Below are 55,780 nucleotides of genomic sequence, written 5' to 3' on the forward strand. Positions count from 1 at the left end.
AGCGCGAAGATGCCCGCGCCGATCATCACGCCGGTTCCCATGGCCACAGCACCCGGGAGGGTAATGCTGTTTTTCTCGTAATCACTTTTCGTCATGGATTTTCCTTTTCAGGCTTTTGCCGCAGCGCCACCCAGAGCAGCGGCAAGCCCGTCACGAGCCCGAGACCGAGAACTGCCCAAGTTGCGCGCCCGAGGTCTCCGCTAACCGCCTCGCCGCCGAAATGGGCAAGCAGGAAGCTCGCCGGGATGATGCCCGCCAGTGTCGCGACGGCGAAACGCCAAGCATGGAGACGGCTGAGTCCGGCCGCGTAGCTGACCATGTCGAAGGACACGAAGGGCATAAGGCGGCTGGCGAAAACCGTCGCCGTCAACGCGTTCTGCGAGCCGAGCAGCCCGGCATCGACGCGGTCACCAAAAACCCGCCGCAAGACATCATGCCCCAGAACCCGCGCGAGGCCGAAGGCGATCAGCGCCCCGAGTTCCGCCCCGATCACGACCAGCCCTGTCCCCCAGACATGCCCGTAGGCCGCACCTGCCACCATTGCGATGGGCGCGCTCGGGATCGGGCTGGCTACGACCGCAATGGTCATGAACGTGACGATCACGACCGGCCCCCAGAGGCCGGCGCGCGCAACCAGTTTCTCCAGACGCTCGGGCTGCAGAAGGCTGCGCGCCTCGGCGAACACCGAAGGCGCGACCTGCCAGACAGCGAGCAGGACGATCCCGAGGATCGCAAGGCCGGCGAGAATGGTGGCGCGCAGGCTCATCTCACACCGCCGCGATGGCCTTCGCCAGGAGGTCACGCACCTCGCCCGCCACGGCCGTCAGCTCGGCGTTCTCAATCGCCTGCATCGACGCCACAGGATCGATGGCGCTGACTTCCACGCCGCCGTCCACCTCGCGCAGGATGACGTTACAGGGCAGCATCGCGCCGACCCGAGGCTCGATCCCGATCGCCTGATACGCCATCTTCGGGTTGCAGGCGCCGAGGATGCGGTAGGCGGGCATCTCGACGTCAAGCTTCTTTTTCATCGTAGCCTTGACGTCGATCTCGGTCAGGACGCCGAAGCCATAGTCCGCCAGCGCAGCACGGGTGCGCGGGTCGACGTCTTCGATCCCGATGTCGGGGATCATGCGATTGATTGTGTAAGCCATTGAGAAGTCCTTTCGTCTATTTCCGAAGATATTTGACCAGCGCTGCTATGGCCAAAACCACCAGCGCAAGGATCAGCAGGCCGAAGAGCCAGCCAATCCCCATTCCGAAACCCATTCCGGAGCCCATATCGTTCCAGTTCATCGTCTCATCCTCCTGATTTTCACCCGCAGGGTGCGCCTATTGACCGGCCATCACGACAACATGGGGCAGGACAGCACAGGATCGGTGTCGGGACATCGGGGCGCCCTGTCCGGACGCCCCGCCCGGATCACACCGACGCCGTGACCGCGAATTCGGTCATCATGCCGGTCGCAAGGTGCGGCATGTGATGGCAATGCAGCATCCAGCGCGCGGCCTCGCCGGCGTCCAGGGCGACATCGACCATCGACATCGGCGGAACGTGAACCGTGTCGCGCAGGGCACCGGCAACACGCCGCCCGTTCAGGCCGACGACCTGGAACACATGCCCGTGCAGATGCATCGGGTGGGCCATCATCGACATGTTGTGGAACGACAGCACGACCCGTTCGCCGCTGCGCGCGGTGATCGGCTGGTGCTGGCCCCAGACGGCCCGGTTGATCGTCCAGACATAGGGGTGCATCGAGCCGCCGAGCATCAGCATCTGGCTGCGGTCCACCTGCCGATCCGGCAGGGGATCGCGGGCGATGAGGCGCGCCTCCTGTGCAAGATCGGTGTCGAACGCGGGTGCTGCGGTCTCCGCCATGGCATCGAGGCGCCGGACCTCGGCTCCCTGCGTAGCGAGGATCAGGCCGGTGCGCTCGCGCGCGCCTTCGCGCAGGGCGAGGATCGGCCAGGTGCCGCCGTCGTTCGGCAGGTCGATCTCGATGTCCAGCCGCTGACCCATGGCCAGCCCGAACCGGTTGCCCGCGACAGGCTGGACGGCGTGGCCGTCCGTCGCGACCAGTCGCGCCTCGGCACCCCCGGTGTCGATCCAGAACACCGTCGCCGCGGCGGCGTTGATGACCCGCAGCCGGATGCGCCCGCCACGCTCGACCTGCACCACCTCGGGGTCCGACAGGGTCCGGTCGTTGGCGAGATAGGCGTCCCAGTCGTAATCGTTCAGGTCCATGGCCATGCCGCCCATCTGGCCGCCCATGCCCATCATCGCACCCATGTTGCCCATGCCGCCATGGCCCATCGCGCCATGATCCATGCCCTGCATCGCGCCCATGCCTCCCATGGGCGCGCCTTGATCGGGCGCCGCAGTGGCACTATGACCTGCGCCGTGTCCGCCGCCATGACCCGCGCCGATCTCCGCCAGAACCTCCTCGGGGCCCTTGAAGGAGAAATCATGCAGGAACATCACGACCTCCTGCCGGTCAGCAGCAACGTCCTCGGCCGAGCGCACGATCAGCGGTGCTGCCAGCAGCTGCATCTCTTGCGTCGGCACATGGCTGTGCATCCAATGCGTGCCCGGCCGCGTCTCAAAATCGTAGGATCGGGTCTCTCCGGACGCGAGGAGGGGCATCGGCATGTCCGGCACGCCGTCCTGCGCATTGGGCGGGATCTGGCCATGCCAGTGGATGATGGTGCCGACATCAAGATCGTTGGTCAGATCGACCCGGAACCTCTGGCCGGGGTCGAGGATCAACCCCTGACCGCTGGGACCGACAAGGCCAAAGACGGTTGCGGCGCGTCCATCGATATCGAGGGTCCGGGTCGCGGCGGCGAGGCTGATCGGCGCCGCCCCTTGCGCAAAGGCGATGCGGGGCATCTGTGCCGCGCCAATGGCGGCGGCGCTTGCGGCAAGAAAGCCGCGTCGTGAAAGCGTGTTCATGGTCGTCTCCTCGGGACATCCCGTCCCGTTCATCAAGGCCGATGGGACGCCGCAGGCGTCTGCCCGGGCGCGATTAGAGGAGACGGAGCTTCGGAGGGCGTTCGTTCAGTCCCGGCGCACGGCTGACGTGGATCGCCTCGGACGCGACGTCATGACTGGCGGCACCGTGGGCGTGCCCAGCTTCACCGCCTGCCGACGTCAGAAAGGCCGAGAGACCTGCGCAGACGAACGCGCACATCTCGGCATCGGCCTGTCCACAGTGCTCTCCAGCGGCACAGTCGGGGCTCGCAATGACCGGAGAGTGCATCATGTCGGCGACATGCCTCGCGTGATCCACACCGGAATTCATGCTCATGCGTGTCGCGTGCGCGGAGGTCACCGTCGTCACCACGGTGATCGCGAGTATGGCAAGCATGGTGATGACACGTTCGATCATGCTGCAAAGATAGGCATTACTCACGAGAATGTCCATTGTCGCAGGCGCCTAACCGCTGGCACAACGTGGGATTGACCAAAAGAGAATGATGTTCTGCAGTGATCGGGGACTGACGTCTTGGAAAAAACTCTTCGAAATACTGTCGAGATCGGTCTGTTCATCGGAGGTGTGACCCTCGACTTCGTAGCAACCCGGGGCAGGTAGGACGTATCAACGTACAATCCGTGTGCAAGTCCCAGTGGGCCCGGACGACACTGTCCGCGAAGCGGCCATCATCGCTCATCCATGAACTTCGATGATCGACCGCGTCGTCTGCACAGCCGACGCAAGTTGGGTCCTGTCTGCCTCCTTGAGCCCCAGCCCAGCAAGATCGAACGACAATTGACCGGACCCACCGCCACCCGCTGCAGCGCGTGCTGCGCGGCCGCGCGCCCGACCTGATGGCGCTGGCTGAGGATCCTGCGTCTCTGTTGCAGGTGGCTCAACGGTCATCGACGAGGACGCAGTCCCAGGCCCCTGCGCCCCAGCAGCCGCCCGCACCTCCCGCAGTTCCAGCTTCAGCTTCTCTACCGTCTCCCGCGTCTCGGTCATCTGCCGATCCCGCCGCAGCCCGTCCTCGTCAGGGTACGGGAAACTCCCCGCCTGACCGGCATGCAGCACCTTGAGTATCGGGTCCTCGAAATACTTGATCCGCCGCGCCCGGATCGGCATCTGCGCGTCGATCACGAGGATCACCTCGTCGAGGTCCATGCGGCGTGCCTGGTCTTCCGTCAGGAGCGGCGTATCCTCTGTCCGCTCGGAAACGCTGCGCCCCTCGAACGGGTTGCGCCCGACCGCGCGGGACCGTGTGACCACGCGCTTCGTGGTCTTGCCGACCGCCTGGCTTAGCTCCTCGATGGTCTTCTGCTCGGACGGGGTGAGGTAGAGCTTCACGCCCGCGCCGCCCTGAAGCGACCGGCGCGTGTTTTCGCCATAGATCTCGTCCAGTGCCGGGATGGTCTGGGTGACAATGGCGAGGTTCCCGCCGAAGGAGCGCAGCGTCTTGATGCTTTCGGCGACGATCGGCATTTTCCCAAGGCGGTCGAATTCGTCGAGCATGATCATCACCGGCCAAGGCTCGTCGTCCCCCGGTTCTTGCGCCTGCAGCGAGGCGATCAGGTCGGAGAAAAAGAGCCGGATCAGCGGAGCTAGCGGGCGGATCATCTCGGACTCGACCACGAGATAAATGGCGTGGGGGCGACGCCGGATGTCCCGGAAGGAGAAATCCGAGGTCGCGGTGGCCGCGTCGATCGCACGGTTGTCCCAGGTGTCGAGACCCGAGGTCATCAAGAGCGACAGGTAGGAGGTCAGGGTGTCATTGTTGGTCGATGCCATGCGCTCGAAGATCAGCTTGGCCGACTTGTTCTTCACCTCCTGCGCGCGCTTGAGGTATTCCTTCTGCTTGTCGCCGCCCGAAGCGGTGATGCGGTAGATCTCGCCGATGGTCGGCACGCCGCGCTCGAAGGCCAGAAGGCCGGCCGCCACGAACAGATCGATGCCCCCGGCCAGAAGCCCGCTCAGCTTTTCGTTGTCGGTCTGCAGGAAGAGCTTTGCGGTCAGCTTCAGCTCCATCTGCTGCCGGTCGGGATTGGTCATGGCCGCGATGCGGGCAAGCGGGTTGTAGCGATGCGTCGGCCGGTCCCAGTCTGTTGGCGCGAACCGGAACACCTTGTCGCCCATGCTGGCGCGAAAGCGCGAGGTCTCGCGGAAGTTCTCGCCCTTTACGTCGAGCACCACGGCCGAGCCTTTGTAGGTCAGAAGGTTCGGGATCACGAAGCCCACGCCCTTGCCTCGACCCGTCGGCGCCACGATCAGCGCATGCGGGAAAGTTTTTGACACGAGGAAGGGACCCTTCGATTTCGGGCGACCAAGCTTGCCCAACAGGAACCCACCGCCCGGCTTGGCAAAAAAGCCGTTGCGCTTCATCTCGGCCTTGGTCTGCCAATGTGTCGTGCCGAACCGGGTCAGTGCGTCGCCGAGAAGCGTGACGCTCAACATGAGCGCGGCTATGCCGAAGCCGCCTAGGATCAGGTTCACCCAAAGGAAGTCCTTCGTGGCGGTGGTCCCAAGCCCGCGGTATTCCCGCGCGAGCAATGTGAAATCAATGCGCTCGGTCGACAGCCCATAGCGCAGGATCAAATAGCCCGTGGCCACGACATAGCCGATGGCGAGGCCGACCAGCGTCAGGCTGAGGATGCCGCCCGCGATCTTGCCCTTATCCATGGGTGATCCCTTTTTCGCCATGGGCCGCGGCGTGACGCGCGCGCTGCGCCTCGATCTGTTCCTCGGCGAGCGCATCCAGCACCCGCTCCATGGCCGGCCCGTGGGCGGTCACTTCACTGCTTTCCAGATAGGCCTTCGCGAGTTCCAGCTGCCGCAGCGGATGTTCGGTGAACTTGTCCAACACATCAGCATGGCCCGCGCGCAGGGCGGTGACCGCGTTTGGCGTGAGGTTTCTGTCGACTTGCTCGATCAGGCGCTGCCCAGCTGTTTCGGAGAGAGCTGTGCCATCCTCGGCCTCGGCCCGCTGGAGGAACGTCATCACATCAGGGGCGGTCTCAGCCATGAAGCGCCGCTCGGCATAGTCTTGCCGCGCTTGATCCTCGATGTCGAAACTCCGCTCGCTGATATAGGCGCGCGATGCACCCATGGCGCGGAGGCGGTTGATTTCCTCCTGCACCGCCGTCCCGAATTCTTCATCGGGCATTTCCGCGCGGTAGCGCGCGAGGGTGCGGTCATCTTCGGTGATCGGACCGAGATGTTGCGTGGGATCGCGCATAGCCAGGTCCATGTCGCCCGCGTGTAGCCTGCGATCCTTCTCCTCGACGGCGAACTCCTGTGGCTTGCGGCTGTCGGTGATTTTGTCCCATGCCATCGAGGCCAATTCGGCATGATCGGGCGACCGTTGCGCATAGGCGTTGAAGGCGGCGCGGGCTTCTTCCACTTCGACAGCACCGGCCCTGCGCACGGACGGGTCATCCGAGAACGGATGAGTGAAATCCGTCCGGCGAAACTGGGCGACCAGCTGCTGGAAGTCCTGCCGCTCGGACGGGGCGAAGGCGTCCGGTCCCGCGTCGTCGAGATCGCGGCCCAGTGGCGTCAGACGCTCGGCGAGCGAGACCTCGGCATCCTCCGCCTCATCGACATCGTCGACCGCCCGCAAGATGCGCGCATCGGTCAGAGTATCGCCCAGGCGGACGTGAACGGCTTCCAGCCGGTCCAGCGCTTCCTCGCGATCCTCGCCCTTCTCCAGATCGAGGTCGCTCGCCGTGGCGATGGCGCGCAGATCCTGCGCAAGCCACTGCCGTTCGAGGGCTGCATTGCCGGCACCCTCACGCATGCGGGCGGCAACCGCCTCGGGATCGATGCCCGTGCCCTGCAGTGCCTCGCTGAGGCGCGCCTTCACCGCATTGTCGTCGAGGCGTCCCATCTGGTCCTCGCGCATGTTGGCCCGCGCATAGACGCCGTCCCGTGAAGGTGCATCGAGCAGCGCAGCCGAGCGGTCTCCAAGCGGATTCAGATGCGCGACCGAGGCCAGCACATCGGTAAGCTTGCGCTCGATCTCCGGCCGCTCGGACGCAGGCGCACGGTCGATCGCAGCCTCGATCTGGCGGATGTTCTGGGAAAACTCGGTGATCAGCGTGTCAAACGCTGTTTCGTCTTGGGACATATAGATGGCTCCGTCAGATTGGATCTGACCGCCACTGGCAAGGATGGTGCTGGCCCGCTCGAGCGCCTCGGCCACGTCATCGAAGTTCGACCGGGACGCCTCGACCGCCAGACCCCGATAGATCAGCGCATTGCGCGCCACCGTCTGCAGGGCGGCGGCGAGATCAGCGCCTGTGCGCTGGCGCTCGACCGGCGGCCGGCCCTCGTCACGGGCCTTGTAGACCTCATCAATCTCGGCGCGGTAGGTCGTGACCCCCCGGTCAAGACGCCGTGTCGCCTCGAGCCGGATCCCGTGGACCTGCGCCGCGTCGACCATCGCCGCCCGAAAGGCGTCGTAGTTGAAGTGGTGATCCTTCCCGAGAAAGAACATTTCGCCATCCTTGCTGCGGCGGTTCAGAACGATATGCGCATGTGGATGCGCGCGATCTTGGTGTATTGCAGCAATATAGTCGAATTGCGACCCCTCACCTTGAAAGAACCGCTCACAGATAGTCTCGGTGATCGCGCGCACCTCCTCACCGCTGGAGCCGACGGGAAAGGCCATCAGCAGATGCGAGGTATGGCCGAGCTTGGGGCTGTGCCGCTCACCCCACTGGTTCTCGAAGCGGCGTACGACCCGGTCGATCTCGGCCTCGGACAGGGTCTTCTTGCCATCATGTGTGCCACGACTGTCGAGGATGTGGCTCGACTTGGTGGTAAGATACGTCAGCTGGGCCTTGAGCTGCGCGCCGGTGTGGCACCCGCCCTTCGAGATCGGCTTGAATATGGCCGGGGAATAGCCCCGCGCCGCGCGCACCATCTGCGCGTTCCTGGCGAGTCCCTGCCAGCTGCCGGAGACCCGGCTCCAGTCGCGATCGAAAAGGGCGGGCCCGACGCCGCGCGCCTCACTCCGCGCCATGCTCGGCCACCTGCTCCGCTTCCTGCCGCACCAGATCGGCGAGAGCCTTAGTGACCTCGAGGTCCAGTTCGCGACGCCGCGCGCGGAACATCTCCTGGATCTGGTCGGCCATGTCGAAGACGAGCATCGCGAGATCGCGGATCTCGGCATGGCTTGCGGGCGTATAGGGCAGCCGCTCGCCCTTGAGCTTCGCCTCATTCAGGCGGCGCGCGACCTGGTTCACGTTGTTGCCGACCCGGTTCAGCGCCGCGCTCATCCCTCTCAACTCATCCGTCATACCCTCATCCGGGCGCAGGAGATCGTCCGCGGCCAGCATCAGGGAGCGCATGGCATCCGAGCGATGCGCGATCCCGCGCCGCGCGAGAGCAGCATCGAAGCCGCGAAGGTCGCGGTCGGTGACGCGCATGGTCAGCACGCGGGTGCGGCTGTCGTTGGCGGAGACGGCGGAACGGCCCCGGCCGAGGACGTTGTAGACGGTCTTGGGTGAGACCTTCAGCACCGCACTGATCGCATTGACCGAGACGCCTTTCGCCCGTTCCCGGACGATCTGACGGCGCTCCTGATCGGTCAGTCTGCGACTGCTGCCCATGTGAAGTATACGTTCCTATTTCTTGCCAACTTCGTACACGCCCGCCTTCTCCCAGCACAAGCGGAGAAGGCACCAAGGGCTTGTACTCAATGTAGAAAATCGGCCCGACAGGCCGATTTGACGTCCTTTGTCAAATGCAGCGCGCAACGCGCTCAATGCAACGCGTCCCGCGTTCCCTGCACCGTGCATCACGTCTTATGCACGGTGTCTTTTGCGCTCTGCAGCGCGTCTTCGGGCAAGTGGGACGTGTCGATTGCAGCCCGCATCGCGCGCCCCGCACAATGCACGGCGTCGCGTGTACCTCGCGTCGCGTTCCGCGCTTCACGTGCTTTGGTGGATGCCGAATGCAGTACGTCTTTTGGCAAAAGCATCGCGCAACCTGGATCGCGGCGTCTGTCCCCTGCGCCCCGCTGTCTGCTCGCCGCAAAACGCGCAACGGCGAATGCATCATGCCCACCGCATCGTGCATCCCGCCTTCCGCTTGACGCCGATGCACCAAGAGGTTAGCGACATTATTGCATCTTTGTTGCGATTCACTATTCTTGCAGGAGGTCTGCGCCCCATGCCCAACGACAATCTCGTGGTCATCGCCGCGATGGCCCGGAAAGGGGGGAGTGGCAAAACCACGCTCTCGCGCGCCCTGATCAGCGCTGCCGTGGCTGGCGGGCGACGGGTTCTGCTGATCGACACTGATAGCACCGGAGTGCTTGGCGCCTGGCACGAACGAGCTGAAGCGGCGGGTCTCGGGTCGCCTCTGCTGCGGTCAATCTCGGTCGAGAGTGTCGGGGCCGTCGATCGCAAGATCGAGCAGGTCTATGATGCGGACTCGGCGGATTTCGTCTTCATCGATACGGCAGGCGTCGGCGCGGAATGGTCGGACGGGATCGCGGTTCTCGCCGATCACATTGTAACGCCGGTCATGCTCTCGACCTCGGATCTTGATGTGGGTGCGCAGACCGCCGACTGGTTCGAAAGGTTGCGCGCGCGCGTCGATGACCCGGCGAGCTTGCCGCGCCATCATGTCGTTCTGAACATGGTTGACCCGAAAGCCACGCGCGCGGATGCCGCCTTGATCGAAGTAGCGATCGCTCGGTTTCCCGTGGTTGAGACGGTGATGATGCGCCGCAACGTCTACAAGGAGATGGACGAGAAAGGCCTGCTCCACGCCATCGCGCTGCAAAAGCAGGCCGACCCAAACCCACTCATGCGCCCGCATGTCCGTCATGTCGTCGAGGCCCTTGAGGAGGCCACCGACATCCTCAACAACATCTTGGCCGCGTAAGGACAGGGCGTTGAGAAAGAAGATTCCAACCATCACCCGGCCCGACCCAGCCTATGCCGCGTCCCTTCGGCCGGAGGGGGAGAAAGACCCGGGAAGGGAAGAGACCGTCCTGATGCCGATGAGCATGACGGCAGACGTGGCGGATGAAGATCAAGCGCCGGTGCCAAGCAGGCCCTCCGTGCCTTCGCCGCAACCAAGCCCGGAGACAACGACAGAGATCATAACAGCGCCCACGGCGTCGCAGCCCAGGGTCCGACGCATTCCGGCCACCCGCAAGATCGATATCCGGGTGAACGCGCTGGAACGGCAGGAAGAAGCCCTCATCGACTGCGGCGTCGACCCCGCTCATGTCATCCGGGCCGCTCTGCGCCGTGCCGTGAAGACCTGGCAGCTGGGGCCAGAGTTCGTCCCACCATCCGAAGAGCAGAGAACGCGGATCACCGAATGGCGCGCGCGGACATCTCTGGCTGTCGATGCCAATGCGCTAACTTCCATCCTGCACGCCCATGACCCCCTCGATGTGCTCAGCAAGTGGGCCTTGATCCGCGGCCAGATCGAGCCGCGCGTCTGGGCGGAGATCGACATACTTCTGGACGAGATTGCCGTTCGCGCTGCGGCGCAGAATACAGAAAATGATACGTCAACAACCTGACTATAAAGACAACTTGTCTTTTTGTCGGTGGGTTTTTGCCGAAGCTACCGCCCACACCTTGCAGTTGCAGAAACCTGTCGTTAACACCGCCGACAAGAAATTTTTGACCTCCCTTTAGCCAGTTATGAGGTCCAAATAGCAGGAGCGCGTCATGACCCCAAAACCCCGCCTCACCGGCGAACCGATCATGCGCATCCTCTGCAAGAAGACCGACAATCTGGTGGGTTTCCTCTACCAATGGAACAATGGCGATCTGCAGCCCGCGTGGCTGGACGATGCTTTGGCCGAGGTTCGCTACGAACCAATAAGCGACGCCGCCTGACACCTGTCAGATCGGATACAGTACGGCTGATCCGGGCCGTTACATGGAGATGTGTCCAACCTTTGGACTCGTTGGTGCTGCATAGAACCCACTTCCATAAATCATCTATTTGCCACATAGTGAGTTATAGAAAGGGATTCTATAACTCATGCGCTGGAACTGGACACAACCCGACTGGCCGAACTTCCGCTATGACCGCGCTGCGATCGAGCCACTCGAACGGCGCTTTCTGCTGTCCTCAGGCGAAATCCTTGGTGCGGTCCGCCATGTGACAGGCGAGGAGCGCGACCGGCTGCGCATCGAGCTTCTGAGTGAGGAGGCGATGCGGACGAGCGCCATTGAGGGCGAGGTCCTGGACCGGTCCAGTGTCCAGTCCTCGTTGCGGCGGCAGTTCGGACTGACCACGGAGGGCCCACCATCAGAACCCCGCGAGCAGGGCGTCGCCGAAATGATGGTCGATGTCTATTCGAACCACGCGGCCCCTCTGACCCACGACACGCTCTCTCACTGGCACGGTATGCTCCTGTCCCATGACCGTGGCCTCGAGACGATCGGTGCCTACCGTCGGCATGACGACGCCATGCAGATCATCTCCGGTCGCATTGATCGACCGACGGTGCATTTCGAAGCGCCGCCATCGGCGCAAGTCCAAGGCGAAATGGACGTGTTCGTCGACTGGTTCAACCGCACGGCACCAGAGGGGTCCACGCCACTGCCCGCGCTGACGCGCGCGGCAATTGGGCACCTGTGGTTCGAGAGCGTCCATCCGTTCGAGGACGGCAATGGCCGCTTGGGCCGCGCTCTGGCTGAAAAATCCCTCGCGCAGAATATCGGCCAGCCGAGCCTGATCGCGCTGGCTTACACGATCGAACGCGACCGCAAGGGTTATTACGATCAGCTCGAAGCCCACCAGAAGACGCTGGACGTGACCGCGTGGCTTTTTTGGTTCGGCGAGACGGTGTTGAACGCGCAGCAGGTCACACTGACGCGCGTTGCCTTCTTCATCGCCAAGGCAAAGTTCTACGACCAGTTCCGCGATCGGCTGAACGACCGGCAGGCCAAGGTGATCGAGCGCATGTTCCGAGAGGGGCCCGAGGGGTTCAAGGGCGGGCTCAGCGCCGAGAATTACATCGCCATCACCGGCACATCGCGCGCGACCACGACCCGGGATCTGCAGGACCTGGTCGAGATGGGCGCGCTGAACCGGACCGGGGAGCGGCGGCATACGCGGTATTGGTTAGACCTTGAGGCCTTATCAGTGTCGTGAATTTGGGAAAACCCACGCCAGAGGTCTGCGCAGTCAGCATTGTAAAGCTTCATAATAGTGGACTAGCAACCCTACCGCCTCAGTATCTGAATTTGCTGTAGGTGCTCCTACAGCAATTACTTGTTGACACCGACCCCTCGACGGCCTAATCGCTGTAGGGCAACCTACAGAGACTCCACATGCTACTTGCAGATGCTTGCACCATTCACAGCGGATACACGGCTCGGGGTCGGCTCGAAGCCACAGAGGCTGGCGGCGTTCTCGCGATCCAACTGCGGGACATTTCCCCCGAGGGTGTCATCCACCCAGAACGCCTTACGCGCGTGCAATTGGAGGACTTGGCCGACCGCTACTTCGTACGGCCAGGCGACGTTGTGTTTCGGTCTCGGGGGGAGAGAAACACGGCGTCCGTTCTAGACAAACGGCTCCAGGAGCCTGCGCTTGCAGTTTTGCCGCTGCTTGTGCTTCGCCCGAAACATGATGTCGTGATACCGGAGTATTTGGCATGGGCCATCAATCAGCCACCTGCACAGCGCCACTTTGATGTAGCAGCACGCGGCACAAACATCAGGATGATCCCCAGATCTAGCCTCGACGATCTGGAGCTTGAGATCCCTGACATTGAGACCCAAGAAAAGATTGTTGCGATTGATGCTCTTGCTGAACAGGAGCGTGCGCTAGCCCTGCTCGTCGCCGAAACACGCAGAAAGATGATGAGCCTGATCCTCGTCGAGCGAGCGAACAGGATGCGGCCCGAAATACGGCAAGAAAGGACGTCAAAATGACCGACCAACTCACACAGCAACAGGTCAACCAGACGGCTTGGGCCGCTTGTGACACCTTCCGAGGCGTCGTCGATGCTGGACAGTACAAGGACTACATCCTGGTGATGTTGTTCCTGAAATACATCTCTGACCACTGGAACGACCACCTCGAGACCTATCGCAACCAGTATGGCGGCGATGAAGCACGGATCCGGCGTCGACTTGAGCGCGAGCGCTTTGTGCTTCCGGACGGCGCCAGTTTCTACGATCTCTATGAAGCGCGAAACGAACCAAACATCGGTGAGCGGATCAACATCGCGCTGGAACGGATCGAAGATGCGAACCGCGCCAAGCTCGAAGGCGTGTTCCGCAACATCGACTTCAACTCCGAGGCCAATCTCGGGCGCGTCAAGGACCGAAATCGCCGCCTGAAAAACGTGCTGGAGGATTTCGCCAAACCCGCACTTGATCTTCGCCCCAGCCGCGTGACCGAAGACATCATCGGCGAGTGTTATATTTACCTCATTTCGCGTTTTGCGTCTGACGCGGGCAAGAAAGCTGGCGAATTCTACACGCCGTCTGCTGTCTCTCGGTTGTTGGCGAAGTTGGCTGCCCCCAAGGCCGGTGACACCATCTGCGACCCGGCCTGCGGGTCAGGTTCGCTGCTGATCTGTGCGGCAGAGGAGGTCGGCTCCGAAAACTTCGCCCTCTACGGCCAGGAAGTGAACGGCGCGACGTGGGCGCTGGCACGAATGAACATGTTTCTGCACGCCAAAGACGCTGCACGCATCGAATGGTGCGACACCCTCAACAGCCCTGCGCTGGTTGAGGCAGATCATCTCATGAAATTCGATGTGGTTGTGGCGAACCCGCCATTCTCTCTCGACAAATGGGGTGCAGAAGGTGCCGAGAGCGACCAGTTCAAGCGCTATTGGCGCGGCATCCCCCCGAAATCGAAGGGCGACTATGGCTTCATCACCCATATGATCGAGATCGCCAAACGCCAGAGCGGCCGGGTGGCCGTGATCGTTCCGCATGGAGTTCTGTTCCGTGGCGGGGCCGAAGGGCGGATCCGGCGGGCATTGATCGAAGAGAACCTGCTCGATGCGGTCGTTGGTCTTCCGGCCAACCTCTTCACCACCACCGGCATTCCGGTCGCCATACTTATTTTCGACCGTTCCCGCGAACAGGGTGGCGCGAATGAAACTCGGCGCGATGTTCTCTTCATCGACGCGAGCAAAGAATTCACGCCCAGCAAAACCCAGAACGTGATGGACGAGACGCATGTCAACAGGGTGCTGGAGACCTATGCGACCCGCGCCGAAGTCGACAAGTATTCCCACCGCGCCAGCCTGGACGAAATCACCGAGAACGACTTCAACCTGAACATTCCCCGCTACGTCGATACCTTTGAGCCAGAGGAAGAAATCGACGTTGCCGCCCTGCAGAAGCAGATCACCACGATCGAGGCCGAACTGGCCGAGGTGCGCGGACGTATGGCTGGCTACCTGAAGGAGCTCGGCGTCGATGTCTGAAGGCGAAATCATCCTCTACAGCACCGAAGACGGCGAGGCCGAAGTCCAGCTTCGAGCTGTTGACGGCACTGTCTGGTTGTCCCTGAACCAGATCTCCGACCTCTTCGGTCGCGACAAGTCGGTGATTTCCCGGCACATCAAGGCCATCTTCGACGATGCCGAACTCTCGCCCGAGTCAGTAGTTGCACGTTATGCAACAACTGCCGGGGACGGCAAAACCTATCAGGTCGATCACTACCGGCTGGAGATGCTTCTGGCCATCGGCTACCGGGTGCGCAGCCCACGCGGCGTGCAGTTCCGCCGGTGGGCGACCTCGGCGCTGAAGGAATACCTCGTTAAGGGCTTCGTCATGAACGACGAACGCCTGAAGGATCCCAAGTGGGATTACTTCGACGAGCTTCTGGAACGTATCCGCGACATCAGGGCGTCCGAGGCGCGGTTCTACCAGAAGGTGCGCGACATCCTCGCGCTGAGCGAGGATTACGATGCGCGGTCGCAGGCCATTCCGACCTTCTACGCCACGATCCAGAACAAGATGCTTTACGCCGTGACCAGCCACACGGCGGGCGAGTTGATCCGCGCGCGGGCCGATGCGGACAAGCCCAACATGGGCCTGACCACATGGAAGGACGCCGGCAAGGGGCGCGCCCTTCGCAAGGCGGATGTGGGCACTGCAAAGAACTATCTGGGCGAGGCCGAGATCAAGGAACTGAACCTGATCGTGGAAACCTTCCTGAACACCGCCGAGTTGCGGGCAAGCCGCCGCCAGACCATGCGGCTGGCCGATTGGGAAGGCGTGCTCGACACCTTCCTCACCAGCAACGAACTGCCCCGGTTGCAAGGTGCAGGGTCGGTGTCGGCCAAGCAGGCCGAGCGCATCGCGCATGATCGTTACGCCGCGTTCGATGAAAAGCGAAAGGCCGCGCAGGCACTTGCGGCCAGCGAGACCGATGAGTTGGAGGAGTTGAAGCGCATCGCCGACGCCACCAAGGGGCGGAAGAAGGGTGGCGGGGATGAAGATGAATAAGGAATGGACGATTCAGCCGCTTGGCGACCTCGTGCGCATCGCGTCCGGCCAAGTCGATCCGAAGGACGCCGAGATTGCTAATATGCTCAGTGTCGGGCCGGATAACTTGCGCACCGGTGGGGGCTTGAACACGACGGGAGTGAAAACTGCTAGCGAACTCGAACAAATTTCTGGCAAATATGCATTCGATAAGAATGCGATTTTATACTCAAAAATTCGACCCAACCTGAACAAGATTGCCATTGTGAATTTTGACGGCATTTGCAGTGCTGATATGTATCCGATATGGGTCCGCGATGGTGCAGCAGCGGTTAGAGACTTCATCTATTATGTTATGAATTCGGAGCGTTTTGTGGCTGATGCAACTTCTCGCTCCTTCCGAACTGGGCTGCCAAAAATTAATCGTCCCGATCTCGAAAGCATTGAGGTGAGGCTTCCGCCCCTCCCCGAACAACGCAAGATCGCCGAAATCCTGCGGACATGGGACGACGCCATCGAAAAGCTGACCGCGCTGCGCACGGCGAAGGAGAAACGGCTCCATTCGCTGCGCGAAAAACTGACCTATTTTGATGCCCAAGGCGAGCCCGTGAGGCTCGGTGACGTCTCCGAGGAAGTGACCAAACGAAATGGTGGTGGTCTGCTTGGCAGGGAAATGGTGATGGGTGTCACCAATTCGCGCGGAATTGTTCCGATGCGTGAGCAGACAATTGCAGAAGATATAAGCCGGTACAAGGTCGTCCCGCCTCAAGCGTTTGCCTACAATCCGATGCGTATCAATGTCGGCTCCATCGCCATGAACGAGGCCGAGGAGCCAATCCTCGTCAGCCCGGATTATGTGGTGTTTGCATGTCTTCAAGGTCGCCTGTCCCCCGATTTTCTGGATCACCTTCGGAACACAAAATGGTGGTCGCACTACATCAATAGCGGCGGATCGGGCAGTGTCCGGCAACGCACCTACTATGCCGATCTTGCGGCGATGAAAGTGCCGCTTCCCAACTTCGAACGGCAGTGCCGAATTGCCGATGTACTGAATACCGGGCGGCGCGATGTCGAGATGACCACTATCGAGATCGACGCCCTGACACGCCAGAAGCGCGGTCTGATGCAAAAGCTGCTGACGGGCGAATGGCGCGTGACGGTGGATCCGACAACACCTTTCAACCCGGCAGAGGAGACCCATGATGGCCGATGAAAAGAATTACTGGACCCAGCAGCGTGCGGACGGGAAGTGGGAATCAAAGCGCGAAGGCTCTGACCGGGCAAGCAAGGTCACGGATACGCAAGCAGAGGCTTGGAAGCACTCAAAGCAACGGGCCGCCGACACGAAGGGCGAGGCACTCCTCAAGGGTCGTGACGGCAAGATCCGCGAACGCAACACCTACGGGAAAGACCCGTATCCGCCGAAGGGGTAAAGCATGATCCAACTCCGCACTTTTGATGAAGCGATTGAGCATTCGGCGCAGTTCAAGAAGCGGCACCTGCTGCTCGGCAACGGTTTCAGCATCGCCTGCCGCCCGAAGATTTTCACCTACGGCTCGCTTTTCGAGCAGGCGGATTTCTCGTCGGCCCCAAGGCTTCCAGATGTGTTCAAGGCGGTCGGCACGACCGACTTTGAACACGTCATCAAACTGCTGGAGGACGCATCGCGCATTGTCCCTGTCTATTCGAGCACAGCGGACGCCGCCGCAAAACAGATGGCGGCCGATGCGGAAGCTCTGAAGGACATCCTCATTCAGACCGTGGCGAACAATCACCCCAACATCCCGAATGAAATTGCGGATGAACAGTTCTGGGCCTGCCGCCGGTTCCTGTCGCATTTCCTAGGTGATGGGAACAAGGATGGCAAGGTTTACACCCTGAACTATGACCTTCTGCTTTACTGGACGCTCATGCACGACGACATGGGTTTCGATGACCCTATCGATCTGGCCGCCAACGACGGGTTCGGCCGCGATGAAGATACGGAACCCGAATATGTGAACTGGATGGGGGAGAGCGGCGCTCACGGACAGCGGGTCCACTACCTCCATGGGGCACTTCACCTGTTCGACGCGGGTGCCGAACTGCAGAAGTACACATGGGTGAACACGGGCAAGCCATTGTTAGAACAAGCTCGAGAGGCAATGGGTGCGAACAAGTTCCCTCTCTTTGTGGCCGAGGGCAAAAGCAATCAGAAGCTTGCTAAGATCAAACACAGTGCATACCTGCACCATTCCTACAAAAGCTTCTCCTCGCAAATGGCGCAGCGCAATGATGCGCTATTCATTTTTGGTCATAGCCTTGCAGACAACGACCAGCATGTTCTGAAGAAAATTGCGCGAGGCAAGATCGGACAAGTTTATGTCGGCCTCTATGGCGACCCAAACAGCCATGGAAACAAGCAGATCCGAGGCGCTGCCACCGCATTGGCACATTCGCGCGATGATGGGGTCGCACTAGACGTCGCTTTCTTTGATGCGGCGTCCGCCCAGGTATGGGGGGCCTGATGCACGTTCAAAGTGGTTTCGACGCTCGAGAGAAACATCAGTCTCAGATACCCGCCCTTCAATTGCTCGTAGCGTTGGGGTTCACGCCGCTGTCTCAATCCGAGGCGGTGCGCCAGCGCGGCGGTCGTCTGCGCAACGTGGTGCTCGACGACGTTCTTGCGGACCATCTCCTGCGGATCAATCGCTTCACCCACCGCGGGCGGGAGTATCCGTTCGACCTTGAGGACGCGCACGAGGCCATCCGGCGGCTCAAGCCGACGCCCGACCGGCAGAAGGGACTGCGCGGGACCAACCAGGACATCTACGACACACTCGTGCTCGGGACGACGATCACCAAGACGATCCAGGGAGACTCGAAGTCCTATTCATTCCGGTATGTCGATTGGGAGCAGCCTGCGAATAACGTCTATCACGTGACGGCCGAACTCTCCGTCGAGCGGACGGCCAGCACTCAGACCAAGCGGTGCGATATCGTCGCTTACGTGAATGGCATCCCGTTCCTTGTCATCGAGAACAAGCGGCCTACCGAGAGCTTGAAGAAGGCAGGCAGCCAGCTGATCGGCTACCAGAACGAAGACAACATCCCGCAGCTGTTCCACTTCGCGCAGATTCTCATGGTTATGAACCGTGTCGAGGCGCGCTACGCCACCGTGGGCACGCCGCGACAGTTCTGGCAGACGTGGCGAGACGAGGAAGACCGGGACGAGATCATCGATCCGCTGGCGAACCGGCCGCTCAGTGCAGCGGAGGCCGACGCGGTTTTCTCGGGCGACTTCGCCTTCGCCCGCGCCCATTTCGATGCCCTTGCCGCCGAGGGTCCGCGCGCGATTACGGCACAGGACCGCGCAATCCATGCAATGTGCAGGCCGGAACGGCTGCTGGACCTGATCCGTCGCTTTACCGTGTTCGACGGCGGTGCACGCAAGGTCGCGCGTCACCAGCAGTTTTTCGGCATCCAGAAGGCAGTAGAGCGGGTCCGTCAGTTCAATCTGGATGGCCGCCGCAAAGGGGGCGTGATCTGGCATACTCAAGGGTCGGGCAAGTCGCTGACTATGGTGATGCTGGGGCGCTCTCTTGCGCTCGACAAGGCCATCCCCAATCCGCGCATTCTGATCGTCACCGACCGCGACGATCTCGACAAACAGATCAAGGACACGTTCAAGTCCAGCGAACTGGAACCCGTACGGGCAACCAGCGGTGCCCACCTCATCGAGCTGGTCCGAAACCGTACACCACTCGTGACGACCATCATCAACAAGTTCGATACGGCCGCCAAAGCTGCCGAAGATGTCGACGAGGATGCCAACGTTTTCGTCCTAGTTGACGAGAGCCATCGCTCGCAGACCGGTCGCTATGGCGGTCACAGCCAGTTCGCCACGCGGATGCGCCGGTTGCTGCCCAAGGCCTGCTATCTCGGCTTCACCGGAACGCCGCTGCTGAAGAAAGAAAAGAACACCCTCTCGACCTTTGGCGGCCTCATACACAAGTACGCGATAGACGAGGCCGTTGCTGACGGAGCCGTCGTGCCCCTCCTCTATGAAGGCCGACTTGTCGAACAGCAAGTAAACGGCGGCGTGATCGACAAGTGGTTCGACAAGATCAGCGAAGGGTTGACCCCCAGCCAGAAGGCCGATCTGAAGCGCAAATTCTCCCGGATGGATGCTCTGTCGAAGACAGGCCAAGCGATCCGGGCAAAGGCCTTTGACGTTTCCGAGCACTTCCGCCAGCACTGGCAAGGCACGGGCTTCAAAGCGCAGCTTGTGGCACCGTCCAAGGCAGCGGCCGTCCGTTTCAAGGAGGTGCTCGACGAGATCGGGCACGTCACTAGCGATATCGTCATCTCGCCTCCCGATGACAACGAGGGCAACGAGGAGGTCGACAAGGAATCGAAGGACCTCGTGCGCGGATTCTGGGCGCGGATGATGGCCCGGTACAAGACCGAGGACGAATACACCCGGCAGATCATCGATGCATTCAAGGGCTCGGGCGATCCGGATATCCTCATCGTCGTGTCGAAGCTGCTGACCGGGTTCGATGCGCCGCGCAATACCGTGCTCTATGTGTGCAAGTCGCTGCGCGAACATAACCTGCTACAGGCGATCGCCCGCGTGAACCGGCTCTACGAAAACGGCGCGACCGAGAAGCAGTTCGGCTTCATCATCGACTACGAGGGGCTGCTCGGAGAACTCGACACGGCGCTGACGACCTACAGCGCTTTCGAGGGCTTCGACGCCGCCGATCTCGCCGGCACGGTCCACGATGTACGCGAGGAGATCCGGAAGCTGCCCCAGCTGCACGATCAGCTCTGGGACCTGTTCAAGCCGGTCAAGAACAAGAAGGACATGGAGCAGTTCGAACAATTCCTGGCCGATGAGGCGATCCGGCAGGAGTTCTATGAGCGACTGAAGGCGTTCAGCCGCTGCCTCCACATCTCGCTGTCGTCGGACAAGCTCTTCGACGTCTTCGACGAGGCGAAGATCGACGCCATGAAGAAGGACTGGAAGCAGTTCTCCGAGTTGCGGCGCTCGGTCCAGCTTCGCTACCAAGAGACCGTCGACGTCAAGGAGTTCGAGCCAAAGATCCAGAAGCTGCTCGACGACCATGTGGTTGCCACGCCGGCCGAGACGATCATCGAGATGGTCAACATCAACGACCCGGACGCGCTGAAAGCGGTGGTGGAGGAGACGGGCGTTTCCGAGGCGTCGAGGGCGGACCGGATCGCCAGTGCGACGCGCCGGACCATCACCGAAAAGATGGACGAGGACCCGACCTTCTACCGCAGCTTCTCGGAACTGCTGGAGGAAACCATCCGCGACTATCGGGCCAAACGGATTTCCGAGCGCGATTACCTCAAGAACGTAGTCGACCTGGCTAGCAAGGTTGCCCGCAAGGACCGCGGGCGCGAGGTGCCGGATGCGATCAAGGGCAACGACGATGGGCAGGCGTTTTTCGGGGTCCTTGAAGGCGTGCTCGCAACCGACGACGGTAAACCGATCGCGGACGATGAGGTTGCCGCCATCGCGCTCACGATCATCGACATCATCAAGTCCCATCACATCGTCGACGTCTGGTCCAACGACATCATTCAGAACAAGATGCGCAACGCCATCGACGATTACTTCTTTGATGTCCTTCGCGATGAGCGCGGCATCGAGCTGACGGTCGAGGTGATGGACGATCTTGAACTCAAGATCATGGACCTGGCCCGGGCGCGGTTTCCTGGATGAAGGCGGAACGACACAGGGTTCGATATGGGGAACACAGCATCGATTTCTCCATTGTACGGCGTGACCGGACGACACTGGAAATCGCCGTTGAGCCCGATGCCTCTGTTGTAGTGGCTGCTCCTCAGGATGCTCCACTGGGAGCTATCGAGGAGAAAGTGCGCAAGCGCGCCGCGTGGATCCTGCGCCAGCAGCGGTATTTCATCCAGTTCCTTCCGCGTACGCTGGATCGCCAATATGTGGCGGGCGAGACCCATCTTTACCTTGGACGTCAGTATAGGTTGAAGGTAGTTCCCCACGTCCAAGCCGTGGTGAAGATCGTCCGAGGCTTCATCGTTGTGCAAACTCACAAACCTGAGCGACCCGAAGTCACACGCGAACTTGTAGAGGCCTGGTACCGGCAGAAGGCCCAAAATAAATTCGCGGAACGTCTCGAGTTGAACTTGCTTCGCTTCCCTGCACCCGAGGAATTTCGGCCGAAAGGACTGATCGTGCGCCAACTTCGACAAAGATGGGGGTCCATGTCACCTTCTTCGCGCCTCATGCTCAATCGCAGATTGATTGAAGCATCCGTGGATTCCATAGACTATGTGATCACCCACGAACTTTGTCACATTGCTGTCCCGCACCATGGTCCAGAATTCTTTGAACTCTTGGACAGAGTCCTCCCCGATTGGCCAGATCGCAAAGACAAGCTCGAAAAAAAGATGGCCTAAGCTGGATCGCTTTCTCAGAAACTGCCTTTGTCAGACAATGTACCCGCGCCGTTTCTTCACAGCTGCCAGCTTCATCAACGCGGTGATGGCCTTGCCTTCGTCAGGGTGGGTCTCAACCATCATCTGCCCCCGAAACCCGATCCGGCCCCACTCGCGTGCGTATTCCGGAGCATCCGCCCACCCGTTCCGACAACATGCGCCCACCTGTTCCGGGCTATTCGCCCACCTGTGATGCGTTGCCGTGAGGCAGTGGATTTCGCGTATCAGGTTTGGGGCGTTTCGTCATCCATTTTGGCGATGGTTTTCCGCATGGACGCCCCCTCGAGTTCGAGGCGGTAAGCATTATGGACGATGCGATCGAGGATGGCATCTGCGAATGTCGGCTCGCCGATGACGTCATGCCACGCTTTAATGGGCAACTGGCTGGTGATCATGGTCGAGCCGCGGCCGTATCGCTCCTCGACAATCTCCATCAGATCGCGACGCTGCGTTGCGGTAAGCCTGTCCGGTCCCCAATCGTCGAGGATCAGCAGTTGTGCTTTCGTTATGCTGCGGAACAAGCGGGGGAAGCGACCGTCCCCATGGGCCAGTTCCAGTTCTTCGAAGAGGCGGGGCATCCGTTTGTAAACCACGGTGACGCCATCACGACAGGCCGCCTGCGCCAAGGCGCAGCCGAGCCAGGTCTTTCCGACCCCGCAAGGGCCGGTGATGATCAGGCCGCGCCTGTCGGTGATCCACTTGCCAGTCAGCAAGCTTTGGAATAGCGCCTTGTCGAGGCCGCGTCGCGCACGGTAATCGACATCCTCCGGACAGGCGCCCACATGGCGCAGCCTGGCCGAGCGCATACGGGCCTCGAAGCGCTTGGTTTCTCGGCTTGCGACTTCGCGATCGACCAGCAAACCAAGCCATTCGGCGTGGCTTAGATCGGTGCCACCATCTTGGGCCTGGAGGTCCGCGAAGGCTTCGGCCATGCCGTCCAGTCGCATGGCTTTCAGATGATCGAGGGTTGGATGAGGGAGCATGTCGTGTCCTTTCAATGGAAGTAATCGGCGCCACGGATGTTGGTATGGGTGATGGCAGGTCCCTCCGTGGCGCGGGTGCGGGGCTTGCTTTCCAGCCCATTCTTCAGAATGGATTGGACTGACGAGTAAGAGCGCGCGTTAATTTCGAGCGCCCTTTTGCAGGCGGCATCAAGGCGGTCCCGACCGAACTTGTCGGCCAGCCGGATCACACCCAGACAGGTGCGATAGCCTTGTTCGGGGTGCTTGCGGTCGCGCATCACGACCTCGGCGAAGATCGCGACGTTCGGTCCGACACGCGCGGCCCAGGCCTGGATGCGTTGCGGCGTCCAATCTTCGCGGAACCTGTGGTGCGCGGGCATGTGATCGCGCTGCGTGGAATGCTGCCCATTTCCGGAGGTGCGCACATGAGAGGCGACACGCTGCCCAACATGGAAGACTTCGACTGTGCGGGCGGTGATGCGCGCCCACAGCTCTTTCTTCAGCAACTGATAGGGCACCGAGTAATAATGCTTGTCGATCGCGATGTGATAATCGAGCCCGGCGCGACACTTCTTCCACTCGGCGTAAACGTAGGGCTCCGCAGGCAGCAGCTTCAGGGCGGGCTTGTCCAGCTGGTCGAACAGCTGCCTGCGACTGGCACCGAGATGGCGCGAGATCTTGTCGTTGAGCCGGTCCAGAAGTGGGCGAATGGCAGCGTTCACGTCCTCAAGGCTGAAGAATTGCCGATTGCGCAGCCGCGCCAGGATCCAGCGCTCAACCAGTAAAACCGCGCCCTCGACTTTTGCTTTATCTTTGGGTTTATGCGGCCGCGCCGGCACCACAGCCGTGTCGTAATGCGCTGCCAGATCCCCATAGGTCCGGTTGATCACAGGGTCGTAGAAGCAGGCCTTAGTGACCCCGGCCTTGAGGTTGTCGGACACGATCTGCTCCGTCACACCCCCGAAGAAACCAAAGGCGCGCACATGGCTTGCGATCCAGTCAGGCAGTGATTGGGTCCACGTCGCCTCAACATAAGTGTAATTCGAGGCCCCCAGCGTGGCGACAAACAGTTGTGCTGTGCGCACCTCGCCGGTTTTGGGGGCGATCACGTCAATTGTGTGTCCCGCATAATCGACAAACAACCGCTCACCTGCCGGGTGGCGCTGTCGCATCACCGGCGACAGCTTGCCTTCCCACCGCGTGTAAAGCTCGCAGAACCGGGAATAACCGTAGCCCTCAGCATGGTCCGAGCGATACTCTTCCCACAGCAACGACAGCGTGACGCCCTTGCGGCGCAGCTCTCGGTGAATATGCGCCCAGTCAGGTTGGGTCGCGCGGTTTGACACATCACGCGCCGTCCGGGGGTAGATTTGCCGTTCAAGGTCAGTGTCGGAAAGGCCTGGCGGCAGCGGCCAACTCAGGCCCAACTCGTCGGCGCGATCAAGGTAGCCCCGAAGGGTGGTGCGCCCAATCGCCAAGCTTGCCGCAATCTGGCGCGTCGACAACCCCTCAGCTGAGAGCCGCAAAACATCTCGTATCTTCCGCATCGGCAATCTCTTCATCGGGCTTCCTTCGTGCCAAAAAGGCCGGAAGGTAGCCGGTTACAGATTGCCTCGCAGCAGCACGTCACAGGGGTGGGCGAATACCCCGGAATCGGTGGGCGGATGAAATCGGAACGGGTGGGCGCATCAAATCGGAATCGGTGGGCGCATCACCCCGGAATACGCACTCGCGCACGAGGCTGGCACGGCCGAAGAGATCGCGCTGCACGCTTAGCCGATAGAAGCGACGCATGTTGCGCGCCGGATCGATCCGGCGCATCTGCACGTCGGTTGGGAAGACATCGAGCTGGATCGGGCTGTGGTACATGTAGTGATCGACTGAGGTTTTCTACACAATATCAGGTGGAAGTGTGCGCTTCCACCTCGATTTCCCCGCGAGGGGAAAAAGGGGGCTCACGCCCCCTTCTCGAACTTCATGACCGGGATGCCGAGCCTCGAAGCCTTGTCGGCTAGGTTCTCTTGGATGCCGGTGCCCGGGAAGACGAGGACGCCCACGGGCAGCACATCTAGCATGGCGTCGTTGCGCTTGAAGGGGGCGGCCTTGGCATGCTTGGTCCAATCGGGTTTGAAGGCCACCTGCGTCACGCCGCGGGCCTCGGCCCATTTGGCGGCGATGAGTTCTGCGCCCTTCGGGCTTCCACCATGCAGAAGGACCATGTCGGGATGTTTGGTCCGGACCTGATCGAGCTTGCCCCAGATCAGGCGGTGATCGTTGAAGTCGGTTCCACCGGTGAGGGCGACTTTGGGGCCTGCGGGGAGCATCACCTCGGTTTCCGCGCGGCGCTTGGCGGCCAGGAAATCGCGGCTGTCGATGAGCGCCGCGGTCATGTGCTGGCGATTCACCATCGAGCCCGTGCGGGGGCGCCAGGTCGATCCCGTGTGATGGACAAACTCGGTAGCGGCGTGATCGCGCATCATGTCCATGCAGTTGCGCCGTTCGACGAGGGTCAGGCCTTCAGCCGTCAGGCGCTCGAGTTCGGTGGATTTCACCTCGGAGCCGTCCTGCTCGCGCTGAAGGCGGCGCTGCACCTGCTCGTTCTCGTCGAGCGACCGCTCAATCCTCGCCGTGGCGCGGTGAAAGAGGTTGACCTGGCCCCAGAGCACCTCTTCGAGGTCGGGTTCCATGCGGGTGTCTTCAAGGCTCGCGACGAGGGCATCGAAGATGTCGGCGACGGCGACCGCAAGGCGCTGCCCATCGGGCATCGGGCGCGGATCGGGCTCATCAAAGGGGCGGTAGCCGTAAAGCTGCAACTCGTCGAGCGCATGGGCGGTCTGGGATGTGGTGTGGGCGGGTTCATACGTGTCGTCGTGAGTGTGGATCGTCATCAGTTTCTTGCCTCCGGGCCTGTCTCATCCGCGCGACAACCCGCGCGGCCTTCATGGGCTGCGAAAGCTGTCACTGGGGACGCCCCCTCACCCCGCCTTCGGGGCCGGAACGCATGTGGAGGAGGGCGGCAGGCAAGCTATTTGTTTCGCGATGCAAAGCGGGGGCTCGTCCCCCGCGGCGGAAATAGCTTGCCTGCCGCCCTTGATGGGGCATCCCCTTTGACGGCCGCCTGCCCATCTCTTGAAGGCCGCTCGGGTGTCGGGTGGATGAGATTGCCCGGGAAGAGGCAAAGCGACGATCCACAGCCAAGACAGGGATCCGTGACCCCTACCCCGCTATCCCGGACAGATCCTTACGGCGATGCTGCTCAGCCTGACAGGCGTTGGCGATCCTCTGGCCCGATCTGCCTTGCCAGATGCTGGCGCAGCGCCTCCTTGCCGTTTGCCCGGAGATCATCGTTGAAATCCCCGAGCCGTGGTTCCAGCACCCGTACGGCTATCCCGGCATCAAGGGCTCTGGCGCTCAACCTCTCTGCCGCGCGTTGCCCGGCCGGATCGCGGTCTATGGCGATGTAAAGGCGCTGCAGCCCCTCCGGCAACTGGACCGCCCCGAGGTGACCCGACGAGAGAGCCGCCCAGACGGGAAGGCCGGAGGCCGCCTCGGAAAGGGACAGCATGGTCTCGATGCCTTCGCCGACCACGAGGATGTCTTCATGCGGGGTCAGCCTGACGGCATTGCCGAGGAGGTGACCCATGGCCCGCCGCTGCGTTTTGACCGCCGCCTTGCCCTTGCCGTCATGCGCCAGCCAAGTCCGATGCACACCCTGCAGGGCCCCTGCCCCATCGGTGACCGCAGCGATCAATGCTGGTCGGGGAATGCTCTTGGTCTGGCCTTCATCCCGATACCAGCACTTCGGGTGGAAGCGAAGGGCACTCATCGTGCCCCCTTGGGAAAGGCCCCGGGAGCGGAGGTAGGTGTCAGCAAGCGTGCCTGCGACTGGCATAGAGGCTGCAAACAATCGCGCCGCTGCCGCTGGCGTGCCACCGGGGGCTTTGACCTTCTTCGGCACTGGTGCATCCGGGGGGACCGGCTGCGGACGGCCCAAATGCGCCCGGGCCTCGGCCAGAAGTTCGGGAAAGCGCGAGATCCCGGTTCGCTCGCGGATGATGTCGAGGAGATCGCCATGCAGTCCGACAGCCGCGTCCTGCCATTTGCCACGGGCTCCCGGTCCTGATGTGGGTCCAGTCAGCCGCACGAAGAGCGACCGGCCGGGGTTGTTCTGCAAATCGCCGACGATCCAGTAGGACCCTTCCCGCCGTCCGGCGGGAAGGTAGACGCGACACACGCTCTCTGCGTTCTCGGCCAGAGCGCGGATCACATCTTCAGTCTCGGAATACATGGCTCAGCACCCTCCACGCGCATGTAGTCCTGTCACGGGACAACGTGCAAGCAGACGATCAAGCACTGTGATGCCGCTGGAGTCTGCTGGGCAGAAGAGCCGCAGCTTCCAGGCGATGATCTCCGAGAAGAACCCATCTGCCTTCAGCCGGTCCTTGGCGGCACCCAAAAAGCCCGACAGCTCGATCCGGTTGACGCCCATGACGCGCGAGCGGTGCAGCTCCATCCCTTCGGCCAAGCGCACCACGGTCTTGCCCTCCAGAACAAGGGCATGGACCTGCGCCGCCGTGAGCTTCGGCGCATCGGCGGCAAGTGTGGTCGCGACCCAAGACGGCGAAACGCGGCGACCGATGATGCGCTGACCGTCATCGGTCTGCAGCCGGTAGACGCGGGTTTCATCCTGGGGGAGCTGCTTCCAGATCGGCAGCAAGAGGCCCGCCACGATATGCAGGGTGGTTTCCGAGAACTCCGGCACTTCAGCCAGTTCTGCCGTCCAGGCTTCAGTAAAGGCCGCGCGGTCGGCTTCCAGCCAGTGTGTGTCGTCCATGATTTTGGCCGGCACCGTGCTGGCCTCCGTCGGGCGGATCAGCCGCAGGCGGGGTTCGATGGTGCCGTCGTCCAGCATCAGGCTGGTGGCGGGCACCTGCACGGCGGCCCGGCCCGAGCGGCTGTTGACGAGAAGGCGAGCCTTGGGATCGTCGAGCCAGTCGAGCGCATCCGCCAGTGACAGCGGTGTATTGCGCTGCTTTTGCGCGATGGTCAGAAGCTGGGTTTCCGCGCCGGAGCCGGGATGGGTGTAGATCACCCGCGCATCCGTGACGCGAAAGCTTTCGGCGCGCAACGTCTCGAGCCCGAGGTCGTAGACCCCGGCGGCGATAGCGCCCTCGATCCGTTGGTCGAGGAGTTCCTCGAAGGCCGCGAAGACCACAGCCTGCATGTCGATCGTCAGCGCCAGCAGGCGATTGAGGAAGGTCGTGATCGGCGGCAGGTCATCCTTCAGACCGTTGTCATCAGTCAGGCTGAGGCCGGTCGCATCCTCAAACGCCCCGAGCGAGCAGCCCGCAACATCGCCTCGATAGATGCGGCGGTAGAGTTGACGCAGGGCGTCGCGGGCATAGGGGGACTCCAGATTGTCCTCCGGCCGGAACAGACCCTGCCCGCCGGTCTGGCGCTGGCCGCGCGTTATCGCACCAAGCGTGTCGAGGCGACGCGCGATGGTCGAGAGGAACCGCTTTTCTGCCTTTACATCGGTCGCGACGGGCCGGAACAGCGGCGGCTGCGCCTGATTGGTGCGGTTGGTGCGCCCAAGGCCCTGGATGGCAGCGTCTGCCTTCCAGCCGGGTTCCAGAAGGTAATGAACCCGCAGGCGCTGGTTCCAGGCCCCAAGATCGGCGTGATAGCTGCGCCCCGTGCCACCCGCATCCGAGAAGATCAGGATGCGCTTCTGGTCATCCATGAAGGCGGCGGTTTCCGCGAGGTTGGCAGACCCCGCCCGGCTTTCGACGACGAGCCGCGCCAAATGACCCTCGCCCTTGCGCACGATGCGGCGCGAGCGGCCCGTCACTTCCGCCACCAGATCGGTGCCGAAGCGCTGGACGATCTGGTCCAGCGCGCCGGGCACAGGCGGCAGGCTTGCCAGATGCTCGATCAGCGCATCGCGGCGGCGCACCGCCTCGCGGCATTCCACCGGCTGGCCATCGCGCGTGACCGGGCGCGAGGACAGATTGCCCTCGCTGTCAGTGAAGGGCTCGTAGAGCTGCACCGGAAAGGAATGGGCGAGGTAGTCAAGGCAGGCCTCTCTTGGCGTAATGTCAACGCGCACATCGTTCCATTCGTCCGTAGGGATGTCCGACAGGCGGCGCTCCATCAGCGCCTCACCGGTTGAGACGATCTGGATGACGGCAGCATGGCCTGCTGCCAGATCAGCCTCGATGCTGGAAATGAGGCTGGGGGTCTTCATGGAGGTCAGGAGATGACCGAAGAAGCGCTGCTTGGCGGACTCGAAGGCCGAGCGTGCCGCGGATTTGGCCTGACGGTTTAGCGTGCCGCCGGATTCGCCAGTAATGTTGGCCGCTTCCAGCGCCGCGGACAGGTTCCGATGTATGACTCCGAAGGCGAGCGCATAGGCGTCATAGATGCCGCGCTGCTCTGGGCTGAGCGCATGAACCAGCATTTCGTATTCGACGCCGTCGTAGGAAAGCGACCGGGCGGTGTAGAGGCCAAGGGACCGCAGGTCGCGGGCGAGCACTTCCATGGCCGCCACGCCGCCCGCCTCAATGGCCTCGACGAATTCCGCGCGGGTGGCGAACGGGAAATCTTCCCCACCCCAGAGCCCGAGGCGCTGCGCATAGGCGAGGTTGTGCACCGAGGTTGCGCCGGTGGCCGAAACATAGACCACGCGGGCATTGGGCAACCTGTGCTGCAGCCGCAGACCCGCCCTGCCCTGCTGCGACGCCGTGACATCGCCGCGCTCGCCCTTGCTTCCTGCGGCATTGGCCATGGCATGGCTTTCATCGAACAGGATCACCCCGTCGAAATCAGCCCCGAGCCAGTCGACGATCTGGTCGACGCGGGACTTTTTTGCGCCCCGCTCCTCGGAGCGCAGCGTGGCATAGGTGGTGAACAGAATACCCTCGGAGAGCGGGATGTCGCGGCCTTGTGCAAAACGCGACAGCGGCGTGACCAGCAGCCGCTCCTGGCCGAGTGCCGACCAGTCGCGCTGCGCGTCCTCGAGAAGCTTGTCGCTCTTCGATATCCAAAGCGCCTTGCGGCGGCCCTGGCTCCAGTTGTCGAGCAGGATGCCGGCGGACTGGCGGCCCTTGCCCGCACCGGTGCCATCGCCAAGGAAGAAGCCACGGCGGAAGCTGACGGCGTCCGCGGCATCGTCGGGCGCGGCCGAGACCATGTCGCCGGTTTCATCGACAGTCCAAGACCCCGCGAGATACGCGCCATGCGCCTCGCCCGCGTAGATCACGGTCTCAAGCTGCGCGTCGGACAGAAGGCCATCGCGCAGGATGGCGGCTGGAAGCTTGGGCCGGTAGCTGGGTTTCGGGGGCGCGACCGAGGCCATTGCCGCCGATTGCACCAGCTTGGTCGGGTGCAGTGCCGCTCCGGGGATGTCGATCGCCTGCAGGCGGAAGGTCTCATAAATAGCATCCGACAGGCGCGCGCTGGCCCCGTCCTCGGTTGCATCGCGCAGGGTATAGGCGAGGTCTGCGGCCTCGATCTGCGGAGCGGTGTTTGTGGCGGGTGTTGCTGGCGTAGTGCGAGAGCCGGTAGGCGCAGTGCGCGTGGTGCGGGCAGGATTTCCCGGGAAGGGGGAAGTGAGGCCCTGCCCGGCTGGTGCGACCTGCGCCAGCACGAGGCGCGGAGGGACGTGGGTGGTGATCAGCGACAGCAGGCTCGCGACATCAGGCGATATCGGGCGCGTCAGATCGGCTGTGATGCCGCCCGGCTCGCCACCGCGGCATTTGTCGAAGACAGAGATACGGGTCTCGAAACTCGTGCCGTGTTTGGCAAACGCGGCACCTGACACGGCGCCTGTGAACACCAGATGCGCGGTCTCGGTCAGGCGACCGAAGGTCTCAGCCCAGGCGGGCGCATCGGGCGCGAAACGGGCACCGGTGATGGCGACCAACCGTCCGCCGGGGACCAGACGCGCAAGCGCCGAGCGCAGATGCCTGGCTGTCGCCTCGGTGGTGCGGGCATCGACATTGGCCACCGCCGAGAAGGGCGGGTTCATCAGGATGACGCTCGGGCGCAGATCCGCGTCGAGATGATCGTCGATCTGGGCTGCGTCAAAGCCCGTGACGGGGCGGCCCGGAAACAAGCGACGGAGGAGATCAGCGCGGGTGTCGGCAAGCTCGTTCAGCGCGAGGCTGCCGCCCGCGAGTTCCGCGAGGACCGCCAGAAGCCCGGTACCAGCCGATGGCTCCAGCACCAAATCGCGCGCGGTGATCTGTGCTGCAGCCATTGCGGCCAGCCCCATGGGCAGCGGCGTCGAGAACTGCTGGAACCGCTCCATCTCCTCGGACCGCCGCGTATGGGTCGGCAAAAGGCCGGACACCTTGGCAAGGATCGGCAGCAGCGCTGCGGGCGAGCCCGCCCGCGCCAACATCGCGCGGCCAAACTTCCGCAGGAACAGGACCAGCGCTGCCTCGCCCGCCTCATAGGCCAGCTTCCAGTCCCAGGCGCCGGTCGCGTCAGAGCCGCCAAAGGCGCGCTCCATCTCAACGCGCAGGCGCAGCGCATTGATCTGGAAACCCTGCGCCAGATCAGGCTGCAGCGCATCGGCCACACTCAAGATCGCAGCAGCCGTATCGAGGGACGGGATAGGGGCGACAGGCGCAAGGGCGCGCTCGGTCGCAAAGGGGGCGAGAAGGGTCATCGGGAAACTCCGGAATGAGGAACAGGATCAGGCCCGGACACCCTCTTTCGGGCACCCTCAGGCCTGACCTTCCCCGGCCATCCTCTTCCTCTCAAACCCCATGATTTCCGCAGGTGGCTTGCTTTTGTTCCTGTTATGTTCTATTTTACGAGCCACGCTAAGAAGGGAGATCCCCGATGGAAAGCACCACTTACGCCCTGCCCGCGACGCCCAAGCAGATCGCCTACGCCCGCGCGCTGGCCCTGCGCAACCAGACGCTTTTGCCGTGGGAGGTTCAGCAAGATCGGCGCTCCTTGAGCGCCTGGATCGACGCGCAGGCCAAGCTGAAGCCGGGCACGCAGGACAGCCGCCCGACATCAAAGCAGGTCGCCTTCGCCGAGCGTCTCGCCCGGATCAAACGCCGCGCCGTGCCGGATGAGTGTTTCCGCGACAAGGGGCTGATGTCGAAGTGGATCGACGGGAATAGGTGAGGACGGCACCGGCTGGCTCCGGCCTTCCGGAGCTTCTGGCATACCGCGGCTTGGCAAACCGAGCGTAGTTGCCAACCTACAGGTTGGCAGGGGCACTTTGGGACATCAGCCTCGGTCAAGCTCCTGTCCGAAGGACCAAGGTCTGGTCGCGGCGGCAGACCGGGACGTACACCGCTGAGACCTTCGGCAACCACCGCAAGTCGTCGCCTTCTCTCGACCCAGAGTCTTCAGATCTCCCTCCACTTGGGGCTAGTCCCTCAGTTCTTTGGAAATGGTGATGTTGGAGCGTCCATAACGCCAGAAAAGCATCCTCATCAAAGAAAACTATAGTGGTCTCTTGGGGCATAGACGTCGCCTTCCTCAGCGCGTCTATAGGAAGCCCAGAAGACCGGCGGACTCAGTCCAAAGCCTCAAAGAACAACTGATGGTCACACGGCTTCAAATGCGTGACGTCCGGCCTGTTGCCGTTTGCCGGTTTCATGTCTTCGCCCCCCCCAAAAAAGCGCATACGCCATTACTCGTCAGCCGACGGCAGTAAGCGAGTAGTGCGGTGTCCCATCCCAAACAAGATCCCAAGACGCGCCCGGCCGGACGTTCTGGATGGCGTGGGGCTCGAAGCAGACGAGGCAATTCCCGCCCGGCGCGGGAGCCCGAACTGAGGGGTAGATCAGGCCCCGCGATCCAGCCCGGCGCAGATGCTGGGCGAGGCTTTGGCCCTCGGGATATCCGACAGCTGGATAGGGATGCAGCGCTGGGTGTTCCGGCTCATCGGTCAGATCATCGAAGATCCCGATGAAATCCGCCAGCAATTCCACATAGCGGGCGCTGTCATGGAAGCTGCCGGTGAAGCCGAGTTCGCGCGTGCGGTGCCAGGCCACTTCGCTGACGGACACCATCACGTCCCATGCGCAATACCACGCGCCGCGCTCCTCGGTGTTGAAGCGGTTTCCCCCGGCGCGGGTGTAGGTGAAGGCCGCGTTGACATGACTGTCGCCATAGATGCGCAAATCACGGCTCCGGCGCTGCCAGGCCAGCTCGCGTGGGTCCAGATGCGGGTTGCGGCCACGTTCCGCCAGAAGACGGCCGCTGGTCAGGCCCTCGATCTTCGCCAGGATCTCCATTTCGTCTTCGGTATCAACGAGACCCCGCAAGGACGGTGGCTTGTGGTAGGTGGCTGGCAGGAGACGAACGAGACCACGATCGGAAACCTCGGTCTGCTTCATGCCCCACCACGCAACGCATCGAGATAGGTCCGCACCGCGAGGATCTGCGGCAAGCCCCCGTCGATGGCGATGTCAACCGGACGGCTACCCCCGAACAGCGGCCCTGTATTCGGTCGGGTGAACCAGCTTCGCGCGAGCGGCTCGGAGAAGTAGAGTTCGAGCGATTTGTAGATGCCGATCACCGCACTGAGCCGCAGCAGTTGATCCTTGGTCAGTTCTCCTGCAAAGTCCGGCTTCTTGGCGCGCTTCCATGTGCTCACCGTCATATCGGCAAGGCCAGCTGCTTCGTTCAGGTTGAGGCCCCAGGCATCGACCACGCGCGCATAAGCCTTCAATGCGACGGCGTTAACCTGTGCGGGTTCTCGGATTTTCTCAGCAACGTACATGGCGTCCTCCATTGGGCTGAATATAGATCATATGGCCTCATTGTAAAGATCAAATGAACTACCCGCGCTCTCACCCGAACCGGCGCCCTTCTTCGGTGAAGGTGTACTCGTTGACGATGATCCCCTCCTCTATGGCCTCGTCCGAGGTGAGGTGGTCGTATTCAGCCTGAAGCTGGCGGTAGAGCCAGCGCGCCAGATCACGCAGCGCCTCGGTCACGATCTCCTCGGCGTCTTCGGTCGGCGGCTGCCAGGTCGGGCTGTCCCGCGTAACGTCAACGGACATCGTGTATTCATGGTAGTAGCGCCCGCGATGGCTGACCTCGGCCGCGAGCTGGTAAAAGTTCCGCCGCTGGATGGTCTGCAGCCGGTCGACGATGCCATGGAGCGTCGCGTCTTGGGGCGCGTAGTCGCGGATGCGCGCGGCCGCACCCTTGGCATGGCTAAGGTAGCCTTCGAAGCAGGCCCCGTCGCCCTGACTCCAGAACCCGGAGAACCAAATGCAGGGCTTGGCCCGCGTCCCGCCGCCCATCAGCCGCACGGGGGTGGTTTTGAGCCGGATGCCGAGGATCTCGCAGACCCGCTCGAAGTCCTCGTAAACCGCGTCCCACCAATCGTCGTGAGGCCCAAGCTCGCGATACCAGCTGCGCGCTTTTTCCTTGGCGACGTCGGAGAGTTCAGGGAACTGGTAGACTGTTGTGCAGATCACCTCAGGCATCGACCTCCTCCCCGTTCAGCGCGGCGGCGAGCCACTCCTGGCTGCTTGTCCAGCCGATGGATTTGCGGGCACCGAGATCGATGACATGCGCGCCACCGCCAAAGGCGTCGAGGCGCGGCCGGGAGCAGGTCAGGGCATACTGGAACCCCCAGAGGCCGGTGAGATCGAATTCTTCCGCGAGGCGCAGGACGAAGCGGATGACGGCTTCGACATCGCCGTGGTCGTCATCATGGATCCAGAGGGTGCTGCCCTCGGGCGCATCCTGGCGCACGAGGTCGAAGCCTGCAACCTCCGGGTCCTCGGCATCCTGATCGGCTTCGCGCAAGCTCTGGAACAGGGCGAGCGCGCGGGCGGCCTTGACGGGGGTACCGACGTCGAGCAAGCACGAGAAATGGGTGAAGTAATCTGCCATTGGGACCTCCTGAATGGGGAAAACCCGGCCGGGCGGCCGGGCGTTGTGTTGGAATGAAGGGGTGGTTGGGGGTAATCAGCCGTTTGGCTGGTCGCCCGCCGCCTGTCGCGCGGCATGGGCGCAGAGCATCTGCTGGTAGAAGCGCTTGCGCGACGTCCGGAAGCCGCGCACGGCGCGCGTGTCGGGATGAAGCGCCCGGACCGCTGCGCGCAGGACGGCGTAAGGCGAAGCGGTCACCGGCAGGCCGAGGCGATGATAGGCCGGGTCGGTCATGTCAGGCGACCTCGACCACGGGCGAGGCGAGATGCGGATCGACCAATGCCTCGATCCGCTCGGCCCGGCCCATCCACGGCTCGGGCCGGATGGCCTTCACCCAGTCGGCGAAGCTCGGGATGAAGCCGAGGTCTTCCTTCACGTGCTGCTCGCCCACCCGACGGGTCGGAATGATGCGCCCGGTCGAGAGTGTGAGGGTGGGACCGAAAATCGTCTCGGCCATGAAGATGCCCTCCGCATGTTATCTGGACAGTCAAGCTGTCTCTTTCTGAAAACCTCCTGCCTTCATTGAGGTTTTCCTGTGCGGCATGGGTGAGACAGTTCATGGGGGCTCCCTCTCTTCTCATCCCTGTTTCACCCCCACCCAGCTCACCTCTTTCTCTTTCTGATCGTGACCTCAGGTGCCGCCCTGGGACGGCGGCCTGAACGGCAGGACATTCGGGTCAGCCCGCGCGATCTGCTCTTCAAGAACCGCGATCAGGTGGCGTTGTTCTTCACCCTGCAGTGCGAGGATCTGGATTTGTTGCGCCAGGGTTTTGACGGTCGCGTGCAGCTCGGCCATCTCGCCACCGCGTGCGGCCCGCAGCTCGTCTTCAAGTTCGCGGATACGGGCCTTCAATCCCGCAGCTGATCCTGCGCGAAACCGCGCCTCCGCCGCACGAAATTCGCCAAGGACGGCCGTGGCCCGGTTGGCCGTTGCGCGGCTGACGCCGGCCTCGCGCGCGAGATTGGCAACGGTGAGGCGCCCGTCGGTATTCTCTGAGGTTCCTTCGAGCAGGCGCTTCATTGCGACGCGCAAAACGTCTTCGGTCTTCTGACTGACGGGCCGTGTCATACCTTCGGGTCCTCCAGGTGCGCGATCAATCGGCGCTTTCGATCATTGTCCTGCGCGATTGCGACCTTCTGAAGCGCCGACAGGGTGTTGCCCTGCAGGAGACGTTCGCCGTCCTCGATCGAAGCCCGCCAGGGCGTAACGTGGCGCGAGGTCAGACAGGAATTGGGGCAGCGGTCCGGGCTGCAGCGCGAAATCACCGGAGCCTGCGGCCTGTCGTCAGGCCGCAGGCAAAGGGCGCTGGCGGGATCGAAGAAGCAATCGTTCAGAAATCCGACATGCAGCGTCTTTCCAAGATGCGCCAGCATCGTTCGCAGGCGTTTCTGGTCGAGGATGCGCCCAGGCAGATCACCGAGGGTGTCCCGGACGTTGTCGAACTCCAGCTTGAGACGGGACGATGCCGGGCCGCCGGGCTCGTCACCCTGCAGGTATGCCTCATAATAGGCGACCACATCGTCCAATTGGCCAAGCGCCCGTTCCTGCTCGACCGCACGGCGAAAATCTCCGTGCGGCGCGCCGGCATAGCCCTCGAACATCGCCACGGAGGCATGCTTGTACTGGATCTTTCCGGCAATCACGCCAAAGGGGCGGTTCGCGATGTACCATGCGATAGTGCGCCGGAACTGCCGAGTGCTGAAATGCCATGGGCGTCCGTCGACATGTGGAATGGCTGGCGGGTTTGGGACCCGCGCATCCAGACCGTCGCGAAACATCTTGATGATCGGCGACGCTTGCGCGGCCAAGTAGTCCGCGGTCCAGTCCCATGGCTTCAGCGAGACCCAGAGGGATCGAAGATCACGGTCGCCGCGTGCACGACACGACAAGGCTTCCATGGCCTCGACGGCACGGGCGACCGGCGCGATGGTGATCCAGTCGGCGGAAACACCCGCCGCCTCGCGATGTTTGTAGACGGTGCTGCGCACGCGATAGCGCTCGATCAGGTTGTCGGCACTGCGCTCAATCGAAACGCAGCCCGGCTCCATGTCCTGCAACTCGCTGTCGCGCATTCCCGTCAAGTAGGCACAAACGATGTAACAGGCCGCCTGCAGCATCTGCTCTTCATGTGGCAGGCTGTCCGTGTCGAAACGCTCCCGCCAGGGCAGGCCGGTATCGGGATCGAGGCTGATCGGGGTATCCATGCCGCCGACCTCTGTTCCCATCTCACCCGCCATCTGGTCCAGCATCCTCACGGTCGCGGTGGAACTACTGAGGTTCCCCGTTTGAGGACAGCCGATCTGAAGGCACATCAGCCTGAAATTATACGCGTTGCCTTCCTTAACATCGGGGCCACCGCGGGTGGTGTTTGGACGGCGCTCCCAGATTGGCACGCCCCGCCCTTCCGCCCGTCGGGCCTCGAGCCAGGTACGAAGACGGTAGCGAAACCGTTCGTGGCGGGTCTGGCGCGCATCCTCGGCAATGATCTGGGCAGCACGGGCTTCAAGGCGATCCAGTTCTTCGCGCGCCGCGAGGATATCCGGGGCGAAGACATCGACGTATCGCATCGACCAGTGGAGCAACGCGCCGATGACCGGTTCGGGGATGCGCGGCGTGGTGTTCTCCGAGCTCGTCCGGCTCCGACCGCTGACATTGCTTGCCGTGCGCCCACCCCAAGGCAGGAAGGGAATGCCGCCCCCGGTCACCCATGGCCCGAAATGATGGAGGTCGATGGGGACATCGACATAGAGGCGGATCTGTTGCGATGAACGTGCGCCATCTGCCCCCAGATGCGCCAGATACGCGTCCAGCACTTGCTGGTCGACGCGCGCCAGTTCGACGGAACCGATACGATCGTGCAGGAACTCTCCGAAATGGCGCAGGAACAGCAATGTGCCCTTGGCGGTCGAGGGGCCGCACGGGCCCCGGTAGCTGCGCAGCGGCGCCTGAAGGCGGGCAAGCATATACTCCTTGGCGAGCCGTCGAAGCGCGGGGTCTGCAATGGCCCCGAAATCCACACGAAACGCGGCTGGACGCGCGTTGGCGCGAAACATCGCCGGACTGAGATCCCAGACATCGTCGCCGAAGCGGGACAGCATCGACCGCTCCGATCCCGGTCTGAGCGGTCTGCCTGCGAGGATGTCGGTGTCGTCGGGATGGATTGCCGATGGCAGCGATGGCCTTGCGGTCGTGAAGTCTGGATTTGCTCTCATGCGAGACCCGCCTCCGGGGGAAGGTAGATCTGTGCCGATTGACTGGCTGCGAGGGCACGCGCGGCGGCTAGATCGGGCTCAGAGAATTGCGGCAATATCTGCGCGACGATCCTGTGGTGGGCCCTCCCAAACTTCGCCTGCCAATCTGCTTCGGACAAAACCTTGCGCTGGTCCACCACGAAATCCAGAAACGCCATCAGCGCGGGAAGCTTGCGGGTGGTGATGACGCCGTTGCGGCATTCGAGGCAGCCCCAGAACGGCACCGGGCAGGCCTCTCCCGACGTGGCGAACGGGCTGCTGTAGAAGCCGGAACAGCTTGCCAGCCATACATCCTGTTCGCCTGCCAGCATTGCCGGAACATCGGTCGCCAAGCCCTCCGGAAAACCGGGCTGTGCCGAAGACGGAGCTGCCAAGACTTTGGCCTCGGCCTCCGGGGTCAGCACGGTAGGTTGCAAGGCATCTTCGACAGCGTCCATCAGCGCCTCGGCGATGGTAGCTTCGTGGATCGGCCGCAAGGCGGGAATGTCCCCATAGTGGTTCGCGGCAACCTCGACGGTATGTCCAACAGCAAACCGGCGCAGCTGACCGCCGGTCTTGCGATACCACGCAGATTTGTGTGTCTTGCGCAAACGCGAGAGGCAGAGCTTCAACGGCTTCCCGTCATCATCCTGCAACCCGTGATGTTTGACCCAGACCTTTCTAGCGGATTGCATCGGCAGAACGACATCGGTCAGGCGGCCGCGGCAGTAATACGTGAAAAGTTGTTCACTCCCGAGATGGCGACGCGCTGTCGCGGTCCACTGAATTGCCAGGCGCAGCAGGCCGCCCGGGGTACCTGAGCCGCCGTCCCGAACCCGGAGCCGCTTCCATTCGGCGTGACGGGCGCGGCGCTTGCAATACTCGATCTCGACATATCCGCTGGACGGGTTCTTGAGGCAGTCGGCACGCAGGGTCTTGATCGCCTCGATCTCGAGACCGGTCTCCAGCGACAGCAGAACGAAAAGAGCAATCAGATCGCCAAGGAGCAGATGCCGTGTGCCATGCATCCTGTCGCTCAGCCCCTCATTCGAAATCCCTGCATAGTTCCGTGCCCCGTAGAGTTGACGAAAAAGGTCGTGCTTGACGGTAATGAAACCGAAACGGTCGATCTCGGCGAAGGCGTCCATCTCCAACCGGTCGATGCGTGTCTCGCACTCTTGCGCAAGCACCGGCCGAAATCGCTGGACGATCGCGGCGACATCCGCGCGCGTGGCCGCCTTCAGGGCCGCCCTGACATTGTCGCCGTAGGCATCGCGCGGGCGCGGCGGAACACCCGGGCGCGTGCTGACATAGAACAATCGGCGGGAAGCTTCTTCGGAAAGGCGGCCTGGTTCTCCCGCATCCGCCAACCGCAGCAGCATCACTACATCTCCCATCTGGTGTCGGCGATGGTTGGGATGCTGCCCGCGCTCATCCATCCAGGCGTCGAAGCCTTCGATGGTGGTGACATCCATATCGGCAAGCGCATGTACAGATGACCCTGTCGCATCGAGATAGCGCCAGAACCGATGCACGGCTTCGGTCAGTGACATGGCGGTGCGGACGGTTCCCGCCGGGCCACCGACCTGACACGCCTGCCAGAGTGCCTGCGTGAAGGAGCGCGCAAGCGAAGCCCGACCCGGCAAACGCGTCAGGTCCATCGTCGCGGTCCGTCCGGCCAGGGTAATCTCGAAACGGCCCGCGGCGATGGCAATAGCGGCGGCGGGGCCGGGATCGGGAAGATTGTCAGGAAAGCTCGCCCTCCGTCCCGGGCGGGGATGAGCGACGCCAGATCTGCCGGTCATCGGTCATCCGCCATGAGTTCGGCAGTCCAGCGGTCCGCTGCTGCGTCGACGAGTTCCTGCGCCTCGGCAAGGCTGTCGAGATAGATGTAGGTGCTGGTGATGTTCGCGTGGCCAAGGAGGTGTTGGAGATGGCGGAGAGGGTCGCCTAGCATCTGGCGATAGGCCGCGCCGTGCGCGTCGGTCGGGTTAAAGATTGCGCCAACCTGTTCACGGATCAGCATCGACAGCATGTTGACCGCGAAAGTGTGCCGCAACATGTGCGGTGTGACGGTGATATCGAGGCCGAAAGCCTGGCACCGTTGGCTTGCCCTGCGAAATGCCACCTCCCAGGTTCCGGACGACACGGGCTGACCGCGCTCCGTGAGCCAGAGCGATGCGTGTTCATCCATCCCATCCGTCGATCGCAGCAGCCGTTGCCGATCTTGCGGACGGAGCCTGGTCAGCGCGATGCGCCGGCCACTGCCATCGATGGCGCTGCGGCCATCGGGTGATATTACGAAGGGGACGACCGGACGAGGCGGCGCCTTGGCGACGGCAACATGGCGCTCGATATCGCAATAATCCCCGATCAGCTTGAGCACACGGCGCGGCAAACGAACACGACGAGGGCGCTCGCCCTTGGTAATCGCGCCCGGCAGATCGAAAGGAAGTATCCGCGAGCTGTCGGAAGACCACCGAGGCAGTTCGTCGATGATCAGGCTACCGGCCTCGCCGAGGCGCATCCCCGTGGCGACGAGCAGTTCCGCAAAGACGGCATTCCGCTCGCCATTGCGACCGCGCCAGGCTCGGTCCTCGGACCCTTCCGGCAGTCTGCCCCTCAGGCCGATATCCCGGAATTCGAGGTAGCGCCCGATATCGACGAATTGCATGTTATGTGGGCGCGCGGCACGTTCCCGCGCCCTGTTGCCCTCAACCACCTTGGGCGCTCCCCGCCCTTGCCCATGACGAAAGGACAGGTCGTATCGAAACGGCGAGGATGCGATCAGGCCTTCTTCGAGCGCCCACCGATACAGTTTGTCGAGCGCCGCGATCGCCCTGTTCCAGCTGGATGCCGAAATCTGGAACGGTGCATCCGACAAACGCCGTGCATGGTGAAACGCGATGACATCGTTGTAATCGGCACGCCAAAGCTGCTTGCCACCACGCCGTTCTTCCAGAAACCGCATCCAGACGAAGATGTCATGGGCGTAGGCGCGCAAACTGTGCCGCGAACGCACCCCCATGGTCGGACAGGCGCGAAAGAACCGGTTCACGTCATGCAAGTAGCTTCCGTCCCGATCCAGAAAAAACGGCATGCCATCCATCAGGCCGATCCTGCCAGCGGCCTCGGTCAAGGACGCGGAAAGATCGACCGGAACGCCTTCGACCGAAACTGGCGCGTGCAGCGCCGATCCGTCGGTGAAATAAAGCTGCACCATCCGTCCTCCAAAGACGTTCGCGTCCCGCAAACGACGCCCGCGACTCCAGTCGCGCTCAAACCGAAACGCCGCCAGCCCCGTCCCTACGGCCCTTTTGGTGGAGAGCGGGCCGGGGCTGGCTCATCTCTCAATCCCAAGGTTCCGAATAACCCGCACCATGCACAGGAATAAGACGCTTCCATAGAGTCAGGATAAGGCATGGTGCCGCAGGGCCCGGTGCCGAAAATCAGCGGTGATCTCCTTGCTCTGGTCGAACCATGTATGTACCGCGATGAAATCGTCGACCGTACCGCCCCACTTCTTCACCGAGGACAGGGCGTGGTGATAGGGATGTGCCATCGCAACCCCCTCAGAAATCATGGGTGAAGAGTTCGGACGACGTGAACCGTTCGTTGAACTCGAGGTGGATGCAGCGGGCCGCGGCGTCGAAGCAGAATTCGCCCCAGGCGCCGTCGTTGTTTTCCCAACCGCCATGTGTGTCAGACAGGAAGTCGTAGGTGAGCTGCTCGACAACATCCTCCAGTGATAGGCTGCGCATCTCGACCTCGGGATCATCCCACGTCAGCGCGGCATAGGGGATTTCAGTCGCGGGGAAGTCGACAGCCGTCTCGCCCGCCCAGGCGCCGATACTTTCGATCTGGCCGCTGTCGCCGGCCCCGTCGAAGGTCACGGTGACATGGGTGATGCTGGCGGCCATGAGGCCATCGTACAGGCGGTCCTTGTTGCCCGGGCGCAGGGCGAGGGTCCGGGCGGTGCGTTCGGCATGCGCGGCAAGGATCGCCCCGAAATCGACGGTGGAAGGCCGCAGCGGTGCGGCCAGAGTGGGTTCAGTCTGGGTCATGGATATCTCCGTTCGGTGAGGACAGGTCAGACCCCCCGGGTGGCGCACTCCTCTGCCCCCCGAAGGCTCAAACCCTTCCCAGCCCTCCTCTGTCTCTTGAGCGTCACGCCGCGATCTGCAGCGCGCGAGCGGCAAAGGCGCGCCAGAGCGGGTCGACCAGACGCGCATCCAGCAGATCGGCACGGTAACGCAGTCGCTGCGCCAGTTCAGGCTCGTGCCAATCAATGGCGCGGCCAGCTTGGGCGCGCAGCTGAACCGCCTCGGTCACGACGGCCCGCGCCTCAAGAGCATTGGCGACAGGCTGGCACCAAGCCACAGCGCCATGACTGGCGGCCCCGGCAAGAACCAGGCGCTGGTCGCAATCAAGGATGGCCAGAAGCTGCGGCGCTGCATCGGAGCCGTTGTCCTCTGCCTGCTCAAACGCCCCCTGCATAGCATCGGCCAAGGTCGCAAAACGCTCAACCAACACGGGAGCAGCGGTGCCCGACATCAAGGCTGCCGGCGTCCGGTGCATCCGCGTCAGCGCGAAAGGCAGGCTGGTATCAGGAGCGACAGTCCCGCCATTTGGAACAGGGCACATCGGACGCGGGCTCGGCTGGATAGGCAGGGGAAGGTCAAACATGGCAATATCTCCAACGGCGCGGGAAGCTTCTCTCCCCGCCTCATCCGTCAAAGACCAAACCCCCGCCCTCTTCCTCGAAGGGGCAGCGGATGATGAAAACTTATGTCGGCAAAGCGAACTTTTCCGCCGTTCGGCGCAGAACTTCCAAAGTTGGTTTTGTTTCTAAGCTATAGTCGCCTCGGCGGCATCAGGAAGAAGAAAGCAATACAGCATGACCCAGTCTCTTAACCGGCTCGTGGAACGGCAAATCCTGAAAGCCCTCGCAGAGGGCAAATTACGCGGCCTTGAAGGCGAGGGGAAACCGCTGCCCGACCGCTCGGGTGAGGCGTTTACCGACATGGCGACAGCGGTGGCGGTCCGCATAATGGCCGAAGCAGGCACACTGCCCGAGGAATTCAAGATCAAGAAGCTGCTGGAGGCAGCGAAGCAAAGCTACAGGGAAGCGGAGGGCGATGACGCCAAACGCGTTGCAATGGCCTTGATCGCCGACCTGCAGCAACGCTACAACATAGCCGTAGAGGCAAGACGGCGGTTTATGGGAAGTTAGCCGGAAACGTCCACCCGTCTGCTGCACAGCATCTGGCGAAATGGGCTCTTCACGGCGATTTCAGTGGGGCGCCAGCGAGGCGCCCCAACTCAGGTCACCCCACCCGGTCGAGGAGCTTCTTGGCGCGCCCCTCCATGTCGAGCCGTGCATCCTGCTGGGTCTTGTCGCGCGCCAGCCGCGTGATGCCCTGCACGAAGTCGAAGATGCTCTCGGGCGGGCGGCCCTCTTCCATCAGTACCTTCTCGATGATCTTGCCAGACTCGGCTTTTGAGAAGCCGCGCTTGCGGAGGAAATCCGCGCGATCCTCGTCGGTCCGTGCCACGATCTGCTGCCGCGCGGCCTTGATGCCGTTCAGGAAGCCCTGCGGCGAGGAATTGGCGAACCGCGTCAGCGCCGGGGCCGCCTCATGGGCAAAGCGCGAGGCCGCGTATTTCGAGTGGCGGATCCGGATCTCCTGAAAATCCTCGACGCCCCAGAGGTTGCGGTTCTGGCACACTGCCCGCAGGTAGAAACTCGCCATGCCGAGGGTTTTTGCGCCCACCTCGGAGTTCCAGCAGTAGAAGCCCCGAAAGTAGAGATCAGGAGAGCCGTCAGGCAGCTTGCCCGCCTCGATCGGGTTGCGATCATCCACCAGGAACAGGAAGACATCGCGATCCGAGGCATAAAGCGTGGTTGTGTCGCGGCTGATTTCGACATCGGGGTTGTAGACCCCGGTCGACCAGTCGAGCACTCCCGGCACCTTCCAGCGCGTATCGCCCGTGCCATTGCCTGCAATCCGCTGCACCGCTTCAACCAACTCGTGATCATGGATGCGGCCATAGTCGGGGCCAGTGACAGCACGCAGTTCCGTGCGGCCATCCTCGGTCTCGAAGGTCTTGACCTGTTCGGCGCGGTGATTGGTCAGACCGTATTGCAGGTTGATCCCCGCCAACGGCGCGGGCAGCTGCCGCAGGTAAGAGGCCGGCGCGCCGACGAGACTCGCGAGTTGACTAAAGGCCCAGTGGGTCGGGGCCACCGGTTCCTGCGCCTTCGGCAGCACAAGATGCAGCCGGTCGGCGGTGTCCCGAGCAGCCTCGACCCGGATATCGGCGGTCTGCACCACCCGGCTGCGGCTGCGCTCGGAACGGCCCTTCACCGAAGCCCAAAGATCGTCGAGCGACAGATACCGCTCGTCATCGGGCCGGTTGAACCATTCGGACGACACCCGCCCGTTCCGCTCACCCCGGCTCACATCCACCTTGTAGCCACCCGTCCGTGCGGGCTGCACAGGGTCCAAAACTTCCACAATGCCCATTGGCTATTCCTCCGTGACAGGCGCTGGAAGCCACTCTCCCAGCCTTCAACCCGTCACCGGGAAACCGGCACTCCTCTCACTCTCGAAAGCTTGGCATGATCGGCCGCAATGCGGACTAAGCGGCCTTATGCACGCGCGGCTATTGCTAACGCAGCATTTCCTCGCAGTTGCAGCAGATTTCATGCTGCGATGCAGCCCAAGTCGCGGAAGCAGCCATTCATTGATGCCGACGTCAGTGGGTTTCAGACCGACCCTTCGCCGCATCTTGCACGAATTGACAGAGGGCGGGACTTTCCAGACCTTCGCTGCACGTGCACCAATGTCCGGTCTGGTGAACGGTTCAACAAACGGTGGTTATCGCCGGTGACAGTAACGTATGAGTTTTGGCCGTTTCCTTCATCGCAGCGGACCTTCGCTGCCATGCTGGCAAGCGGCGGCGGTGCGGACTCTTCGGACTCGTACCCAAAGGCCGCCCACTAGGGCAGCCATTCCAAACCTTGATTAGCGAAAAGTACGTGATTACGACTTGCGGCGACGTGCCAGCGCAAACGCACCCAGACCCGTCAAAAGCAATGCTCCACCCGCTGGAAGCGGAACGGCAGATACCTGTGTGGTAAATTTGAAGTTGTCCGCAGCGATAAATCCGACATCGAAACTTGAACCGAATATCGCATACGAAATATCCGCTGACGCCACTGAAACCGTTTTCATTGCTCTCCCAACGATGCTCGCACTTTGGGTGCCCAACAACGTGCCAATGCTGTCATAAGCTGAGATGAAAACCGTATCTGTATCAGAACCAAAATCGCCTAGGTCGACCGAAACAAACGAAGCAAGGTCCGTAAAATCCGCGCGGACTCGGGAGGAAGATGACGTATTGCTCAAAAGGGACAGGCCATTTGTATTATTGGGTGTTGGCGCCAAGAAACAATTACTGTTTGTGAGGATTGCAAAGGTCACGCCAGGCCCACCGGCGCAGCTTCCTGACGCGGAGAAGTCAAGCGTTGCGGCGTGCGCTGCCGAAAAGGATCCTGCAAATGCAACGAAAGCGGTGGCAAAGAAACGAGTAAAGGTGTTCATATGAGAACCTCATGAGGCCAAGAGTAGGATTACAACTACTTACGACGTACTTATCGAAAATCGCGAACTCAAGTCAAGCATTGCGTTAACCTATCGACTCGTTTCAGCTGCTTACGTGGTCATGCTGGAACCGGCGATGCGCGCAGCCCGTTGCCGCGATAAACTGGATCGCATCCCAGATTTGTCGAAGTTCGACCGGGCGTGGTCGGCCCAGTCGGTTACGGCCGGGTAGCAACGGGCCAATGACCGACCATTCCGCGTCCGTGACATCGCTAGAATAACCGCCAGAATTGGGCTCATATCGGCGGCGAGTGAGTTCCGTCCAAGCCATCGTGACCCCCGTTCAGTTGCCCAAACATACGGAATCACAACTGACTGTTCTGACACAATTCACTTCTGATCGGGCTCTTAGTTACCCGACACACATATACCGCTCCAAAAAACCCTCGTTTTTGGAACGGGCGCAACCGACCTCGATTGACGCTGTCACAAACCCTGTTCCAAACCCTCGACCTTGTTGAAGGTTTTTGACCGTCTCCTGATAGCCGAAGTTCGCTGCGAAGCAGAAATCTTGCAACATGGGCTCAGTCCTGCCGACCGCTGCGGGAACCATGAAGGCCTGGTCTTGATTGGCGAACGGCAATAGCCGCACGCCAACTTCGTTCAGATGTCGATCCGTTCAGCAATGCTTAGCGCATCTTCCAGCTCAACGCCCAGATAACGCACTGTGCTATCGACCTTCGTATGGCCTAACAAAAGTTGTACGGCGCGGAGGTTCCCCGTCTTGCGGTAAATCTCCGCAGCTTTGGTTCGGCGCATCGAGTGTGTTCCGTATCCGCTGGGTTCCAGGCCAATCGCTGTAACCCAGTCACGAACAAGTCGACCATATTGACGTGTTGAGATATGCGGGCGGTCGTGGAAACGGCTCGGAAACATGAACCGGCACCCGATCATCTCAGGAGATCGCACCCACGCAATGACGGTATCTCTTGTGTTTTCAGTGATTTCGAACTGAACGGGTTTCTTGGTTTTACTCTGGACTATTGAAACGCGTTCGCGAACGCGGTCATCTTTGACCAAATCGGCCACGGCGAGTTTTACCAGATCACAGCCGCGCAGCTTGCTATCAATCGCAACGTTGAACAGCGCAAGGTCACGAAGATAACCCGAAAGTTCAAGCCGCGCCCGGATGGCCCACACTTGTTTGGGAAGAAGGGGACGTTTTTGGCCGATGATCCGACCCTTGTTCCAGGCTTTGTGTTTTGGGGTAACTGCAGGAAGTTGCACTCTTGGCATAATATGCCCTCCAATCCTCCCTCCAAACCCAGACATCAGCACAGCGCAGACGACAATAGCATAGCATCCTATTGAACGGCTGGTGCCCGAAGTCGCTGCCAAGCGGTGTTTCTGCGAACGCATCGGGCCGCAAGGAGCCCACTTTGACCGATGCTGCACGAAGCGCCAATGTCCGCTCTTTACAAAGCTCAGTTCCGCGAAAACTCCCGCACCAGTTCGTTTGTTTCTGAGCGAGAAGCCTGATGGCGGAAACGAAGCGCTGCCACATCTCTTGCAATTTCCATGTCGGCTATCGGAAGTGAGACGAGATTGTCATGGTCAGGGATCGACGTTTCGGGAAGGATAACGGCCCCCGAGCCTCGCCGCGCGAGCTCGACCAACCAGTCCACGCGGTTTGACCGGTATGCCGCATAGAGCGTATGACCATGGTCCGTGCACGCCCCATGCAATGCCTCTCGCATTTCACAATTTGGGCGATCCAACATGGTTGTATCTGCCAAATCAGCAAGCGATACGGCCGGCAACTCAGACAGGGGATGACCTTTCGCCACAACCACACGATAGGCCTCTTGATAGAGTGGGTCTATGCGATAAAGCTCCTCACTGACCTCTACTGTTGATATCACGAGATCAAATTCTCCCTCGCGAAGTCCCGCCAACAAAGTGTCGTTTGCGTCGACGATCAGTTCTATCTCGGCTTGCGGCACGCGTTGACGAAACCGTTCGACGGCCTCCGAGACTTTGGCATGGCCTATCGTTTCACCTATTCCGATGCTAATCGGGACTCTTTCTAGCCGCGTATGTCGGACAGCCTCGGCTTTTGCCTCCCTTGCCTCAGACTGCATACGTTCCAATCTTGGCTGCATAAGCTTACCAAGCGCTGTCAGGCGGCAGCCAGCACGATCTCGGATGAACAATGCATCGCCCAATTCGTCCTCAAGTTTTTTGATCGCCGCCGTAAGCGAGGGTTGCGATACGTTGGAAGCACTCGCGGCATGGGTGAAATTGCGATGCTCGCAAACCGCCAAAAAGTAGCGGACCTGATTCATTTCCATGACGTCCTCCTCATACGCAACCTCAACCGCGCATCAATCATAGTCAATGCCTATCGAAGTATAGGACTTCAAGATTGGAGTCATGAGGGTGGCACATGGGACAAGGGCTCATCGAAAACGAACGATGAACCCAAACTCAGGAGAAGACCAATGAAATCCATAATCCTTCACACCATCTCAGCACTCGCTTTGATTTCTGCAACAACTTCCGCAAACGCACAGGAAAACGTCATGAACGATCACACTGCCAGCTTTATCGAAATGCCCGCCGCATCCGGCCAGACCGACGCATTTGCCGAGTTTCTTGCAGGTGCTGCCCCACTGGTCGCAGAAACCGAGCCCGGCACCAAACTCTGGTTTGCTTTGCAAGCAGGCGACAGCCTAGCGATCTTCGATGTCTTTGAGGATGAAGCTGCCCGCAATGCCCATTTTTCAGGTGCTGTCGCAGGCGCACTGAATGGAAACGCAGACACATTAGTGGACGGCGGTTGGGATGCTGGAGTTGTCGCCAACATCAACAACTCGGACGTTCTGTCAGCCAAAGCACCGGTTGATCTCTACAGTGCCACAACTGCAACATATATCCGGCTCGAAGCGGCTCCAGGACAGGCCGATAATCTGGCTGCATTGTTGACGGCGGCTGGCCCGATCGTGGCCGATACAGAGCCAAAGACGCTGTTCTGGGCGGCTTTGCAGATTGACGAAAACAACTTCGCAATCTTTGACATCTTCGCCGACAACTCAGGTCGCGAGGCACACTTTGCTGGGCAGGTTGCCGGGCTTCTGAACGAAAAAGCGTCGGTTCTGGTCGAGGGCGGTTGGGACGACGGCGTGGTCGCCAACGTCAGTAACTTCGACATTCTGGCAATCAAGTAAGTAACGAGTGCCTTTATCGAGTGCCCGGCGGCCAATGGTCGCCGGGCATTTGTTGCCTCAGATACAAATTCTATTTTGCCGCGAAGAGGACATTCATTGGTGCCGTCCGGTTGGCGGTTTTGTCCCGCAACCTGTAAATCCGCGCTCCAATCTATGCCGCGCTCTGCATAAATGACCGCTTGTCTCGCTGCGCCGCAGCGAAGGTTCTTTCGCTCGTGCCGCATTCTTCGTGCTGCGTGCGCGCGCAGCACAAAATCACAATGACTGGGTCGGGCTCGAAGCTGCCTTGCGGCAGTGCCGCGAACCCGGCGGGTTGCCCCGCCGGGCCCGAGGGGGAGACCCCGTTCCTCAGAACGGGATCTCGTCGTCGCGGTCGACCAGCTCGGGGTTTTCGTTCTCAGCCGACTTCGGGCGGCTCAGAAAGTCGACCTTCTCGGCGATGATCTCGCAGCCGTAGCGGTCGTTGCCCATGCTGTCGATCCACTTGCTGTAATGGATGCGGCCGTGGACAAGGACTTTCATGCCCTTTTCGCAATGCTCCGCGACCGTCTTGCCGAGACCGTTGAAGCAGGTGATGCGGTGCCATTCGGTGTCCATGACACGGTAGCCGTTCTCGTCGCGCAGGACGCGACCTTCCGAGAGGCGGGGGCGGGAGGTGGCGAGGCTGAAGTTGGTGATGTTGGTGCCGCCCTGAGTGGTGCGGGTTTCGGGTTTCTGACCGATGTTGCCGGCGAGGATGACGATGTTTTGCATGATTAGCTCCTGTGCTTCCTGTCTTCGGGACCGTCCCTTCGACAAGACCCGGAAAAAGCCCGTCGGGTGACGCGTGCACGGTGGACGGAACGGACACCGGAAACCCCCAGAGGACCGGGGTGGAGCGGGCAGGACGCCACAGGCGGCCAACACGGCCCGGGCTGACGCGGGGTTGCGCGCAGGAGGCCGAACGGGATTAGGGGATTGTCAGTCGAAGGGATGGACCAGAGGCCAGAGAGGCGCGGGGAGCCCATGCCAGTCCCTGTCATCTTGCCAATCGGGACTGCCTGACCCCCAGTTCACCACCTCACTGGCGACAACGGCGATCAACAGCCTTTGCCACCCCTGCCCCAGCCTTCCGTGAGTTGCGGCCCCCTGCCGCGACGAGCTATCGATGCCGGATCATTCAGGACACGGACCGCATCAATGGCTGATTACGATCTCGAGGCACTGTCGCTCGGCGAGCTGAAGAAAATGCCTCAACTACGTCGCCAAGGCGATCTCCACCTATCAAGATCGGCAGAAGGCGGAAGCCTGCTCCAAGGTGGAATATCTCGCCCGAGACCTCGGCTACTCCCTGGCCGAACTTGTCGGCACTGAGATGAAATCCTCCCGCGCGCCTGCCGCGGCAAGTTACCGGCATCCTGAGAACCCGTCGCTCACTTGGTCAGGCCGCAGTCGTAAACAGCAGTGGTTCGTAGAGGCGCTAGCTGCTGGGAAGACGACAGGGGATTTAACCATCAATCAATAAATCGGATTGGAGCGGTCACGGCTATGGGTTTGACCTGTGAACTGGTCCGCATGATTTTTTGCGCTGTGCTCAAGATGAGCGCTGAACATTTCGCGCATGATCCGATTGTGGGCGAGTTTTCATAGCGGGAGTGTCAGAGCTATTCCCCCGGTGCGCCCATTTTTTCAATCGTGCGGCGCCCGATAACCATAGCACTCACCGAGCCGTGAACCGCCAGAATCGCGATCACCAGCATCAGCAACGCGACCGGCAATCCCAGACCTGGCGTCAGATACTCGATGGCGCGCAGGACGGCATCGCGTGACCACAAGACAAACAGGCCCAATCCGACCCCCGTTGCGACGAGAGCGCCCGCCGGTATCGGCGCGGGCCCCGTGAGGAAACCACGGACCCGGTTTTCCCGGTAGAGCAGCGTCGCGTAGACCGTGATGCCCACTGATGTCGCAAGGGCAAGCCCGACGGCACCGAGCATCGGGGTAAAGACGATCTTCAGCGCGATGTTGACGAGCGATGCCGCAACAAGCAGCCGGAGCGGGGTTAGGGTACACCCCATTGACTCCTAGCCTACGGCGACCCCGAACAGCGCACCGACCCCGGCTGTCGCCGCCATTGCAAGCGCTCCCCATAGCGTGACCCGCGCGGCCCCACGGACGACGCCTGCGCCGCCGGCCGAAGCGCCCAATCCGCCAAGAACCGCAAGGCCGAAGATCGTCGATCCCGCCACCAGGGAAGCGATCTGCGCCTCCGAGACCAGCAGCACGACGATCAGAGGTAGCACCGCCCCAGCTGCGAAGGTCAGTGCGGACACCAGAGCCGCCTGGATAGGGCGGGCCGTCACGGTTTCCGAAATGCCGAGCTCGTCGCGCGCATGCGATCCGAGCGCGTCACGTTCAGTCAGTTGCACGGCAACCTTTTCCGCCAGGTCGCGGTCCAGCCCCCTTTCAACATAAATCCGGGTTAGTTCCTCGAGCTCGGCCTCGGGCGTTTCCTCGAGCTCACGGCTCTCTCGGGCGAGGTCCGCCTGTTCGGCGTCAGTTTGCGAGCTGACCGAGACATACTCCCCCGCCGCCATGGACATCGCGCCAGCCATAAGCCCGGCCAGCCCGGCGATCATGACCTCGGGCTTGCCGGAGCCTGCGGCCGCGACGCCGACGACGAGGCTCGCAGTCGAGACAAGACCATCATTGGCGCCGAGAACGGCGGCCCGCAGCCAGCCGATGCGATGCACCATATGGATTTCAGAATGTGATAGACGGCTCATGGCGTGGCTCCTTGAACGATGTCAGCTTGCTCTGACATGATGGCCTGTGGTTTGCCCGTAGCTGGCTCCTGTGGCGCGATGCGCAGCGCGCGCAGGGCGTTCAGGATAACAGCGACGTCGATGACCTCTTGCAGAAGCGCCCCCTGCACCGGGGTGAGATACCCGAAAGCGGCGGCAATCATGCCGAGAACCGACAGACCGATACCCGCGACCACGCTTTCGACAGCGATCCGGCGCGACGCCCGCGCGATCTCGATCCCGGGCCCAAGCCGGTCGATCCGGTCGACGAGCAGCACCACGTCCGCGGCCTCGGCCGAGGCCGCGGCGCCCCGTGCCCCCATTGCCACGCCTACATCGGCTGCGGCCAGGGCGGGCGCGTCGTTGACACCATCACCCACCATCATCACCGGCCCGTGTTTACGCTCGGAAAGCACCAGTAACACCTTTTGATCCGGCGTCAGACCGGCCCGCAGCCCGTCGAGGCCCAGCCCCTCGGTCACGCGCTCGGCCACGTCCGCGCGGTCGCCAGTAGCCAGAAGGATGCGCGCGATCCCTTGACGGCGCAGACCGTCCAGCATGGTGCCCGCCCCCTCGCGCAGCGGGTCGGACATGACGAGGTGCCCGGCCATGTGACCGTCAACTGCCACTGCGACAAGGACCGATCCGGCGCCCTTGGCGGGGTGATCGCCCACCATCCGCCCGACACGGGACGCCACGAAGCCGTCGCCGCCGACGATCACCTCGCGGTCCTCCACACGACCCAAGACCCCTTCGCCCGGGATCTCAGCCACTTCTGTCGGAACGGGCAGTGTGAAGCCCCGCGCCTTTGCGGCAGCGACGATGGCCTGCGCCACGGGGTGTTTCGATGCCTGATCGAGCGCGGCGGCGAGGCGGAGGATGTCGTCCTCGGTCATGCCATCGTGGCTGTCGATCGAGACGATCTGCGGACGGCCATCCGTCAGCGTCCCCGTTTTGTCGAGGATCAGCGTGCGGATCCGCGCCATTGTCTCGAGCGGCCCCGCGCCCTTGATCAGCACGCCAAAATGCGCCGCACGCGACAGGCCGGCGACCAGTGCGACCGGCACAGCAAGGATCAGCGGACAGGGCGTGGCGACGACCAGAACGGCAACCGCGCGGATCGGATCACCGGTGAACCACCACGCCGCGAAGGCGATACTGACGGTGACGACCAGAAAGCCCAGCGACCAGCGGTCGGCCAGCCGGGACATCGGCGCTTTGGACGCCTGCGCCTCCTCCACCAGACGAACGATCCCGGCATAGGTGCTGTCCTTGGCCTCGCGCGTCGCCGTCAGGTCGAAGGCCTCGCCCGCGTTGGTCGATCCGCTCATGGCGTCGGCCCCGCGCGCCAGCCGGACTGGCAGGGACTCGCCGGTCAGCGCCGCGGTGTCGAGGAAGGCGGTGTCGGACGCCACCGTGCCGTCCACGGGAACGACATCGCCCTGCCGGATCAGCAGGCGATCGCCCGGTGCGATCTCTTCGAGAGGCACATCCTCAAGACCGCCGTTCCGGTGCCGCGTCGCGGTCCGGGGTACGCGGGATAAAAGATCCTTCATCGAACGGCGTGCACGCCCCTCAGCGAAGGCTTCGAGGAAGGTGCCTCCAGAATACATGACTGCGACGACAGCCGCAGCCAAGGTCTCGCCGAAGACAAGCGCCGCCGACATCGACAGCGCGGCAACGATATCGAGGCCCACCTCGCCCCGCCCAATGCTCCGGACGATTTCGACCACAAGCGCTGAGAGCGCGGGAACAACTCCTGCAATCCAGATCAGGCTCGCAATCTCTGGTTGGCCCGCAAGGTAGAATGCGAGTCCCACGATCAGCCCGGTTGCGGCCATCAGCAGGAGTGCGGTCTTGAAGCGATCGGTATGGGCCTGTTCCATGCGGCTCAACTTCCCCCGGCTGAGGCGATTGCCGCTGGTTCTTCGGAAAAAAGACGCCCGACTCCCACGCCCATTGCATTCCCTTCATCATCGCGCAGAAGAAACAGGGCGTCGAGTCCACGTTGTCTTGCGAGGTCCGCACCCCTCTCCGCACCGAGCACCATCAGCGCCGTCGCCCAGGCGTCGGCCTCGGCACAGGTGCGGGCCACCACGGTGACGGAGGCGGGCGACGCGATCAGCGGCGCGCCACGTCTCGGATCCATAGTATGCGACAGGCGGCGCCCCTGAACCTCGACGCAGTGGCGGTAGTCACCGGAGGTCGCGACGGCGGCGTCCTGCAGCGCCAGAACCGAATGCGGCGCGCGGCGGTCCGGGTAGGGCGCCTCGACCGCGATCGTCCAAGCTTCGCCATCCGGCCTGAGACCGATTGCACGCATCTCGCCATCGATCCCGACGAGGGCATCGGCGATCCCGTGGTCGCGCAGGGTCTCGGCGAGCCGGTCGACGCCGTAGCCTTTGGCGATGCCGTTGAGGTCCAGCGCGATGGGGGCCGTCTTGCGCAGCTGCATCCCCTCGATCTCCAGCACCTCCTGCGCCGGGCGGCGGAGGGCGTCCATCGCGGCGCGGATACCCTCGGGCGCGGCGGCCCCGGGCCCGAAACCCCAGGCCGTCACCGCATCGCCCATGCCGATATCGAAGGCCCCGCCCGAGGCGCTCCCGATCTCGAGCCCGAGGCGCAGGACCGACCGCAGTTGCTCCGGCACCATCACCCAATCGCCCACCGGCGCCGCGTTGATCCGCATGAGTGCGCTCGCCGCGTTCCACGTCGACATCTGCGTGTCCACCTCGTCGACAGCCGCCTGAAGAGCGGCACGGATTGCATCCGTGTCGCGGCCCCGATCCGCGAAGAACAGCGCCGACCAGCGCGTGCCCATGGTGGGGCCGTTCAGGGCGATGCGCGCGCGCTCAGTAGATATCTTCGACATACCGCCCCTCCGTCTTCAGGACTGCGGGCGTAAGCCCGGCAGGTGCGAGGATCTCGGCCAACGCATCGCTCACGCCCGTGGCCATGTCGCGCCCGCCGCAGACCATCACACGCGCCCCGTCGCGGATCAGTCGGGCCACCTGCGCCGCGTCGGCGCGCAGGGCGTCCTGCACATAACTGCGTCGCGCGCCGCGCGAGACGGCGGTGACAAGCCGGGTCAACCGCCCCTCAGCCTGCCAGCCGGGCATCTCTTCGCCATAGAAGAAATCGCTGTCCGCATGCCGCATGCCGAAGAAAAGGTGCACGGACCTGTGACGCGCATTGCCGCGGATGAAGCCTGCCAGCGGCCCGATGCCGGTGCCCGCCCCGATCAGGATCAGCGGCGCGCGGCTGCGGCCGGCGTGAAAGCCGGGATTGCGGCGCAGGAAGGCCCGGACCGTATCGCCCGGTTCCAGCGCGGTCAGCTGGCCCGAGGCCAGCCCGCCCGGATGCTTGCGCACCACGATCTCGACGAAGCCGTCGCGGCGACCCGAGGCCAGCGAGTAGAGACGTGGCACGGCGCTGCCCTGCGGCAGGACACCGATCAGGTCGCCCGCCTGGAACCGCGCGAAACCCGCCCCGGTCAGCCGCTGCCACAGCGTCGCGCGCGGCAGGGCGAAGCGCAGGATCGCTGCCGCTGCCTGTGTCTCGGCCCCGTAGTTGCGCCGCGAGACGAGGGTCAATGTTTCGGTGCGCGGCGAGACGGGCTGGTGAGAAAGCTCGAGAGAGATGCTAAGCGCCTCGCCAAGAGCGCGGCCCCAGCGCGCGAAATCCTGTGGCGATTGGCGGTCGATCGTGTCCAGCGGCATGAGTTCGGCCCAGCCCTTCGCCTGCGCCGCTGCCGCAACGGCCTTGGCGAAGACGCAATAGGCCGGAAAGCTGCGGTCGCCGAAGCCGAGCAGGGCCATCGGGATATCAGGCGCAGGGGCCGACGCGTTCATCCGGTCGAGGAACCCCTTGGCCGAGGCGGGCGCCGCACCATCGCCATAAGTCGCGGCGAGCACGATGATGCGCTCTGCACGGGCGTAGCGCTCTGGCGCGAAGCCCGACATCGGGCCAACATGGACGCCCTGCCCCGCTGCCGTCAGCGCGGCATGCAGGGTCGCGGCGAAGCCCCACGTGCTGCCACCCTCGCTGCCGACAAGAATGATCGTCTCGGCACGGCCCGCGGGCTGGTTGCCCCGGATGCGCGGCCGCCCGCGGCGCCCGGTAAACCAGATCAGGACGCCGGTCACGCCCATCG

The 55,780-nt window shown here is 62.4% G+C and carries 54 protein-coding genes and 2 pseudogenes (2 of these 56 cut by a window edge); 16 read left to right on the forward strand and 40 right to left on the reverse strand.

Translation table 11 applies throughout. The features are described from left to right. The 9 genes from IMCC21224_RS24725 to IMCC21224_RS24760 all read right to left on the reverse strand — a co-directional run. Window positions 1-95 carry the 5' portion of an APC family permease gene (locus tag IMCC21224_RS24725; protein WP_047998219.1) on the reverse strand. The gene continues 1,216 nt to the left of window position 1, outside the view, so only the first 95 of its 1,311 coding nucleotides appear in the window; its start codon is at window positions 93-95; the stop codon falls past the left edge of the window. After that, entirely contained in the window at window positions 92-766 is a 675-nt protein-coding gene (locus tag IMCC21224_RS24730) for a TVP38/TMEM64 family protein (protein WP_047998220.1), read from the reverse strand. The genes IMCC21224_RS24725 and IMCC21224_RS24730 overlap by 4 nt, the downstream gene beginning before the upstream one ends. Window position 767: 1 nt before the next feature. After that, the gene (locus tag IMCC21224_RS24735; RefSeq protein WP_047998221.1) at window positions 768-1,154 is read right to left on the reverse strand and encodes a DUF302 domain-containing protein; all 387 of its coding nucleotides are present in this window, start codon (window positions 1,152-1,154) and stop codon (window positions 768-770) included. 16 nt (window positions 1,155-1,170) lie between these two features. Beyond that, on the reverse strand, window positions 1,171-1,296 hold the full coding sequence (locus IMCC21224_RS28860) for a hypothetical protein (RefSeq protein WP_255348006.1): 126 nt from the start codon (window positions 1,294-1,296) through the stop codon (window positions 1,171-1,173). A gap of 127 nt (window positions 1,297-1,423) precedes the next feature. Beyond that, a complete protein-coding gene (locus IMCC21224_RS24740; protein WP_047998222.1) occupies window positions 1,424-2,953 on the reverse strand; it encodes a multicopper oxidase family protein in 1,530 nt (509 codons plus the stop codon). Window positions 2,954-3,026: 73 nt separating this feature from the next. Next, window positions 3,027-3,425 carry a hypothetical protein gene (locus IMCC21224_RS24745; protein ID WP_047998223.1) on the reverse strand — a complete coding sequence of 133 codons (399 nt, stop codon included), beginning with the start codon at window positions 3,423-3,425 and terminating at the stop codon, window positions 3,027-3,029. A 243-nt stretch (window positions 3,426-3,668) separates the two neighbouring features. Next, window positions 3,669-5,651: a type IV secretory system conjugative DNA transfer family protein gene (locus IMCC21224_RS24750; protein ID WP_047998224.1), complete on the reverse strand. Its 1,983-nt coding sequence runs from the start codon at window positions 5,649-5,651 to the stop codon at window positions 3,669-3,671. Beyond that, window positions 5,644-7,995 carry a relaxase/mobilization nuclease domain-containing protein gene (locus tag IMCC21224_RS24755; protein WP_047998225.1) on the reverse strand — a complete coding sequence of 784 codons (2,352 nt, stop codon included), beginning with the start codon at window positions 7,993-7,995 and terminating at the stop codon, window positions 5,644-5,646. Before IMCC21224_RS24755 ends, IMCC21224_RS24750 begins: the two co-directional genes overlap by 8 nt. Then, window positions 7,982-8,584, reverse strand: coding sequence for a helix-turn-helix domain-containing protein (locus tag IMCC21224_RS24760; protein ID WP_047998226.1), 603 nt, complete (start codon window positions 8,582-8,584; stop codon window positions 7,982-7,984). The genes IMCC21224_RS24755 and IMCC21224_RS24760 overlap by 14 nt, the downstream gene beginning before the upstream one ends. A 562-nt stretch (window positions 8,585-9,146) precedes the next feature. On the opposite strand from IMCC21224_RS24760, the gene IMCC21224_RS24770 reads away from it, so the two are divergent. The 12 genes from IMCC21224_RS24770 to IMCC21224_RS24820 all read left to right on the forward strand — a co-directional run bounded on the left by IMCC21224_RS24770 (window position 9,147) and on the right by IMCC21224_RS24820 (window position 21,859). Beyond that, window positions 9,147-9,866: a ParA family protein gene (locus IMCC21224_RS24770; RefSeq protein ID WP_047998228.1), complete on the forward strand. Its 720-nt coding sequence runs from the start codon at window positions 9,147-9,149 to the stop codon at window positions 9,864-9,866. 10 nt (window positions 9,867-9,876) lie between these two features. After that, window positions 9,877-10,518 carry a hypothetical protein gene (locus tag IMCC21224_RS24775; RefSeq protein WP_047998229.1) on the forward strand — a complete coding sequence of 214 codons (642 nt, stop codon included), beginning with the start codon at window positions 9,877-9,879 and terminating at the stop codon, window positions 10,516-10,518. Window positions 10,519-10,669: 151 nt separating this feature from the next. Next, complete coding sequence (locus IMCC21224_RS28095) at window positions 10,670-10,840, forward strand: hypothetical protein (RefSeq protein WP_156178428.1); 171 nt, start codon at window positions 10,670-10,672, stop codon at window positions 10,838-10,840. 148 nt (window positions 10,841-10,988) lie between these two features. After that, window positions 10,989-12,107: a Fic family protein gene (locus tag IMCC21224_RS24780; protein WP_047998230.1), complete on the forward strand. Its 1,119-nt coding sequence runs from the start codon at window positions 10,989-10,991 to the stop codon at window positions 12,105-12,107. Window positions 12,108-12,286: 179 nt separating this feature from the next. Further along, a complete protein-coding gene (locus IMCC21224_RS24785; RefSeq protein WP_047998231.1) occupies window positions 12,287-12,892 on the forward strand; it encodes a restriction endonuclease subunit S in 606 nt (201 codons plus the stop codon). Then, window positions 12,889-14,406, forward strand: coding sequence for a type I restriction-modification system subunit M (locus IMCC21224_RS24790; protein ID WP_047998232.1), 1,518 nt, complete (start codon window positions 12,889-12,891; stop codon window positions 14,404-14,406). Before IMCC21224_RS24785 ends, IMCC21224_RS24790 begins: the two co-directional genes overlap by 4 nt. Beyond that, window positions 14,399-15,433: a virulence RhuM family protein gene (locus IMCC21224_RS24795; RefSeq protein ID WP_047998233.1), complete on the forward strand. Its 1,035-nt coding sequence runs from the start codon at window positions 14,399-14,401 to the stop codon at window positions 15,431-15,433. Before IMCC21224_RS24790 ends, IMCC21224_RS24795 begins: the two co-directional genes overlap by 8 nt. Beyond that, window positions 15,420-16,625, forward strand: a complete 1,206-nt coding sequence (locus tag IMCC21224_RS24800) for a restriction endonuclease subunit S (RefSeq protein WP_053079206.1) — start codon at window positions 15,420-15,422, stop codon at window positions 16,623-16,625. Before IMCC21224_RS24795 ends, IMCC21224_RS24800 begins: the two co-directional genes overlap by 14 nt. Then, on the forward strand, window positions 16,615-16,845 hold the full coding sequence (locus IMCC21224_RS24805) for a DUF2188 domain-containing protein (RefSeq protein WP_047998234.1): 231 nt from the start codon (window positions 16,615-16,617) through the stop codon (window positions 16,843-16,845). Before IMCC21224_RS24800 ends, IMCC21224_RS24805 begins: the two co-directional genes overlap by 11 nt. Window positions 16,846-16,848: 3 nt before the next feature. Next, window positions 16,849-17,919: a DUF4917 family protein gene (locus IMCC21224_RS24810; RefSeq protein ID WP_197089326.1), complete on the forward strand. Its 1,071-nt coding sequence runs from the start codon at window positions 16,849-16,851 to the stop codon at window positions 17,917-17,919. Beyond that, entirely contained in the window at window positions 17,919-21,146 is a 3,228-nt protein-coding gene (locus IMCC21224_RS24815) for a type I restriction endonuclease subunit R (protein WP_047998286.1), read from the forward strand. The genes IMCC21224_RS24810 and IMCC21224_RS24815 overlap by 1 nt, the downstream gene beginning before the upstream one ends. Further along, window positions 21,143-21,859 carry a M48 family metallopeptidase gene (locus tag IMCC21224_RS24820; RefSeq protein ID WP_047998235.1) on the forward strand — a complete coding sequence of 239 codons (717 nt, stop codon included), beginning with the start codon at window positions 21,143-21,145 and terminating at the stop codon, window positions 21,857-21,859. Before IMCC21224_RS24815 ends, IMCC21224_RS24820 begins: the two co-directional genes overlap by 4 nt. A gap of 30 nt (window positions 21,860-21,889) precedes the next feature. Here the strand turns inward: IMCC21224_RS24820 and IMCC21224_RS24825 are convergent. The 7 genes and pseudogenes from IMCC21224_RS24825 to IMCC21224_RS24855 form a co-directional block, all read right to left on the reverse strand. Then, a pseudogene (locus IMCC21224_RS24825) lies at window positions 21,890-22,015 on the reverse strand (WGR domain-containing protein); the annotation flags it as partial. Window positions 22,016-22,122: 107 nt separating this feature from the next. Then, window positions 22,123-22,881: an IS21-like element helper ATPase IstB gene (istB, locus tag IMCC21224_RS24830; protein WP_047998236.1), complete on the reverse strand. Its 759-nt coding sequence runs from the start codon at window positions 22,879-22,881 to the stop codon at window positions 22,123-22,125. An 11-nt stretch (window positions 22,882-22,892) separates the two neighbouring features. Further along, window positions 22,893-24,422 (reverse strand): IS21 family transposase, encoded by a 1,530-nt coding sequence (gene istA, locus IMCC21224_RS24835; protein ID WP_082135455.1) that lies wholly within the window; start codon window positions 24,420-24,422, stop codon window positions 22,893-22,895. A 64-nt stretch (window positions 24,423-24,486) separates the two neighbouring features. Continuing rightward, window positions 24,487-24,729 carry a WGR domain-containing protein gene (locus tag IMCC21224_RS28715; RefSeq protein ID WP_231582225.1) on the reverse strand — a complete coding sequence of 81 codons (243 nt, stop codon included), beginning with the start codon at window positions 24,727-24,729 and terminating at the stop codon, window positions 24,487-24,489. Window positions 24,730-24,815: 86 nt separating this feature from the next. Beyond that, window positions 24,816-25,748 (reverse strand): DUF2493 domain-containing protein, encoded by a 933-nt coding sequence (locus tag IMCC21224_RS24845; RefSeq protein WP_047998237.1) that lies wholly within the window; start codon window positions 25,746-25,748, stop codon window positions 24,816-24,818. A gap of 368 nt (window positions 25,749-26,116) precedes the next feature. Then, window positions 26,117-27,148, reverse strand: coding sequence for a toprim domain-containing protein (locus IMCC21224_RS24850; protein WP_047998238.1), 1,032 nt, complete (start codon window positions 27,146-27,148; stop codon window positions 26,117-26,119). A 3-nt stretch (window positions 27,149-27,151) separates the two neighbouring features. Continuing rightward, entirely contained in the window at window positions 27,152-31,534 is a 4,383-nt protein-coding gene (locus IMCC21224_RS24855; RefSeq protein ID WP_047998239.1) for a bifunctional class I SAM-dependent methyltransferase/DEAD/DEAH box helicase, read from the reverse strand. 176 nt (window positions 31,535-31,710) lie between these two features. On the opposite strand from IMCC21224_RS24855, the gene IMCC21224_RS24860 reads away from it, so the two are divergent. Beyond that, window positions 31,711-32,004, forward strand: a complete 294-nt coding sequence (locus IMCC21224_RS24860) for a hypothetical protein (protein ID WP_047998240.1) — start codon at window positions 31,711-31,713, stop codon at window positions 32,002-32,004. 521 nt (window positions 32,005-32,525) lie between these two features. On the opposite strand, the gene IMCC21224_RS24865 is transcribed toward IMCC21224_RS24860, so the two are convergent. The 13 genes and pseudogenes from IMCC21224_RS24865 to IMCC21224_RS24920 all read right to left on the reverse strand — a co-directional run bounded on the left by IMCC21224_RS24865 (window position 32,526) and on the right by IMCC21224_RS24920 (window position 42,696). After that, complete coding sequence (locus tag IMCC21224_RS24865; RefSeq protein ID WP_047998241.1) at window positions 32,526-33,227, reverse strand: RES family NAD+ phosphorylase; 702 nt, start codon at window positions 33,225-33,227, stop codon at window positions 32,526-32,528. Beyond that, window positions 33,224-33,625, reverse strand: a complete 402-nt coding sequence (locus IMCC21224_RS24870; protein WP_047998242.1) for an MbcA/ParS/Xre antitoxin family protein — start codon at window positions 33,623-33,625, stop codon at window positions 33,224-33,226. The genes IMCC21224_RS24865 and IMCC21224_RS24870 overlap by 4 nt, the downstream gene beginning before the upstream one ends. A 58-nt stretch (window positions 33,626-33,683) precedes the next feature. Continuing rightward, window positions 33,684-34,328 (reverse strand): hypothetical protein, encoded by a 645-nt coding sequence (locus tag IMCC21224_RS24875; protein WP_047998243.1) that lies wholly within the window; start codon window positions 34,326-34,328, stop codon window positions 33,684-33,686. Next, window positions 34,321-34,740 carry a hypothetical protein gene (locus IMCC21224_RS24880; RefSeq protein ID WP_047998244.1) on the reverse strand — a complete coding sequence of 140 codons (420 nt, stop codon included), beginning with the start codon at window positions 34,738-34,740 and terminating at the stop codon, window positions 34,321-34,323. The genes IMCC21224_RS24875 and IMCC21224_RS24880 overlap by 8 nt, the downstream gene beginning before the upstream one ends. Before the next feature lie 75 nt (window positions 34,741-34,815). After that, window positions 34,816-35,013, reverse strand: a complete 198-nt coding sequence (locus IMCC21224_RS24885; RefSeq protein ID WP_047998245.1) for a hypothetical protein — start codon at window positions 35,011-35,013, stop codon at window positions 34,816-34,818. Between the two features lies 1 nt (window position 35,014). Continuing rightward, window positions 35,015-35,254: pseudogene (locus IMCC21224_RS24890) on the reverse strand (hypothetical protein); the annotation flags it as partial. A 156-nt stretch (window positions 35,255-35,410) separates the two neighbouring features. After that, window positions 35,411-35,848: a hypothetical protein gene (locus tag IMCC21224_RS24895; RefSeq protein WP_047998246.1), complete on the reverse strand. Its 438-nt coding sequence runs from the start codon at window positions 35,846-35,848 to the stop codon at window positions 35,411-35,413. After that, entirely contained in the window at window positions 35,845-37,992 is a 2,148-nt protein-coding gene (locus tag IMCC21224_RS28720; protein ID WP_047998247.1) for a hypothetical protein, read from the reverse strand. Before IMCC21224_RS28720 ends, IMCC21224_RS24895 begins: the two co-directional genes overlap by 4 nt. Beyond that, entirely contained in the window at window positions 37,989-39,815 is a 1,827-nt protein-coding gene (locus tag IMCC21224_RS24905; RefSeq protein WP_047998248.1) for a hypothetical protein, read from the reverse strand. Before IMCC21224_RS24905 ends, IMCC21224_RS28720 begins: the two co-directional genes overlap by 4 nt. Beyond that, window positions 39,812-41,233, reverse strand: a complete 1,422-nt coding sequence (locus IMCC21224_RS24910; protein WP_047998249.1) for a tyrosine-type recombinase/integrase — start codon at window positions 41,231-41,233, stop codon at window positions 39,812-39,814. Before IMCC21224_RS24910 ends, IMCC21224_RS24905 begins: the two co-directional genes overlap by 4 nt. A gap of 186 nt (window positions 41,234-41,419) precedes the next feature. Then, a complete protein-coding gene (locus tag IMCC21224_RS28100; RefSeq protein ID WP_156178429.1) occupies window positions 41,420-41,572 on the reverse strand; it encodes a hypothetical protein in 153 nt (50 codons plus the stop codon). Between the two features lie 10 nt (window positions 41,573-41,582). Then, window positions 41,583-42,074 carry a DUF6878 family protein gene (locus IMCC21224_RS24915; RefSeq protein WP_047998250.1) on the reverse strand — a complete coding sequence of 164 codons (492 nt, stop codon included), beginning with the start codon at window positions 42,072-42,074 and terminating at the stop codon, window positions 41,583-41,585. A gap of 103 nt (window positions 42,075-42,177) precedes the next feature. Then, a complete protein-coding gene (locus IMCC21224_RS24920; RefSeq protein WP_047998251.1) occupies window positions 42,178-42,696 on the reverse strand; it encodes a hypothetical protein in 519 nt (172 codons plus the stop codon). Window positions 42,697-42,907: 211 nt separating this feature from the next. Here IMCC21224_RS24920 and IMCC21224_RS24925 point away from each other — a divergent pair, with 211 nt between their 5' ends. Next, window positions 42,908-43,243 carry a DnaJ family domain-containing protein gene (locus IMCC21224_RS24925; RefSeq protein WP_047998252.1) on the forward strand — a complete coding sequence of 112 codons (336 nt, stop codon included), beginning with the start codon at window positions 42,908-42,910 and terminating at the stop codon, window positions 43,241-43,243. Between the two features lie 94 nt (window positions 43,244-43,337). On the opposite strand, the gene IMCC21224_RS24930 is transcribed toward IMCC21224_RS24925, so the two are convergent. From IMCC21224_RS24930 to IMCC21224_RS24950, 5 genes are all read right to left on the reverse strand, one after another. Further along, window positions 43,338-44,537 (reverse strand): hypothetical protein, encoded by a 1,200-nt coding sequence (locus IMCC21224_RS24930; protein ID WP_047998253.1) that lies wholly within the window; start codon window positions 44,535-44,537, stop codon window positions 43,338-43,340. A gap of 519 nt (window positions 44,538-45,056) precedes the next feature. After that, window positions 45,057-45,617 (reverse strand): VPLPA-CTERM sorting domain-containing protein, encoded by a 561-nt coding sequence (locus IMCC21224_RS24935; RefSeq protein ID WP_047993655.1) that lies wholly within the window; start codon window positions 45,615-45,617, stop codon window positions 45,057-45,059. 103 nt (window positions 45,618-45,720) lie between these two features. Further along, complete coding sequence (locus IMCC21224_RS27535) at window positions 45,721-45,948, reverse strand: transposase (RefSeq protein ID WP_082135097.1); 228 nt, start codon at window positions 45,946-45,948, stop codon at window positions 45,721-45,723. A gap of 332 nt (window positions 45,949-46,280) precedes the next feature. Next, window positions 46,281-46,913, reverse strand: coding sequence for a tyrosine-type recombinase/integrase (locus IMCC21224_RS24945; protein ID WP_047998255.1), 633 nt, complete (start codon window positions 46,911-46,913; stop codon window positions 46,281-46,283). Between the two features lie 188 nt (window positions 46,914-47,101). Then, on the reverse strand, window positions 47,102-47,968 hold the full coding sequence (locus IMCC21224_RS24950; RefSeq protein WP_047998256.1) for a LysR family transcriptional regulator: 867 nt from the start codon (window positions 47,966-47,968) through the stop codon (window positions 47,102-47,104). Between IMCC21224_RS24950 and IMCC21224_RS24955 the strand changes: the two genes are divergently transcribed. Continuing rightward, a complete protein-coding gene (locus IMCC21224_RS24955) occupies window positions 47,909-48,844 on the forward strand; it encodes a putative quinol monooxygenase (protein ID WP_231582226.1) in 936 nt (311 codons plus the stop codon). The genes IMCC21224_RS24950 and IMCC21224_RS24955 overlap by 60 nt on opposite strands. 348 nt (window positions 48,845-49,192) lie before the next feature. Here IMCC21224_RS24955 and IMCC21224_RS24960 read toward each other — a convergent pair whose 3' ends face one another. Further along, window positions 49,193-49,597 (reverse strand): single-stranded DNA-binding protein, encoded by a 405-nt coding sequence (locus IMCC21224_RS24960; RefSeq protein ID WP_047998258.1) that lies wholly within the window; start codon window positions 49,595-49,597, stop codon window positions 49,193-49,195. Between the two features lie 544 nt (window positions 49,598-50,141). Here IMCC21224_RS24960 and IMCC21224_RS29080 point away from each other — a divergent pair. Next, a complete protein-coding gene (locus tag IMCC21224_RS29080; RefSeq protein WP_369796072.1) occupies window positions 50,142-50,348 on the forward strand; it encodes an H-NS family nucleoid-associated regulatory protein in 207 nt (68 codons plus the stop codon). A gap of 139 nt (window positions 50,349-50,487) precedes the next feature. Here IMCC21224_RS29080 and IMCC21224_RS24965 read toward each other — a convergent pair whose 3' ends face one another. The 5 genes in view from IMCC21224_RS24965 to IMCC21224_RS24985 are tightly spaced (at most 6 nt apart) and all read right to left on the reverse strand, a layout consistent with a single transcriptional unit that may run on beyond the window. Then, a complete protein-coding gene (locus IMCC21224_RS24965) occupies window positions 50,488-50,901 on the reverse strand; it encodes a hypothetical protein (RefSeq protein ID WP_047998259.1) in 414 nt (137 codons plus the stop codon). Between the two features lie 6 nt (window positions 50,902-50,907). Further along, window positions 50,908-51,609 carry a VIT family protein gene (locus IMCC21224_RS24970; RefSeq protein ID WP_047998260.1) on the reverse strand — a complete coding sequence of 234 codons (702 nt, stop codon included), beginning with the start codon at window positions 51,607-51,609 and terminating at the stop codon, window positions 50,908-50,910. Beyond that, complete coding sequence (locus IMCC21224_RS24975; RefSeq protein ID WP_047998261.1) at window positions 51,606-53,513, reverse strand: heavy metal translocating P-type ATPase; 1,908 nt, start codon at window positions 53,511-53,513, stop codon at window positions 51,606-51,608. The genes IMCC21224_RS24970 and IMCC21224_RS24975 overlap by 4 nt, the downstream gene beginning before the upstream one ends. A 5-nt stretch (window positions 53,514-53,518) precedes the next feature. After that, window positions 53,519-54,499: an FAD:protein FMN transferase gene (locus IMCC21224_RS24980; RefSeq protein ID WP_047998262.1), complete on the reverse strand. Its 981-nt coding sequence runs from the start codon at window positions 54,497-54,499 to the stop codon at window positions 53,519-53,521. After that, window positions 54,480-55,780 carry the 3' portion of a PepSY domain-containing protein gene (locus IMCC21224_RS24985; RefSeq protein ID WP_047998263.1) on the reverse strand. The gene runs 907 nt beyond the window's last position, so the window shows 1,301 of its 2,208 coding nt (coding positions 908-2,208); its start codon lies off the right edge, out of view; the stop codon is at window positions 54,480-54,482. The genes IMCC21224_RS24980 and IMCC21224_RS24985 overlap by 20 nt, the downstream gene beginning before the upstream one ends.

Source organism: Puniceibacterium sp. IMCC21224 (genome assembly GCF_001038505.1).
Taxonomy (GTDB): Bacteria; Pseudomonadota; Alphaproteobacteria; order Rhodobacterales; family Rhodobacteraceae; genus Puniceibacterium.

What these genes read in the sequence shown, in the direction of transcription:
- IMCC21224_RS24730 (WP_047998220.1), bottom strand. Translation starts at nt 766, where the DNA reads ATGAGCCTGCGCGCCACCATTCTCGCCGGCCTTGCGATCCTCGGGATC.
- IMCC21224_RS24735 (WP_047998221.1), bottom strand. Translation starts at nt 1,154, where the DNA reads ATGGCTTACACAATCAATCGCATGATCCCCGACATCGGGATCGAAGAC.
- IMCC21224_RS28860 (WP_255348006.1), bottom strand. Translation starts at nt 1,296, where the DNA reads ATGAACTGGAACGATATGGGCTCCGGAATGGGTTTCGGAATGGGGATT.
- IMCC21224_RS24740 (WP_047998222.1), bottom strand. Translation starts at nt 2,953, where the DNA reads ATGAACACGCTTTCACGACGCGGCTTTCTTGCCGCAAGCGCCGCCGCC.
- IMCC21224_RS24745 (WP_047998223.1), bottom strand. Translation starts at nt 3,425, where the DNA reads ATGGACATTCTCGTGAGTAATGCCTATCTTTGCAGCATGATCGAACGT.
- IMCC21224_RS24750 (WP_047998224.1), bottom strand. Translation starts at nt 5,651, where the DNA reads ATGGATAAGGGCAAGATCGCGGGCGGCATCCTCAGCCTGACGCTGGTC.
- IMCC21224_RS24755 (WP_047998225.1), bottom strand. Translation starts at nt 7,995, where the DNA reads ATGGCGCGGAGTGAGGCGCGCGGCGTCGGGCCCGCCCTTTTCGATCGC.
- IMCC21224_RS24760 (WP_047998226.1), bottom strand. Translation starts at nt 8,584, where the DNA reads ATGGGCAGCAGTCGCAGACTGACCGATCAGGAGCGCCGTCAGATCGTC.
- IMCC21224_RS24770 (WP_047998228.1), top strand. Translation starts at nt 9,147, where the DNA reads ATGCCCAACGACAATCTCGTGGTCATCGCCGCGATGGCCCGGAAAGGG.
- IMCC21224_RS28095 (WP_156178428.1), top strand. Translation starts at nt 10,670, where the DNA reads ATGACCCCAAAACCCCGCCTCACCGGCGAACCGATCATGCGCATCCTC.
- IMCC21224_RS24780 (WP_047998230.1), top strand. Translation starts at nt 10,989, where the DNA reads ATGCGCTGGAACTGGACACAACCCGACTGGCCGAACTTCCGCTATGAC.
- IMCC21224_RS24785 (WP_047998231.1), top strand. Translation starts at nt 12,287, where the DNA reads ATGCTACTTGCAGATGCTTGCACCATTCACAGCGGATACACGGCTCGG.
- IMCC21224_RS24790 (WP_047998232.1), top strand. Translation starts at nt 12,889, where the DNA reads ATGACCGACCAACTCACACAGCAACAGGTCAACCAGACGGCTTGGGCC.
- IMCC21224_RS24795 (WP_047998233.1), top strand. Translation starts at nt 14,399, where the DNA reads ATGTCTGAAGGCGAAATCATCCTCTACAGCACCGAAGACGGCGAGGCC.
- IMCC21224_RS24800 (WP_053079206.1), top strand. Translation starts at nt 15,420, where the DNA reads ATGAAGATGAATAAGGAATGGACGATTCAGCCGCTTGGCGACCTCGTG.
- IMCC21224_RS24805 (WP_047998234.1), top strand. Translation starts at nt 16,615, where the DNA reads ATGGCCGATGAAAAGAATTACTGGACCCAGCAGCGTGCGGACGGGAAG.
- IMCC21224_RS24810 (WP_197089326.1), top strand. Translation starts at nt 16,849, where the DNA reads ATGATCCAACTCCGCACTTTTGATGAAGCGATTGAGCATTCGGCGCAG.
- IMCC21224_RS24815 (WP_047998286.1), top strand. Translation starts at nt 17,919, where the DNA reads ATGCACGTTCAAAGTGGTTTCGACGCTCGAGAGAAACATCAGTCTCAG.
- IMCC21224_RS24820 (WP_047998235.1), top strand. Translation starts at nt 21,143, where the DNA reads ATGAAGGCGGAACGACACAGGGTTCGATATGGGGAACACAGCATCGAT.
- istB (WP_047998236.1), bottom strand. Translation starts at nt 22,881, where the DNA reads ATGCTCCCTCATCCAACCCTCGATCATCTGAAAGCCATGCGACTGGAC.
- istA (WP_082135455.1), bottom strand. Translation starts at nt 24,422, where the DNA reads ATGAAGAGATTGCCGATGCGGAAGATACGAGATGTTTTGCGGCTCTCA.
- IMCC21224_RS28715 (WP_231582225.1), bottom strand. Translation starts at nt 24,729, where the DNA reads ATGTACCACAGCCCGATCCAGCTCGATGTCTTCCCAACCGACGTGCAG.
- IMCC21224_RS24845 (WP_047998237.1), bottom strand. Translation starts at nt 25,748, where the DNA reads ATGACGATCCACACTCACGACGACACGTATGAACCCGCCCACACCACA.
- IMCC21224_RS24850 (WP_047998238.1), bottom strand. Translation starts at nt 27,148, where the DNA reads ATGTATTCCGAGACTGAAGATGTGATCCGCGCTCTGGCCGAGAACGCA.
- IMCC21224_RS24855 (WP_047998239.1), bottom strand. Translation starts at nt 31,534, where the DNA reads ATGACCCTTCTCGCCCCCTTTGCGACCGAGCGCGCCCTTGCGCCTGTC.
- IMCC21224_RS24860 (WP_047998240.1), top strand. Translation starts at nt 31,711, where the DNA reads ATGGAAAGCACCACTTACGCCCTGCCCGCGACGCCCAAGCAGATCGCC.
- IMCC21224_RS24865 (WP_047998241.1), bottom strand. Translation starts at nt 33,227, where the DNA reads ATGAAGCAGACCGAGGTTTCCGATCGTGGTCTCGTTCGTCTCCTGCCA.
- IMCC21224_RS24870 (WP_047998242.1), bottom strand. Translation starts at nt 33,625, where the DNA reads ATGGAGGACGCCATGTACGTTGCTGAGAAAATCCGAGAACCCGCACAG.
- IMCC21224_RS24875 (WP_047998243.1), bottom strand. Translation starts at nt 34,328, where the DNA reads ATGCCTGAGGTGATCTGCACAACAGTCTACCAGTTCCCTGAACTCTCC.
- IMCC21224_RS24880 (WP_047998244.1), bottom strand. Translation starts at nt 34,740, where the DNA reads ATGGCAGATTACTTCACCCATTTCTCGTGCTTGCTCGACGTCGGTACC.
- IMCC21224_RS24885 (WP_047998245.1), bottom strand. Translation starts at nt 35,013, where the DNA reads ATGACCGACCCGGCCTATCATCGCCTCGGCCTGCCGGTGACCGCTTCG.
- IMCC21224_RS24895 (WP_047998246.1), bottom strand. Translation starts at nt 35,848, where the DNA reads ATGACACGGCCCGTCAGTCAGAAGACCGAAGACGTTTTGCGCGTCGCA.
- IMCC21224_RS28720 (WP_047998247.1), bottom strand. Translation starts at nt 37,992, where the DNA reads ATGAGAGCAAATCCAGACTTCACGACCGCAAGGCCATCGCTGCCATCG.
- IMCC21224_RS24905 (WP_047998248.1), bottom strand. Translation starts at nt 39,815, where the DNA reads ATGACCGGCAGATCTGGCGTCGCTCATCCCCGCCCGGGACGGAGGGCG.
- IMCC21224_RS24910 (WP_047998249.1), bottom strand. Translation starts at nt 41,233, where the DNA reads ATGGTGCAGCTTTATTTCACCGACGGATCGGCGCTGCACGCGCCAGTT.
- IMCC21224_RS28100 (WP_156178429.1), bottom strand. Translation starts at nt 41,572, where the DNA reads ATGGCACATCCCTATCACCACGCCCTGTCCTCGGTGAAGAAGTGGGGC.
- IMCC21224_RS24915 (WP_047998250.1), bottom strand. Translation starts at nt 42,074, where the DNA reads ATGACCCAGACTGAACCCACTCTGGCCGCACCGCTGCGGCCTTCCACC.
- IMCC21224_RS24920 (WP_047998251.1), bottom strand. Translation starts at nt 42,696, where the DNA reads ATGTTTGACCTTCCCCTGCCTATCCAGCCGAGCCCGCGTCCGATGTGC.
- IMCC21224_RS24925 (WP_047998252.1), top strand. Translation starts at nt 42,908, where the DNA reads ATGACCCAGTCTCTTAACCGGCTCGTGGAACGGCAAATCCTGAAAGCC.
- IMCC21224_RS24930 (WP_047998253.1), bottom strand. Translation starts at nt 44,537, where the DNA reads ATGGGCATTGTGGAAGTTTTGGACCCTGTGCAGCCCGCACGGACGGGT.
- IMCC21224_RS24935 (WP_047993655.1), bottom strand. Translation starts at nt 45,617, where the DNA reads ATGAACACCTTTACTCGTTTCTTTGCCACCGCTTTCGTTGCATTTGCA.
- IMCC21224_RS27535 (WP_082135097.1), bottom strand. Translation starts at nt 45,948, where the DNA reads ATGGCTTGGACGGAACTCACTCGCCGCCGATATGAGCCCAATTCTGGC.
- IMCC21224_RS24945 (WP_047998255.1), bottom strand. Translation starts at nt 46,913, where the DNA reads ATGCCAAGAGTGCAACTTCCTGCAGTTACCCCAAAACACAAAGCCTGG.
- IMCC21224_RS24955 (WP_231582226.1), top strand. Translation starts at nt 47,909, where the DNA reads ATGGGTGAAATTGCGATGCTCGCAAACCGCCAAAAAGTAGCGGACCTG.
- IMCC21224_RS24950 (WP_047998256.1), bottom strand. Translation starts at nt 47,968, where the DNA reads ATGGAAATGAATCAGGTCCGCTACTTTTTGGCGGTTTGCGAGCATCGC.
- IMCC21224_RS24960 (WP_047998258.1), bottom strand. Translation starts at nt 49,597, where the DNA reads ATGCAAAACATCGTCATCCTCGCCGGCAACATCGGTCAGAAACCCGAA.
- IMCC21224_RS24965 (WP_047998259.1), bottom strand. Translation starts at nt 50,901, where the DNA reads ATGGGGTGTACCCTAACCCCGCTCCGGCTGCTTGTTGCGGCATCGCTC.
- IMCC21224_RS24970 (WP_047998260.1), bottom strand. Translation starts at nt 51,609, where the DNA reads ATGAGCCGTCTATCACATTCTGAAATCCATATGGTGCATCGCATCGGC.
- IMCC21224_RS24975 (WP_047998261.1), bottom strand. Translation starts at nt 53,513, where the DNA reads ATGGAACAGGCCCATACCGATCGCTTCAAGACCGCACTCCTGCTGATG.
- IMCC21224_RS24980 (WP_047998262.1), bottom strand. Translation starts at nt 54,499, where the DNA reads ATGTCGAAGATATCTACTGAGCGCGCGCGCATCGCCCTGAACGGCCCC.